Source organism: Streptomyces sp. NBC_00083 (assembly GCF_026343295.1).
GTDB lineage: Bacteria > Actinomycetota > Actinomycetes > Streptomycetales > Streptomycetaceae > Streptomyces.
Genome location: NZ_JAPELY010000002.1, coordinates 1,475,032 through 1,531,690, shown reverse-complemented (window position 1 = coordinate 1,531,690; position 56,659 = coordinate 1,475,032). Strand labels below are relative to the sequence as shown.

Here is a 56,659-nt window from a genome sequence, read left to right as displayed (position 1 = left end):
CGACGCGGAGGTCAGCCCGTCGCTCCTGGCCACGTACACGGCGAGGATCTCGCTGCCGGAGCCCTTGGCGGCCACCCGGGCGGCCCGGCGGATGAGGGTGCGCCCCTCGGGGCCGCCGGTGAGGCCCACCACGATGCGCTCGCGGGCCTGCCAGGTCGACTTGATGTCGTGCTCGCCGCGGTACTGCTGGAGGTATTCGTCGACCCGGTCGGCGACCCAGAGCAGCGCCAGCTCGCGCAGTGCGGTGAGGTTGCCGGGGCGGAAGTAGTTGGAGAGGGCCGCGTCGACCTTGTCGGACTGGTAGACGTTGCCGTGCGCCATGCGGCGGCGCAGCGCCTGGGGCGACATGTCGACGAGCTCGATCTGGTCGGCCCGGCGCACCACCTCGTCGGGGACCGTCTCGCGCTGGCGCACGCCGGTGATCGACTCGACGACGTCGCCGAGGGACTCCAGGTGCTGGATGTTGACGGTGGACACGACATCGATGCCTGCGGCGAGCAGCTCCTCGACGTCCTGCCAGCGCTTGGTGTTGCGGGCGCCGGGCACGTTGGTGTGCGCCAGCTCGTCCACGAGGGCGACGGCGGGGCGCCGCTCCAGGACGGCGTCGACGTCCATCTCGGTGAAGACGGCCCCGCGGTGGTCGATCGAGCGCCGCCGGATCTGCTCCAGGCCGTGCAGCATCACCTCGGTGCGGGGCCTGCCGTGATGCTCGACGAAGGCGACGACGCAGTCGGTGCCGCGCTCGACGCGGCGGTGCGCCTCGGCGAGCATGGCGTACGTCTTGCCGACGCCCGGCGCCGCGCCGAGGTAGATCCGAAGCTTGCCGCGTGCCATGGCCCCATTGTCTTTCAGAATGCGGATGCATACGCAGCGTCGACCTTACGGCCAACAATTGCGGCAAATGGGGTGCGGGTGGGACGGGCGGCGCGTATTGACGCGATTCTGACGCTCCGCGCGCCGCCCGGTGCCGCGAGCCGACGGCGCCGGGGGGCGCGTCAGCCGTGGTCGGTGATCTGCCCGTCGTTGAGTTCGAGGACGCGGTCGGCGAGGCCGAGGAGCTGGCTGTCGTGGGTCGCGACGAGGACCGTGACGCCCTCGCTGCGCACGACCGCGCGCAGCAGCTCCATCACCGCGAGCCCGGTGTCGGCGTCGAGCTGCCCGGTGGGCTCGTCCGCGATGAGCAGGGCCGGCCGGTTGGCGAGGGCGCGGGCGATGGCGACGCGCTGCTGCTGCCCGCCGGAGAGCTCTCCGGGGCGCTGCGCCGCGTGGTCGCCGAGGCCGACGAGGGAGAGCAGCAGGGCGGCGCGCTCCTCGCGCTCGCGCGGGGCGGTCTTCCTGAGCCGCATCGGGACGCCCACGTTCTCGGCGGCGCTGAGGATGGGGATGAGGCCGAAGGACTGGAAGATGAAGCCGATGCGGTCGCGGCGCAGTTCGAGGAGGCCCTGCTCCCCCAGGCTCCCGACGTCGGTGCCGTCGACGGTGACGGTGCCGCCGTCCGGCCGGTCGAGGCCGCCGAGCAGGTTGAGCAGGGTCGTCTTGCCGGAGCCCGAGCGGCCCTTGAGGGCGACCAGTTCGCCGCGCGGCACCACGAAGGAGACTCCGCGCAGCGCGTGGACGGCGGCCGCGCCGGTTCCGTACGAGCGGCGCAGGTTCTCGACCGTGATCATGGGGCCGCCGGGCCGGTCGTCCGTGACGGCCGTGCCGCCCTGTCCGCTGGTGCTCCGGGTCATGGCCGTGTCCCCCGTACGTTCGTGTGCGCGGCCGCCAGTATGTGCGGGCCGCACGCGGCCGGGCAACGGAATCGGGGACGGTCTGCCCGGATTGCCCGCGCGCGGGAGGTCCTTTCGGGCAACGCGGGGCCGGCGCGGGCAGCCGGAGGCCGCGGTGGCGCGCGTACGCCGATGGGCCGCGCCCCCGGTGCGGGGGTGCGGCCCATCGGGTCCATCAAGTACGGACGAGCGGGTCAGCGGATCTCGGAGATCTCCGGGCCGCGCTGGAGCTGGCCCATGCCGCCGGAGAAGCGCGAGCCCTCCTGGTCCTCCTGCTGGACGCCCTCGGGCACCATCTGCGCGTCGTTGGGGAGCTTCAGGACGATCGGGTCGCGGGGCGCCATCGGGCCCTCGCCGCGCACCACGACGGTGTCGCGGAAGATCGTCTCCAGGAGCCCGGCGGCCTGCGGCTGCACCGCGCCCTGGCCGGAGATGACCCCGCGCAGGAACCAGCGCGGTCCGTCCACGCCGACGAAGCGCACCAGTTGGACCCCGTTGGTGCCGTCGGGCAGCTGGACGGGGACCTGCGCGCGCAGCTCCCAGCCGAGCGGGCCCTCGACCTCGTCGATGATGCCGCCCTGCTGGGTGATGCCGGTGGCGATCTCCTCGCGGACCTCGCCCCAGATGCCTTCCTTCTTCGGTGCCGCGAAGGCCTGCAGCTGGACCGCGCTGTCGTTCAGGACGACCGTGGCCGCCACGATCGCGTCGCCCGCGACCTCGACCCGCAGCTCCATGCCTTCGACCCCGGGGACGAAGAGGCCGCCCAGGTCGACCCGGCCCTCGCCGGGCTCGGTCACCTCGGAGACGTCCCAGGGTCCGTCCGGACGGGGCGCCGGCGGCAGGTTCACCCTGCGCGCCCCGGCCTCGTCGCCGGCCGTGCTGTCGTCGGCCCCGGTGCCGTCGACGACCTGCTCGGCCTCGCCCGCCGCGTCCGCCGCGTCGTCCGCGGATCCACTCTTCTTGCGACGTCCGAACACGTCACTGTCCTTCCCGGTCGGATACGACCGAAGCGTATCGATTCCCACCCGTTGTGCCGCCATCGGCGGCCGAACCGCCCACGGCGGCGTGACCGCCGGTGGACCCGAAGCCCCCCTCGGCCCGCGCCGAGCCGGGAAGCTCCGCCACCTCGTGGAAGCGCACCTTCTCGACCTGCTGGACGACCAGTTGGGCAATGCGGTCGAAACGCTCGAACCGCACGCTCTCGCGCGGGTCGAGGTTGACCACGATCACCTTGATCTCTCCACGGTACCCGGCATCCACCGTCCCCGGGGCATTCACCAGGGCGACACCGCACCGGGCGGCGAGCCCCGAACGGGGGTGCACGAAGGCCGCGTACCCGTCGGGCAGCGCGATGGAAACACCGGTCGCCAGGACCGCCCGCTCACCGGGGGCGAGCTCGGCGGCCTCGGTGGTCACCAGATCGGCGCCCGCGTCGCCCGGGTGCCCGTACGCCGGGATCGGCACCTCCGGGTCCACACGGCGGATGAGGACGTCCACGGGTTCACGCGTCACGGGTTCACCTCGAAGGCGCGGGCGCGCCTGACCTGGTCGGGGTCGGACATCGCGGCCTGGATCTCGGCCGGGCGTCCGTTGTCGATGAAGTGGTCCACCTTCACCTCGATGAAGAGGGCCTGGGCGCGGACCGCGACGGGCCCCTCGGGGCCGCCGATGCGGCCGGTGGCCCGGGAGTAGATCTTGCGGCCGGCCACGGCGGTGACCTCGGCCTCCAGGTGCAGCACGGTGCCGACCGGCACCGGCCGGACGAAGTCCGTCTCCAGCCGGCCGGTCACGGCGATGACCCGCAGCAGCCAGTTCAGGGAGCCGAGCGTCTCGTCGAGCGCGGTCGCGAGGACCCCGCCGTGGGCGAGCCCGGGGGCGCCCTGGTGGGCCTCGCGCACGGTGAACTCGGCGGTGACGGTCACGCCCTTCCCGGCGCGCGCGGCCAGGTGCAGTCCGTGGGGCTGTCCGTCGCCGCAGCCGAAGCAGTGCCCGTAGTGCGCACCGAGCAGTTCGCCGGGTGCGGGCGCCTCGGCGTGCCGCACCGGCGCTATGGCGTCGGCCGGGGGCGTCAGGGACGCAGATGTAGCAGTCACAGGCGCAGACCTTACCCGCGGTCAGGGAGCAGGTCGCGCCGTGCCAAGCTAGCTCTCATGCAGCCCAATGCCCCGCAGTACGCAGAACGCCTCACCGCGCCCCGTTCCTGGTGGTTCATCTCCGTCCTGGTCGGCTTCGCGTGCGCGCTGATGCTGCTTCCGGTGGGCACGCTGCCGATGCTGGCCGGCTTCGTCGGCGGCACGGCGATCTCGTGGGTCGTGGTGAGTTCGTACGGCTCGATCCGGATCCGGGTGCTGCCGGACACCCTGGTCGCGGGCGAGGCCCGGATCCCGGTCAAGGCGCTGGGCGAACCGGAGATCCTGGACGCCGACGAGGCGCGGGCCTGGCGGCTGCACAAGGCCGACCCCCGCGCGTACATGCTGCTGCGGGCGTACATCCCGACCGCGCTGAAGGTGGAGATCACGGATCCGGCGGACCCGACGCCGTACGTCTACCTCTCGACGCGTGACCCCGAGGCGCTGAAGGCGGCCCTGAACGCGGTCCGCGCGGCCTGACGGTCCAGGCCGGTCAGCGGCCGAGTTCCCTCGGAATGCCGCCCGGCGGCAGGGGGTCGTCCGGCTGTTCCAGGGGCGGCAGGCCGGACAGGGCGTCCCACGGCACCTGGCGGGAGCGCAGGTCCTTCCTGATGTGCCCGGCGAGCTTCTTGGTGTCGCGGCGGTTCATCACGGCGCCGACGGCCGCGCCCACCATGAACGGCGTCAGGTTCGGCAGGTTGCGGACCATACGCTTCATGATCTGCTGGCGCAGCTCGCGCTTCATCTGGCCGCCTAGCGCGAAGTTGAGCGTCGTCGGCTTGGTGACGTCGATGCCGCGCTCCTCCGTCCACGACGTCAGGTACGCCATCGAGCGTTCCCTGAGCGTGCCGGGCGGGCGCATGCCGTAGACCTCGTGCAGCTCGGCGATGAGCTTCAGTTCGATGGCGGCGACGCCGGTGATCTCCGCGGCGAGTTCGGCGGGCATCGCGGGCGGTACGGGCAGCATCGCGGCCGCGCCGATCCCCGCGCCGACCGTGGAGGTGCCGTTGGCGGCGCCCGCGATCAGCTTGTCGGCGATCTCCTCCGGGCCGAGGCCGGGAAAGTGGGCGCGCAGGGTCGCCAGGTCCCGCACCGGGATGCGGGGGGCGACCTCGATGATCCGGTCGGCAAGGTGGCCGAGCGAGGCCTTCACGCCCTCGCCGCTCTTGCGTACGCCCTTCTTGAGCACCGGAACGCTCTTCCTCAGGGCGGGAACACCCTTGTCGAGAGCGCCCCTGCGCAGGGCGTTCAGGCGGCGGACCCCGGCCGCGGGTCCCGCCTCGTGCTCGCTCCCCGGCGCCGTGACGGCTGCTTCGAGCGAGGCCTGGTGGCCCCGCTCCGCGTCACGTGCACCGTCGGCGGCGCTCACCGCAGGGAGGCCGGCCGGCTCGGCGGGGGCTTCCACGCCTTCTGCCGGGCCTGTGCCGCCCTGTGGTACCTCGGTGGAGCCCGGGGCACCCTTCCTCCGGAACGGTCGCTTCCGGGGCGGTTCAGCGCCTGTCATGGCCGGCCTGCTCAGTCGCAGTCGCGGCAGATGGGCTGGCCGTTCTTCTCGCGGGCCAGCTGGCTGCGGTGGTGCACGAGGAAGCAGCTCATGCAGGTGAACTCGTCGGCCTGCTTGGGCAGGACGCGGACGGCGAGCTCTTCGTTGGACAGGTCCGCGCCGGGCAGTTCCATACCCTCGGCAGCCTCGTACTCGTCGACGTCGACGGTCGAGGTGGACTTGTCGTTGCGCCGTGCCTTCAGCTCTTCAAGGCTGTCGGAATCGACGTCGTCATCGGTCTTGCGTGGGGTGTCGTAGTCCGTTGCCATGTCGCTCTCCCCCTCTGGGTGGTTGCGGTGTCTCAGCGCACGTAACGCGTGAGAGGCCGGACTTGTGCCCGACCTGAGGCGGAGATTTTGCCTCACATCAAGGTCTGTTACTCAATCGACACCCAACCGCACTCCTTCAGAGTGCTCGTCTTGGATGGCGATCGGGACCGTACACGGTCCTCATGTCGCACCTCACCAGCGCCACCTCGTGTACTTCCCGTGATCCCACCCCCCGGAAACCCGGACTTTTACCGGGATTCCAGGGGAATTGACGATCACGGAGAGTAGGTGACCTGAAGTGCAACTTTGTGACTGATCACACACGAAACTCTCAGGAACGCGTCCAGAAAATTCCGCGCAAAGCGAACTGTCACCGCAGCTCCGAGCAGCGTCTCAGACCGGGAGGGTGACACGCATCACGAGGCCGCCGCCTTCGCGGGGCTCCGCGATGATACGGCCTCCGTGGGCCCTCGCGACCGACCGGGCGATGGACAGGCCGAGTCCGACGCCCTTGTCGCTGCCGGTGCGCTCGGTGCGCAGCCGGCGGAACGGCTCGAAGATGTTGTCGATCTCGTACGCCGGGACCACCGGCCCCGTGTTGGTCACGAGCAGCGTCGCGTGGCCGTCCTTGAGCTCGGTGACCACCTCGACCCAGCCGTCCTCGGGGATGTTGTACCGGACCGCGTTCTGGACCAGGTTCAGGGCGATGCGCTCCAGGAGGACGCCGTTGCCCTGGACGACCGCGGGGCTCCGCTCGCCGCGGATCTCCACGCCCTTGGCCTCGGCCTCGTTCCTGGCCTGGTCCAGGGCGCGGGAGGCCACCTCGGCGAGGTCGACGGGCTTGCGGTCGACGATCTCGTTGTCGCTGCGGGCGAGGAGCAGCAGCCCTTCGACGAGCTGTTCGCTGCGCTCGTTGGTGGCGAGCAGCGTCTTGCCGAGCTGCTGGAGCTCGACCGGGGCACCGGGGTCGGAGAGGTGCACTTCGAGCAGGGTGCGGTTGATGGCGAGCGGGGTGCGCAGCTCGTGAGAGGCGTTGGCGACGAAGCGCTGCTGGGCGGTGAAGGCGCGCTCCAAGCGGTCCAGCATCTCGTCGAAGGTGTCGGAGAGCTCCTTCAGTTCGTCGTCGGGGCCGTCGAGCTCGATGCGCCGGGTCAGGTCGGTGCCGGCCACGCGCCGTGCGGTACGGGTGATCCGGCCGAGCGGCGACAGGACGCGGCCGGCCATCGCGTACCCGAAGGCGAAGGCGATGACGCTGAGGCCGACCAGGGCGAGCAGGGAGCGGCTCAGGAGGTTGTCGAGGGCGTGCTGGCGCTGCTGGGCCATGCAGACGCCGATGGCGTCGTTGATCTCCTGGAAGGTGCCCGACGCGGGGAGCTGGCAGCTGCTGCTGGACAGCGCGATGCCCTGACCCCCCACGATCTTGAACGGGGCGCTGCCCGCGTGCAGGGCCTGCGCGGCGAGCAGGTAGATGATCGAGAGGAGCAGTATCCCCGCGATCATGAACATGCCGCCGTAGAGCAGGGTGAGGCGTATGCGGATGGTGGGCCTGAGCCAGGGGAAGGGCGGTTCGGCCGACTTCGGGGCCCACGTGGGCTTCGGTGGCGCCGTGGGGGGCGCGGGCGTGGCGGCCATCGCCGTCAGATCCGGTAACCCGAGCCCGGCACGGTGACGATCACCGGGGGCTCGCCGAGCTTGCGGCGCAGGGTCATGACGGTGACCCGGACGACGTTGGTGAACGGGTCGGTGTTCTCGTCCCAGGCCTTCTCCAGGAGCTGCTCGGCCGAGACCACGGCGCCCTCGCTGCGCATCAGCACTTCCAGGACGGCGAACTCCTTGGGCGCGAGCTGGATCTCCCGGCCCTCGCGGAAGACCTCGCGGCGGTTGGGGTCGAGCTTGATGCCGGCCCGCTCCAGGATGGGCGGCAGCGGCACGGTGGTGCGCCGGCCGAGGGCGCGCACGCGGGCGGTCAGCTCGGTGAAGGCAAAGGGCTTGGGCAGGTAGTCGTCCGCGCCGATCTCCAGGCCCTCGACCCGGTCGCTGACGTCACCCGCGGCCGTCAGCATCAGGACCCGGGTGGCCATGCCCAGCTCGACGATCTTGCGGCAGACGTCGTCGCCGTGGACGAGCGGGAGGTCCCGGTCGAGCACCACCACGTCGTAGTCGTTCACTCCGATCCGCTCCAGGGCCGCGGCGCCGTCGTACACGACGTCGACGGCCATGGCCTCCCGGCGCAGTCCGGTGGCCACCGCATCGGCGAGCAGCTGCTCGTCCTCGACGACGAGTACGCGCACGGCGCATTCCTTCCCTAGGACCCGCGTCGTGCGCGGGCACATCTGTGCACTGAAGCAGTGACTGTCCGCTTCCATCCTGCCCCTTACGCCCATAAACCGGCGGTAAGGCGATGCCGGACCGGGACGGCCCCCACCTGCGTTTTCCAGCCGGGGCCGGGGCGACCGCGGGGGAATGAACAGGATTGGCGCGGCAGTTGAGGTTTCTTTGAGAGTGGGCTTGGGGAAGACGTCTGCACACCCCGCGATCACGCCCTGGCTGTGGCACGCCACACCCTGACGTCGTGGTCGCTACCCACCGTCGGCACATCCCCGTGCCACCGACCCACGACGAGGGGGCGCACCATGGACGCTTTCACCGCAGGACTGCTGCAGCGCATAAGGACCACGGAAACCGACCTCACACGGGCGCGCGAGACCGGCGACGACTTCCTCGCCGACGTCGAGCAGGCAGAGCTGGACGACCTGCGTCGTCTGGCCGCCGAGCACGGCGTAGAGGTAGCCGTGGCGCTCTGATCCCATCCACCGGGAAACCCCGGCGCCACACCGCGGCGCCGGGGTTTCGTCATGCCGGGGCCGGCCCCGGCCCCCTCGCGCGGGCGCCGGGAGCGGGGCTCAGTCGTGCCAGGCGCCGTGCTCCTCCAGGAGCGACTGGAGGGGGCCGAACAGCTCCGGGGACGCGGCGACCGTCAGCTCGCGGGACGGGGTCCGTCCCGGGCGCCCGCCGGTGAGCGCGCCGGCCTCCCGGGCGATCAGGTCGCCCGCCGCCAGGTCCCAGGGGTTCAGGCCGCGCTCGTAGTAGCCGTCGAGCCGCCCGGCCGCCACGTCGCACAGGTCGATCGCCGCCGAGCCGCCGCGGCGGATGTCGCGGAAGCGCGGGATGAGCCGCTGGGCCACCTCCGCCTGGTGGGCGCGTACGGAGTGGACGTAGGCGAAGCCCGTGCCGACCAGGGACTCGGCGAGCGGGGCCGGCGGGCGGCAGCGCAGCGGGCGGCCGCCCTCGAAGGCGCCGCCGCCGAGGACGGCGTGGTAGGTCTCGCCGCGCATCGGGGCCGCCACCACGCCCGCGACCCGCTCGCCGTCCACCTCGGCGGCGATGGAGACGGCCCACGTGGGCAGCCCGTACAGGTAGTTGACGGTTCCGTCGAGCGGGTCGATCACCCAGCGCACCCCGCTGGTGCCCTCGCTGGAAGAGCCCTCCTCGCCGAGGAACCCGTCCTCGGGGCGGTACTCGCCGAGGTAGCCGGTGATCAGCTTCTCCGCGGCGATGTCCATCTCGGTCACCACGTCGACGGCGCTCGACTTGGTGGCGGCGACGGCGAGGTCGGCGGGGCGGCCGTCACGCAGCAGCGCGCCGGCCCGCCGGGCGGCCTCCAGGGCCAGCTCCAGCAGTTCGCGGTGGAGGGGGTCGGTCATCGGTGCTCCTTACGCGTACGGGCTGTCGGCGCCGGCGGCCGCGGGCCTGGCTCCGCCGCGGGCGGCGGGGCAGCAGCCGACGGGACAGAGGTCGTGCGAGGGGCCGAGCGCGCCGAGCGCGCACCGCCGGGCGGCCGCACCGCGCTCGGTGGCGGCCCGCTCGACGACCAGCTCGCGCACGGCTGCCGCGAACCGCGGGTCGGCGCCCACGGTCGCGGAGCGGGCCGCCGGCAGGCCCAGCTCGGCGGCCTTGGCGGTGGCCTCCGTGTCGAGGTCGTACAGGACCTCCATGTGGTCGGAGACGAAGCCGATGGGGACCATGACGACGGCCGGCGCGCCCTCGGCGTGCACGGCCTCCAGGTGGTCGCAGATGTCGGGTTCGAGCCAGGGGATGTGCGGGGCGCCGGAGCGGGACTGGTAGACCAGCTGCCACTCCCGCTCCACGCCGGTCTCGGCGTGCACCGCTTCGGCGATCGTCCGCGCCACGTCGAGGTGCTCGCGCACGTAGGCGCCGCCCTCGCCGTGCTCCTCGACGGGCCCCGAGGTGTCGGCGGCCGCCTCGGGGATCGAGTGTGTCGTGAAGGCGAGGCGGGCACCCGCGCGGACGTCGTCGGGCAGCTCGGCGAGCGAGGCGAGCACGCCGTCGACCATGGGCCGTACGAAGCCGGGGTGGTTGAAGTAGTGCCGCAGCTTGTCGACCCGCGGCACGTCGAGCCCCTCGGCCTCCAGCGTCGCGAGCGCCTCCGCGAGGTTCTCGCGGTACTGCCGGCAGCCCGAGTACGAGGCGTAGGCGCTGGTGGCGAGGACCGCGATGCGGCGGCGCCCGTCGGCGGCCATCTCGCGCAGGGTGTCGGTGAGGTAGGGCGCCCAGTTCCGGTTGCCCCAGTACACGGGCAGGTCCAGGCTGTTCTCCGCGAAGTCCTTGCGCAGCGCGTCGAGCAGCGCGCGGTTCTGCTCGTTGATGGGGCTCACGCCGCCGAACAGGAAGTAGTGCTGCCCCACCTCCTTGAGCCGCTCCTTGGGGATGCCGCGGCCGCGCGTCACGTTCTCCAGGAACGGGACCACGTCGTCGGGGCCTTCGGGGCCGCCGAAGGAGAGCAGCAGCAGGGCGTCGTACGGGGCGGCGGCCTGAGCCGCTCCGGGAGCTGGATCACGCAGTTCGGACATGACTCGATCCTGCCACCCGCCGCTGACAGACGGCCCACCGAGCCACACCGGGCCGGTCGGAAGGGGCGGAACGGGCCGGTGGCAGGAGCTGGAACGGGCCGGTGGAGGAAGCTGGAACGAGTCGGTGGAGGGAGCTGGAACGAGTCGGTGGAGGGAGCTGGAACGAGTCGGTGGAGGGAGCCGAAAAAGCGGTGCGCCGATCTACTTCAGCGTCGTAAGCTTTAGGAATTAATTACACGCGTCACGCAGGATCCGGAGCCCCCGTTGCCCAGTCCCTATCGCGCGATCTTCGCCGCCCCCGGCACCAAGGGGTTCTCCGCCGCCGGCCTGCTCGGCCGGATGCCGCTGTCGATGATGGGCATCGGCGTCGTGACGATGATCTCCCAGCTCACCGGCAGGTACGGCCTCGCGGGCGCGCTCTCGGCGACGCTCGCCATGTCGGCCGCCGTCATCGGCCCCCAGATATCCCGGCTCGTGGACCGGCACGGCCAGCGCAAGGTGCTGCGCCCGGCCACCCTGGTCTCGGTCGCCGCCGTCACCGGCCTGCTCGTCTGCGCCCAGCGGAGCGCCCCGGACTGGACGCTGTTTGTGTTCGCGGCCGGCGCCGGCTGTGTGCCGAGCGTCGGCTCGATGGTCCGGGCCCGCTGGGCGGAGATCTACCGCGGCGACGCCCAGAACCTGCACACGGCGTACTCGTGGGAGTCGATCGTCGACGAGCTGTGCTTCATCCTCGGGCCGATCCTGTCCATCGGGCTCTCCACCGCCTGGTTCGCCGAGGCGGGTCCGCTGATCGCCGCCTGCTTCCTGGTGGCCGGGGTGCTCTGGCTGACCGCCCAGCGCGGCACCGAGCCCGTGCCGCACCCGCACGAGCACCACGCCGGCCGCTCCGCGCTCGGCTCGCGCGGCCTCCAGGTCCTGGTCGCCACCTTCGTCGCCACCGGCGCGATCTTCGGCTCGGTCGACGTGGTCACGGTGGCCTTCGCCGACGAGCGCGGCCACAAGGCGCTGGCCAGCCTCGTGCTCGCCGTCTACGCCCTCGGCTCGTGCCTGGCGGGAGCGGTGTTCGGGCTGTTGCGCCTGCGCGGCTCGGCCTCGACCAGGTGGCTGGTGGGCGTGTGTGCGATGGCGGTGAGTATGATCCCGCTCCAACTGGCCGGGAACCTGCCGTTCCTTGCCGTGACGCTCTTTGTCGCGGGTCTGTTCATCGCGCCGACGATGGTGACGACGATGGCCCTCGTCGAACAGCACGTACCGCGCAGCAAGCTCACCGAGGGCATGACCTGGACCAGCACCGGGCTCGCGGTCGGTGTGGCGCTCGGCTCCTCCGCCGCCGGTTGGGTGGTGGACGCGGAGGGCGCGCAGGCGGGGTACCTGGTGTCCGGCGTGTCGGGAACGCTCGCGGCGGTGGTGGCGTTCCTGGGGTACCGCCGGCTTCGCAGGCCGGTGCCGCATCGGGAGGGGCTCGAAGCAGATGAGCGGAGCGAACGGCAGCAGCACCTGGCGTAACTGGGCGGGCAACGTCACCGCACGGGCGGCGAGGGAGGCCTCCCCGGCCTCCGTGGCCGAAGTCGCCGCCGAGGTACGCAGGGCCGCCGAGGACGGCCTCACGGTGAAGGCGGTCGGCACGGGACACTCCTTCACCTCGGCCGCCGCGACCGACGGCGTGCTCATACGCCCCGATCTGCTGACCGGCATCCGCGAGATCGACCGTGCCGCGATGACCGTCACCGTGGAGGCGGGCACCCCGCTGAAGCGGCTCAACGCGGCGCTGGCGCGGGAGGGCCTGTCGCTCACCAACATGGGCGACATCATGGAGCAGACGGTCGCGGGGGCCACGAGCACCGGCACCCACGGCACCGGCCGCGACTCGGCGTCGATCGCCGCCCAGATCACGGCAGTTGAGCTGGTCACCGCAGACGGCTCGCTGCTGACGTGTTCCGCCAAGGAGAACCCGGAGGTCTTCGCGGCGGCCAGGATCGGGCTCGGCGCGCTCGGCATCGTCACCGCGATCACCTTCGCCGTCGAGCCGGTCTTCCTGCTCACGGCCCGCGAGGAGCCGATGGCCTTCGACCGGGTCGCCGCCGACTTCGACGAACTCTTCGCGGAGAACGAGCACTTCGAGTTCTACTGGTTCCCGCACACGGGCAACTGCAACACCAAGCGCAACAACCGCAGCGCCGGGCCCGCCGCTCCGCCCGGCAGGGTGCGGGCGTGGATCGACGACGAGTTCATGTCCAACGGGCTCTTCCAGGCGGTGTGTTCGCTCGGCCGCGTCGCGCCCGCCACGATCCCGGCCGTCGCGAAGGTCTCCAGCCGGGCGCTCTCCGCCCGCACCTACACCGACATTCCGTACAAGGTGTTCACCAGCCCGCGCCGGGTGCGGTTCGTGGAGATGGAGTACGCCCTGCCGCGCGAGGCGGTCGTCGAGGCGCTGCGCGCGGTCAAGGCGATGGTGGACCGCTCTCCGCTGCGCGTGAGCTTCCCCGTGGAGGTCCGCACCGCACCCGCCGACGACATCGCGCTCTCCACGGCGTCGGGCCGGGAGAGCGCGTACATAGCCGTGCACATGTACAAGGGCACGCCGCACCAGGCGTACTTCACGGCCGTCGAACGGATCATGACCGAGCACGCGGGCCGGCCGCACTGGGGCAAGCTGCACACCCGCGACGCGGCGTACTTCGCGGAGGTCTACCCCCGCTTCGGCGAGTTCACCGCGCTGCGCGACCGGCTCGACCCCGAGCGCCGCTTCGCCAACGCCTATCTGCGGCGGGTGCTGGGCGACTGACCCGGGGCCGCGTCGGCCGCGCGGTCTAGGGGGCGGAGCTCGCCCCGGACTTCGGGTCCGGGGTGACCGGGTCGGCGGAGCCGCTGCCGGAGCCCTTCGAGCCGGACGGCGTGGGCGTCGGGGTCGGCGTCGTGCCGCCCGAGCCCGAGCCCGACCCCGAGCCGGAGTCCGAACCGGTGCCCGATCCGTGGGAGGTGGAGGGCGACGGCGTCGCGGTGGGGTCGTCCGTGCCGGAGCCGCCGGTCGTCCCCTTCCCGTCGTCACCGCTCGGCGTGGGCGAACCGCCGGTACCGGGCGACTGATGGTCGCGCCCGCCCGGGTCGGCGGGGGCCGGCGGGTCCTGCTTCTTTGCTCCGCCGGTGAACACGGACTGCAGGGTGGTCCCGCCGCCGTGGCCGCCGACCTCGCCGCCGGAGATCAGTTCGTACGCCGTGATGCCGCCCATCGACACCCCGAAGACGACGGCCGCCGCGAGCAGAGGCCGCTTCCAGCCGCGCAGCCGGGTGCCGTGGACGCTCGCCTCGTTGAACTCCTTGGCCGGTTCCGCGCCGGGCGGCAGCCGGGTCCCGTCGACCGGCTTGAGCAGCTGGGTGCGGTCGGCCCGCTTGAGCAGCTGGGTCCGGTCGACCTGTCCGAGCATCTGTGTCCGGTCGGCGTCCGCCCGGGGAGGCATCCGGGTGGGGTCCGCGTCGATCCGCCCGAGCAGCCGGGTGCGCTCGTCGTCCGCCCGCGGCAGCAGGGCCGTCGCGTCGTGGACCCCCTCGCCCCGGTCCCGGTCGTCCTTGCCGTGCGCCCCGTCGTCCCGGCGGATCTTGTACGGGGAGAGCACCGGCACTTGGCGCGAGCCGACCTTCGCCTGCACGGTCACCTCGCGCAGCTGCTCGCCGGTCCGTTTGAAGAAGTGCTGGAAGACGGTGCCTCCGCAGGTGGCGACCACGCTCACGACACCGGCGCCGATGAACGTCCCGTACACCCCCAGCGTGGAGGCGAGCACGGCCGCGGCGACCGCGGCCAGTGCACTCCCGGCCACTTGGGGCACGCTCAGGTCCATGCGCTTCTTGTCTTCGGTCCCGGTGTCCGGCTTGTCACCCATCCCCAGCCTCTGTTCGCCCTTCTCGTCCGCCTTGCACCTAGAAAGGACATTTGAGCGAAAGGAATAGTTCCGATTCCGGAGATTGTGTGAAGCAGGACACGTGGGAGCCGTGCGCGGGCGCGTCACAACGCCTCCAACTCCCGTACCCCGGGAGAACTTCGGCGGCGTGCCGGTCCACCCAGGTGGCCCGAATGGAGTACTGTGGCGAGCCCTGGGCCCCGGGTCCCACACGGGTACCCGGGACTACGGGAGGGGGCCGAAAGCGGCACTCGAACCGGCGGCGCCGCGGCACCGCACGGGCGCCTGCTGCACAGAGTGACCAGGCCGGTCACTCTGCGTTGCGAAGAGGTAACCGTGCCATAACGGCGTTCCAGGGCCCATGCCCGACACGCCGGGCAACTCGGCAATGTTGTGGCAGGCTGCACCCGGGCAGGCCACACTCGACTAGCGGAAGCAGCGACGCACGTGACGTCGGCAGGCACCACCCGGGAGGTCCCCATGCCCGAACTGCGTGTCGTGGCCGTCTCCAACGACGGCACACGACTGGTGCTCAAGGCTGCGGACAGCACGGAGTACACGCTTCCGATCGACGAGCGGCTCCGGGCCGCTGTGCGCAACGACCGAGCCCGCCTCGGACAGATCGAGATCGAGGTGGAGAGCCACCTCCGTCCTCGCGACATCCAGGCGCGTATACGAGCCGGTGCCTCCGCCGAGGAGGTCGCCCAGTTCGCCGGCATCCCGGTCGACCGCGTACGCCGTTTCGAAGGCCCCGTGCTCGCGGAGCGCGCCTTCATGGCCGAGCGGGCGCGGAAGACCCCCGTGCGGCGTCCCGGCGAGAACGCGGGACCCCAGCTCGGCGAGGCCGTGCAGGAGCGGCTGCTGCTGCGGGGCGCCGACAAGGAAAGCGTCCAGTGGGACTCCTGGCGCCGCGACGACGGCACCTGGGAAGTCCTGCTCGTGTACTTGGTCGCGGGCGAGCCGCACTCCGCGAGCTGGACCTACGACCCGCCGCGCCGGCTCGTGCAGGCCGTCGACGACGAGGCCCGCTCGCTGATCGGCGAGTCCGACGACACCATCACGGCGGTGCCCGAGCCGAGCTTCCCGTTCGTACCGCGGATCGCCCGGCTGCCCCGGGACCGGCCGCTGGACCGCGCGCTCGACCGTTCCCTCGAACGGCCGCTCGACCGCGCCCTGGACCGGCAGCTGGAGCGCCCCTCGGCGCCCGAGCCGGTGACGGCCGAGGAGAGCGACTCGCTGACGAGCCTGCTCGAAGCCGTGCCGAGCTTCCGCGGCGACCTGGTCGTTCCGGAACGCCCTTCGGCCGCGCCCGAGTCGGCCGAGACCGAGCCGGACGACGCCGAGCCGGAGGTCGAGGAGCCGCCCGCGCCCGCCGCGTCGGCCGGTGCCGGTTCCGCGTACGCGGACGTCCTGATGCCGCGCACCGTCGCCGGTCACCGCGACCGTCTCACCGGCACCACGGACCGCCAGGCCGAGGCCGACGGCGTCCGTCCGGGACGGCGTGCCGCGGTGCCGAGTTGGGACGAGATCGTCTTCGGCACGCGCCGGAAGAAGCAGGACTGAGCGGTGCGGACGGCCGGAGGCCACGCGCCCCCGGCCACCGCCCGCGCCCTCTCCCCCGGTCTTCCGGCTACTGCGGGTCGGGGCCCGTCGCCACCGGGCGGGACTCGTCCGAGGACCACTCGGACCACGAACCGGCGTACAGCGCCGCCGGAATGCCCGCCACGGCGAGCGCCAGCACCTCGTGCGCGCCGGAGACGCCGGAGCCGCAGTAGACACCGACCTCCGCGCCGGCGGCGCCAAGGCTCTTGAAGCGGGCGGCCAGTTCCTCGGCGGGCAGGAAGCGGCCGTCCGGGGCGACGTTCTCGGTGGTCGGTGCCGACAGGGCGCCCGGGATGTGCCCGCCCACCCGGTCGATGGGCTCGACGTCGCCGCGGTAGCGCTCCGCCGCCCGCGCGTCGAGCAGCACTCCGGAGCGGGCCAGGGCCGCCGCCGCGTCAGCGTCGAGCAGTCCGACGTCACCCGGCTCGGGCCGGAAGTCGCCCTCGGCGGGCGCGGGGAGTTCGGTGGAGAGCGGGCCGGTCCACGCGCCGAGCCCGCCGTCGAGCACGCGGACGTCGACGTGGCCGGCCCAGCGCAGCAGCCACCAGGCGCGGGCCGCGGCCCAGCCCTGACCGCCGTCGTAGACCACGACCGGCGTACCCGTCGACACGCCCGCGCCCCGCATCACCCGGCCGAATTCGGCCATGTCCGGGAGTGGGTGTCGGCCGCCGGATCCGGGCGGCCCCGCGAGCTCCGCGTCGAGGTCGACGAAGACGGCGCCGGGCAGATGCCCCGACGCGTACGCGGCCCGGCCGTCGAACGGCACGGCCCCCGCGGCCTTCGCCGAGGTCAGCTGCCAGCGGATGTCGAGCAGGACCGGCGGCCGGTCGTCCGCCAGTTCGGTCGCGAGGTCGGCTGCGGTGATGAGGTGATTCATGGGGTCATCCTCGCGCAGAGTCCACCCGGAACGTAACGCCCAGGAAACGGGTGAGCGACCCCAAAGCGGGCAGGCTCCTGCGGGAACGCGCCAAAAGCGGCGCGGCCGGGGCGCTCCGCGGCGCTGGTGGTGGAACCATCGGCCCGGGTGCGCGGGTTTGTGCAGCGCACCCTGCGAGCAGCAGTTTCGCGACGGCCGAGGAGAGAGTGACGATGACCCAGTCGGAGACCCGGCGCATCCCTGGCACACCCTGCTGGGTGAGTCTCATGGTGCACGGTCTGGCCGCGACCCAGGAGTTCTACGGCGCACTGTTCGGCTGGGAGTTCAGCCCCGGCCCCCAGCAGTTCGGCCCCTACGTCCGCGCCCTGCTCGACGGCCAGGAGGTCGCCGGGATCGGCCAGTTGCCGCCCGACCGTCATCTGCCGATCGCGTGGACCACCTACTTGGCGACGGACGACGCGGACGCGTCCGCCGAGACGATCCGGCACTGCGGCGGCACCGTGGGCGTCGGCCCGCTCGACGCGGGCGAGGCGGGCCGGATGGCGATCGCGTCGGACCCGTCCGGCGCCGTGTTCGGCGTCTGGCAGGGCGGTGCGCACATCGGCGCGGCCCTCGCGGGCGCGCCCGGCACCCCGGCCTGGAACGAACTCGTCACGCGCGAGACCTCGTCGGTCGCCAAGTTCTACCAGGCGCTGTTCGGCTACGACGTGGAGCCCGTCATCTCGGCCGACTTCGACCAGGTCACCCTGCACCTGGAGGGCCGCCCGGTCGCCTCGCTGCACGGCGCGGGCAACGCCCTGCCGCGCGACAAGGGCTCGCACTGGATGACGTACTTCGAGGTGGCCGACGTCGACGAGTCGGCCCTGCGCGTATCCGAACTCGGCGGCCTCGTCCTCAAGCAGCCCCGCGAGGACGCGAGCGGACAGGCCGCGACGGTCGCCGACCCCGAGGGCGCGGTGTTCACGCTCGTACGGTCGAACCACTGACCCCGGCTCAGACCAGGTGCCGTCCGCCGTCCACCATCAGCACCGCGCCGGTGGTGTACGCGGCGTGGGCGAGGCCGAAGACCGCCTCGGCGACGTCCTCGGGCGAACCGACCCTGCGCAGCGGGGTGTTCGCGGTGATCCACTCCCGGGAGCCCTCCCACACCTCGGGCGCCTCGTCGTACCAGGGCGTGTCCACGAGGCCGGGTGCGACCGCGTTCACCCGGATCTCGGGTCCGAACGTCGCGCCGCACAGCCGGGTGAGGTGGTCGAGCGCGGCCTTGCTGACGGCGTACGGGATCGAGCTGCCCATGGCCCGGCTGCCGGACACCGACGAGATGTTGACGACGGAGCCCGCTCCGGTGGCCTTCAGGTGCGGCGCCGCCGCCTGCATCATGTGCCAGGTCCCGATGACGTTGACGTCGAAGATCTCCCGCCAGACGGACGCGTCGACCGCATCGGTGTCGTCGAGCGGGATGAACCGGGTGAGTCCGGCGTTGTTCACGAGGACATCGAGCCGGCCGAACTCCGCGACCGTCATGTCCACCAGGCGCCGCGCGTCCGCCGGGTCGGAGACGTTGCCCTGCACATAGACGGCCCTGGGCAGTTGAGCGGCCAGCTCTTCGCCCGCCTGGACCGATGTCGCCGAATTGATGACCACGTGCATGCCGGCGTCGGCCATACGGCGGGCCACCGCGGCGCCGATTCCCGATGACGAACCGGTTATCAGCGCGACACGAGCGTCGTTCACGAGTACCTCCACAGGTCAGAGCGATCCGTAGGGTACCACCGAGTGGAATTCGCTTTCCGTATCGTGGAATACCCGGGGTCTCGCCGGACACGCCCGTCATCGTCTACGACGACGACACGTCCCCTGGGCGCGGGGCCCCGGAGGGTCAGGAGGCCGAGACCGGCAGTACGTCCGGTGACAGCGCCGCCGCGCGGGCCGACGCGCTCGTCATGCGTCTGCGGTGGTGGCGGCGGCACAGCACCTCGTAACCGATCTCGTCCGCCGCCTGGTTGACGTCACCGACCACGACCTGGGCGCCCTCGACGACCATCTGGCCGCCTATGGTGCGGGCGTTGTGGGTGGCGCGGGCGCCGCACCAGCACAACGCCTCGACCTGGAGCACCTCGACCCGGTCGGCGAGTTCGACGAGCCGCTGCGAGCCGGGGAACAGCTTGGAGCGGAAGTCGGTGGTGATGCCGAAGGCGAAGACGTCGAGGTCGAGGTCGTCGACGACGCGGGCCAGCTGGTCGATCTGCTCCGGCGCGAGGAACTGCGCCTCGTCCGCGATGACGTAGTCGCAGCGGCCGCCCTTGGAGAGGTGGGCGACGAGGTGGCCGTAGAAGTCGAAGCCGTCGGCCGCCTCCACCGCGTCGGTCACCAGGCCCAGCCGGGACGACAGCTTGCCCGCGCCCGCTCGGTCGTCCCGGGTGAAGATCATGCCCTGGAGCCCGCGCGCCGAGCGGTTGTGCTCGATCTGAAGAGCGAGGGTGCTCTTTCCGCAGTCCATCGTTCCGGAGAAGAACACCAGCTCGGGCATGGGAAGGTGACGGCCTTTCGGATCTGGGGAGTCGGGTGGTTACGAGCGTACTTCGAGGAGCGGCACGAGCTGCTCCACCGGGGTCATCGAACCGTGGTTGCCGACCATGAGGGACTCGTGGGGCTCGCGCCGCGAGGCGGTGATGACGACGTCGTCGCGGGCCGCGGCCACCACGTCCCCGATCCGGCCGTACACCCGCTCGTCGATCCGGGGGCCGAACCAGCCCGCGGCGATCGCCTCGTCGCGGCCCGCCACCCAGAACTGCTCGCCGAGCACCTCGCGCCAGCAGGTCAGCACGTCGGAGGCGGCGCCCGGCACGGCGTACACATGGCGGGCCCGGCCCTCGCCGCCCAGCAGGGCGACGCCGGCGCGCAGCTCCCAGTCCTCGTCGAAGTCGATCCGCGACTGCTCGTCGAAGGGGATGTCGATCATGCCGTGGTCGGCGGTGATGTAGAGCGCCGCGCGGGGCGGGAGCTGCTCGGCGAGGCGCTGGGCGAGCCGGTCGACGTACATCAGCTGGCCGCGCCAGGCGTCGGAGTCGACACCGAACCGGTGGCCCTTGCCGTCGACCTCGGAGTAGTACGTGTAGACCAACGACCGGTCGCCCTCGGCGAGTTGGGCCGCCGCGAGGTCCATGCGGTCCTCGCCGGAGAGCTTGCCGCGGAAGGTGCCGCCGCTCAGCGCGATCTTGGTGAGCGGGGTGTGCTGGAAGTCCGGCGCGGACACCTGCGCGGTGTGCACCCCGGCCTGGTCGGCGAGGTGGAAGACGGTGGGGTACGGCTGCCAGACGTGCGGGTCGGTCCACGGCTTCCAGCGGAGCTGGTTCATCAGCTCGCCGGCCTCGGGGTCGCGCACGGTGTAGCCGGGCAGGCCGTGCTCGCCGGGGGCGCGCCCGGTGCCGACCGAGGCGAGCGAGGTCGCCGTGGTGGCGGGGAACCCGGCCGTTATGGGCCGGCCGGTGCCGCCGCGCGAGGTGGCGAGCAGCGCGTGCAGATAGGGCGCCTCGTCCGGGTGGGCCTTGATCTGTTCCCAGCCGAGGCCGTCGATGAGGAAGACGCAGTTGCGGTCCGCGGGAGTGAGCTCCGCGATGCGCTGCTCGAATCCGGGTACGCCCTGGCCGGCCACGAGGGTGGGCAGCAGATCGGCGAGCGATCCGGTGCCGTACTCGGGGACGGGCGCGGTGTCGAGGGCGAGGGGTTCGGGATCCTGCCAGGCGGGCTGGGCCATCAGCGGCCGGTCGCCGCGGTCGCCTCGGACAGCGCCTGGGCGAAGGCCAGGGTCTGGCGGACGGTGTCGGGGCCGTCACCGGCCTCGCTGACCCGCAGGCTCAGGTCGTCGGCGGTGGAGTTGCCGGTGTAGCCGTGGTCGGCGTCGCAGTTGGGGTCGCCGCAGGCGGCGGGCTCCAGGTCGAGCCGGGAGACCGCGCCCCAGCCGATGGTGAGGACGACCTCGCGGGGCAGGGTGCCCGGGGTGTACGACTCGGGGTTGGCGACGACGCGGCTCACCACGACGGACGAGATCCGGGCGAGCTTCACGGACTCCGTGGAGGTGGTCGCGTACGGCGTCGGGGAGCTGGTGTCCGCGTTCTGCTCGTCGGTGTGGCTGACGATGAAACGGTTGTCCGTGAGTACGAGGACCGTCACATGGCGGCGCACCTCGTTGGCGTCGAAGGTGGTCTCCTGGTGCACCAGGTACGACGCGATGGGCTCGCCGCCGACTGCGGCCTCCACCGCCTCGGCCACCAGGGCCGGGTAGTAGCCGCTGCGCTCGATCGCCGCGCGGAGCCCTTGGGTCGTCGTACCGGTCTTCGCCATGGGGTCCATCTTAAGGGCCCGCCGGGGGCCGGCGGCCCTCAGTAGCTGGGCAGCCGCCTGGGACCGAGATCGCCCCGGGCCGGGGCGGGGGCCAGGCGCACGCTCGCGCCGAGCACCGCGAGGCCCCGCTGGGCGACGATGACGGGCTCCAGGCCGACGGCGACCACCTCGGGATGGTCGTCGACCAGCCGCGACACCCGCAGCAGCAGCTCTTCGAGGGCCGCGGTGTCGACGGGCGCCGAGCCGCGCCAGCCGAACAGGAGCGGCGCCGTCCTGATGGTCCGCAGCAGCTCGGCGGCGTCGCGGTCGGTGGCCGGGATGAGCCGGTGGGAGGTGTCGCCGAGGAGTTCGGAGGCGGCTCCGGCGAGACCGAAGGAGAGCACCGCGCCGACCGCGGAGTCGATCGAGGCGCGCACGACGGTGTCCACACCGCGCGGGACCATGGCCTGCACCACCGGACCCAGCTCTTCCGGTTTGCCGAGGGTGGCCGTCAATTCGGCATATGCACGGGCGAGTTGGTGCTCGTCGGCGAGGTCGAGCCGGACGCCGCCGAGGTCGGGGCGGTGGCGCAGGTGCGGGGCGGTGGTCTTGAGGGCGACCGGGTAGCCGAGGCGGCCGGCGGCCTCGACGGCGTGGGCCGCGTCGGGCGCGGGCAGCGTGGGGTGCACCGCGATGCCGTACCGGGCGAGCAGCTCCTCGCCGTCCGCGGCGGCCAGGGTGGTGCCGCGGGGGTCGGGGTCCGGGCCGAGCAGGCGCTCGATCAGCGCGGCGGCCCCGCCCTCGTCGATGTCGTCGTACTCCCCCACCTTGCCGGGGTCGGCCGCGTCCCGCCGCCAGCGGGCGTAGCGGACGGCTTCGGCCAGGGCCCGCACGGCGCGCTCGGCGGCGGGGTAGGCGGGGATCCGGTTCGCCTCGCGGGGCGGGGCGGGGGCGCCGGCCGGCTCCGCGCCGGAGGGTGCGCCGGGCGGGTCCAGCGGGGTGGCTCGCCCGGTCGCGTATGCCGTGGGCTGGGGCGACGGTTCGATCGGGCCGGCCGGGCGGGGGGCGGTCCGGGCCGCCGCCGCCAGCGCTTCCGCCAGGCCGCCGATCTCCACGTGGACCACCGCCACCGGCTTCGCGGGGCCCGCCGCGGCGGCCTCGCGCAGGGCGTCGGCGAGGACCTGGCCGTCGCCCGACTCCAGCGCCCCGTTCTCGCCGACCCAGGGAATGGCGGTGACCACCACCGCGTCGCACGTGTCGTCGGCGAGGGCCTCGGCGAGCGCGGCGCGGAAGTCGGCCGGGGTCGCCCCCGTCGTCAGGTCGAGGGGCCGGCGCGGGCGCAGCCCCTCGCTCAGACAGGCGTCGTACGTCAGGAGGCCGAGCGACTCGGAGTTGCCGAGGATCGCCACCCGCGGCCCGGCCGGCAGCGGCTGGCCCGCGAGGAGCAGGCCGGCGTCGACGAGTTCGGTGACCGTGCCCACCAGGATCACGCCGGCCTGGCGCAGCAGCGCCGAGACCGTGGCGTCCGGCACCCGCGTCACCGGCACGGCGTGGCCCGGCGGGGTGGTGCCGCTGTGCCGGGCGCCCTTGACCACCACGACGGGCTTGGCGGCGGCGGTGCGGCGGGCCAGGCGCGTGAACTTGCGCGGATTGCCGATGGATTCGAGGTAGAGCAGTACGACGTCGGTGTCGGGGTCCTCGTACCAGTACTGGAGGAAGTCGTTGCCCGAGACGTCGGCCCGGTTGCCGGACGAGATGAAGGTGGACAGGCCCGCGCCGCGCCGGTAGAGCCCGGACAGCAGGGCGATGCCGATCGCCCCGGACTGCGTGAACAGGCCGATGCGGCCGGCCGGCGGGGCCTCCGGGGCGAGGGAGGCGTTGAGCCGTACGCCGCTCGCGGTGTTGATGATCCCGAACGCGTTGGGGCCGATCAGACGCATTCCGTACGAGCGGGCCTGGCGCACCAGGGCGCGCTGGCGCTCCCTGCCCCGCGGGCCGCTCTCCGCGTAGTCGGCCGACAGGACGACCAGGCCCTGGACGCCGTGTTCGCCGCAGTCGGCGACGGCCTGCGGCACCCGTTCGGCGGGCACCGCGATGATCGCGAGGTCGACCGGCTCGCCGATCGCACCGACCGAGGTATGGGCCGGGACGCCGTCGAGTTCGCGCTGCTCCGGGGTGAGCGCCTGGTTCACGGCGTGGACGCGGCCCGTGAACCCGGCGTCCAGGAGGTTGCGCAGCACCGCGCGGCCGACGCCGCCGGGGGCGCGGCCCGCGCCGATGACCGCGACGGAGCCGGGCGCGAGCAGGCGCTGCACGGAGCGCGCCTCGGCGCGCAGCTCACGGGCGCGCTGCACGGCGAGCGACTCGGCGGTGGGTTCCAGATCGAGGGTGAGGTGGACCGAACCGTCCTCGAAGGAGCGCTTCTGCTGGTAGCCGGCGTCCGTGAACACCTTGATCATCTTGCTGTTGGCGGGCAGCACCTCGGCCGCGAAGCGCCGGATCCCGCGTTCGCGGGCGACCGCCGCGATGTGTTCGAGCAGGGTGGAGGCGACGCCCCGGCCCTGGTGGGCGTCCTGCACGAGGAAGGCGACCTCGGCCTCGTCGGCGGGGGCGGAGGCCGGCCGGCCCTGGGCGTTGATGCGGTCGTAGCGGACGGTCGCGATGAACTCGCCGCCGACGGTCGCCGCCAGTCCGACCCGGTCGACGTAGTCGTGATGGGTGAAGCGGTGGACGTCCTTGGCGGAGAGCCGGGGGTAGGGCGCGAAGAAGCGGTAGTACTTCGACTCGTCCGAGACCAGCTCGTAGAAGGAGACGAGCCGGTCGGCGTCCTCGGGGTTGATGGGCCGGATGCGCGCGGTACCGCCGTCGCGGAGCACCACGTCGGCCTCCCAGTGGGCCGGGTACGCGGGGTCGGACGCCGTCGTCATACGGAAAGCGTACGGGTCGCGGGGCCGTACGGGGCGGGGGAAAGTGGCAAGGGCCGGTCGGCGGCACACCCGGGCCTAAGGTCGGTAGGAGCACCGTGCACCACATGAGAGACTGGTCTAGACAACCGTCAGAGATTTCGAAGGGCAACACCATGGCTGAGCGCCGCGTCAACGTCGGCTGGGCCGAGGGCCTGCACGCCCGCCCCGCGTCCATCTTCGTCCGTGCCGCCACGGCCGCCGGAGTCCCCATGACGATCGCCAAGGCCGACGGCAACCCGGTCAACGCCGCGTCCATGCTCGCGGTGCTCGGCCTCGGTGCCCAGGGCGGCGAGGAGATCGTGCTGGCCTCCGACGCCGAGGGCGCGGACGCCGCGCTCGACCGTCTGGCCAAGCTGGTCGCCGAGGGTCTCGAGGAGCTCCCCGAGACCGTCTGAGCAGACCGGCGGCGCACCGAAGGACCGCGGGACCCGGATCCGGGGCCCGGCGGTCCTTTCGTTTTCCCTGACCGGCACACCCCGTCCTCCCCGGCTCGGGCCCGCCGAGGGCGTGGGCGTCACGCGCGGGCGCCCGCCGTGTTGACGGCACGTTGCGCGGTCCTCACCGCCGCGGGGCGGCGCAGCCGATGGGCCGGAAAGGAGCGCTCGGCGTGCTCCGCGGTGAGCGCGCGGGCGCGTCCGGCGTCGCCGCGGGCCACCGCGTCGGTGATCGCGCCGAGCGCGGCCCAGGCCTCGGCCGGGCGCTCCGGCGGGTCCACCACGTACATCCAGGCGACCTTGTGCCGCAGCTGCGCGAGCAGCGCGATCAGCCCGGGGCTCGCGGAGGCCTGGGCCAGCGTCTCGTGGAACCAGCCCCACAGCGAGCCCGGATCCTCGCCCCGGCCGCGGGCCGCCCGTTCCTGACCGAGTCTCACCAGGCCGCGCAGCACCCGCAGATGGGCCTCGTCGCGGCGGCGCGCGGCGCGCGCGGCGGCCAACGGCTCCAGGAGCAGGCGCAGTTCGAGGAGGTCGGCTGCCTCCTGGTCGCCGAGTTCGGCGACACAGGCGCCGACGTGCCGTCGGGTCGTGACGAATCCCTCGGACTCCAGGGTGCGCAGGGCCTCGCGGACGGGGACGCGGGAGACCCCGTAACGGCGCGCGAGGGCCTCCTCGGCGAGCCGGCCGCCGGGTTCGAAGACCCCCGAGACGATGTCGTCGCGCATCGCCGTGTCAACGGAACGCGCCGGAACACGCACCACCCGACCTCCCCTGGATTCGTGCCGAAACGCGGCCGGGCCACGCCTTTGCGGCGGCTGTCCGGGGACTGTATTGCAGGCCGTGTTACCACCGGATGACGCCCGGAGCGCGGGGACGCCTTCCGGCCAACGGCGAAGACCCCCGGCGCGGGCCGGGGGTCTTCGGTGTCCGTGGGGGCGGAGAGACGCCTCAGACGGTCACGCCGTGCGAGCGGAGATAGGCGATCGGGTCGATGTCCGAGCCGTACTCCGGGCCGGTGCGGGCCTCGAAGTGGAGGTGCGGGCCGGTGGTGTTGCCGGTGTTGCCCGAGAGGGCGATCTGGGTGCCGGGCTCGACGCTCTGGCCGACGGAGACCTGGATGACCGAGAGGTGTCCGTACTGCGTGTACGTGCCGTCGTGCATCTTGATCACGATGTTGTTGCCGTACGCGCCGCCCGGACCGGCCTCGACGACGGTGCCCATGCCGACGGCGTGCACCGGGGTGCCGATGCCGGCGTGGAAGTCGATGCCGGTGTGGCTGCCGGAGGACCACAGCGATCCGCCGGTCTTGTAGCCCGTGGACACATAGCTGTCGGCTATGGGGGCGACGAAGGTGTTGAGGCGCTTGCGCTCCGCCTCGCGCGCCGCATGCTCCTTGGCCTCGCGGGCCTCCTCGGCGCGCTGCTCGGCCTTGCGCTTGGCCTCCGCTTCGGCCTCCGCCTTCGCCTTGGCCTTGGCGGCCGCCTGCTTCTGCGCGTCGGCCTGGGCGCCCAGCTGGTCGGCGAGGGTGTCGCCGATCACGATGGCCTGGGTGAGACCGGTGTCGGTGGTGGTGCTCGGGGCGGCGACGGCCGGGGAGGCGAGGGTGCCTACGACTCCGGCGGTGGCGAGGGTGGCGATGCCCGCGATGTTCGCGCTGCGGCGCGTCATCCGGCTGGGCGCGCGGTGTTTCCCGGTGGCACGGGTGAACGCCATGGAGTGGCGGTGTCCTTTCCTTCCATCTCGCCTACCGGGTTAGCTGACGGGTTCGGAGCAGGAAGGTCTCCTACGGGCTCCTCCGCGGGCGGAGGCGTCCGATTCACCCCAGGGACTGAGTGGGTCCCCGGCTCCCCAGGCTCGCGCCATACGGGGACTCGGCGATCACTGTCCGGTGCCGCGGCTGCGACGGGTGGTGACGGACAGCGCGCATGACGCTAGACGGCTGATCTTTCAATCACCAAACAGACACAGCTTTTTGTTGCGCACGCCACATCACAGACAGGCAACCTCTCCAATAAACCGGACATATGGGGGGACCCCGGGGCGCATCCGCCACCGGGGTCCCTGGAGCCCCGGAGATCCGGGGCCGGAAGGTGCGTCAATCAGCCGGTGACCACGGTCACTTCGCCGATTCCGAGCGCCCGCACGGGCTCCTCGATCTGGGCCGCGTCGCCCACCAGGACCGTGACGAGCCGGTCGGCCGGGAAGGCGTTGACGACGGCCGCCGTCGCCTCCACGGTGCCGGTCGCCGCGAGCTGCGCGTACAACTGGGCCTGGTAGTCGTCCGGCAGGAACTGCTCGACCTGGTCGGCGAGGGTCGCCGCGACCGCCGCCGCCGTCTCGTACTTGAGCGGCGCGACACCCACCAGGTTCTGCACGGCGCTCTCGCGCTCGGCGTCCGTCAGACCCTCGGCGGCGAGCTTGCGCAGCACCTTCCACAGGTCGTCGAGGGCCGGCCCGGTGTTCGGGGTGTCGACGGAGCCGCTGATGGCGAGCATCGCCGCGCCGCCGTCCGGCCCCGAGCGCAGCACCTGGCCGAAGGAGCGCACCCCGTAGGTGTAGCCCTTCTCCTCGCGCAGCACCCGGTCCAGGCGCGAGGTGAGGGTGCCGCCCAGGCAGTACGTGCCGAGCACCTGGGCCGCCCAGACGCGGTCGTGGCGGTCGGCGCCGATGCGGCCGATGAGCAGCTGCGTCTGGACGGCGCCGGGGCGGTCCACGATGACGACCCGGCCGGTGTCGTCGGCGGTGATCGGCGGGACGGGGCGGGCCTTCGCGGTGTTGCCGGTCCAGGCGCCCAGGGTGTCCGCGAGGATCGCGTCGAGGTCGGTGCCCGACAGGTCGCCGACGATGACGGCGACGGCCGTCGCGGGGCGCACGTACGCCTCGTAGAAGGCGCGGACCGCGGCCGCGTCGATCGCCGCGACGGTCTCCTCGGTGCCCTGGCGGGGCCGGGACATCCGCGCGGAGGCCGGGAACAGCTCCTTGGAGAGCTGCTTGGCGGCGCGCCGGGCCGGGTTGGCGTGCTCGTGCGGGATCTCGTCGAGCCGGTTGCGCACCAGGCGCTCGATCTCGGAGTCGGCGAACGCGGGGGCCCGCAGCGCCTCCGCGAGCAGCGAGAGCGCCTTGGGCAGCCGCGAGACCGGCACTTCGAGGGAGACCCGGACGCCGGGGTGGTCGGCGTGCGCGTCGATGGTGGCGCCGCACCGCTCCAGCTCGGCGGCGAACTCCTCCGCGGAGTGCTTGTCGGTGCCCTCGGTCAGGGCGCGCGCCATGATCGTGGCGACGCCGTCGAGGCCCTCGGGCTCGGCGTCGAGCGGGGCCGCGAGGAAGATCTCGACGGCGACGACCTGCTGGCCGGGGCGGTCGCAGCGCAGCACCGTCAGGCCGTTGTCGAGCGTGCCGCGCCCGGGGGCCGGGAAGGCCCACGGCGTGGGCGTGCCGGCGGTCGGCTGCGGGTGGAACTCCATGGTCACGACAGCGTCCGTCACAGGGCCGCCTCTTCCTCTTCGTTGCCTGCCTCGGGTGCCGCGGTGGGCTCGTACACCAGGACCGCCCGGTTGTCGGGGCGCAGCGTCGCGGCGGCGATCGCCTTGACCTCGTCGGCGGTGATCTCCAGGACGCGGTCGACGGCGGTCAGGGCGAGCTGCGGGTCGCCGAAGAGCACGGCGTAGCGGCACAGTTCGTCGGCGCGGCCGGCCACGGTGCCGAGCCGGTCGAGCCACTCGCGCTCCAACTGGGCCTGGGCGCGCTCCATCTCCTCGTCGGTGGGGCCCTCGGCGGCGAACCGCGCGAGCTCCTCGTCGACCGCGGCCTCGATGTCGGGGACCTCGACGCCGGCCGAGGTCTTGACGTCGAGCCAGCCGAGCGAGGGGGCGCCGGCCAGGCGCAGCAGGCCGAAGCCCGCGGCGACCGCGCTCCGGTCGCGGCGGACCAGGCGGTTGTGGAGCCGGGAGGACTCTCCGCCGCCGAGGACGGTCAGCGCCAGGTCGGCGGCGTCGGCCTCGCGGGTGCCGTCGTGGGGCAGCCGGTAGGCGGCCATCAGGGCGCGCGCCGGCACGTCCTCCTCGACGACCTCGCGCAGCTGGCCGCCGATGGTGCCGGGCAGGGCGCCGTCGCGCGGCGGCTGCTTGCCGTCGTGGGAGGGGATGGAGCCGAAGTACTTCTCCACCCAGGCCAGCGTCTGCTCGGGGTCGATGTCGCCGACCACGGAGAGCACCGCGTTGTTGGGCGCGTAGTACGTACGGAAGAACTGGCGCGCGTCGTCGAGGGTGGCCGCGTCCAGGTCGGCCATCGAGCCGATCGGGGTGTGGTGGTAGGGGTGGCCCTGCGGGTAGGCGAGGGCGGTGAGCTTCTCGAAGGCGGTGCCGTAGGGCACGTTGTCGTAGCGCTGGCGGCGCTCGTTCTTGACGACGTCGCGCTGGTTGTCCATCGACTCCTCGTCGAGCGCGGCGAGGAGCGAGCCCATGCGGTCGGCCTCCAGCCAGAGCGCGAGCTCCACCTGGTGGGCGGGCATGGTCTCGAAGTAGTTGGTGCGCTCGAAGCTGGTGGTGCCGTTCAGCGAGCCGCCGGCCCCCTGCACCAGCTCGAAGTGGCCGTTGCCGTGCACCTGCTGGGAGCCCTGGAACATGAGGTGCTCGAAGAGGTGGGCGAGACCGGTGCGGCCCTTGACCTCGTGGCGCGAGCCCACGTCGTACCAGAGGCACACCGCGGCGACCGGGGTCAGGTGGTCCTCGGAGAGCACCACGCGCAGGCCGTTGGCCAGTCGGTGCTCAGTCGCTGTCAGGCCGCCGGAGCCGGCCTGCGCTGTGGCCGTGTGACCCATGGGCATGTACGTCCCTTCGTTCGCGATGTGCAGTACCGCAGTGTGGCGTACTGGCGGAGGAAGTCCTGGGTGGAGAAGTCCTGCCACTGTATGCAAGCGCGTGGGCACCTGGCGAAGTTCCCGGGTCGCGGTCGGCGTTGTCAGTGGGACGGTCCACAATGGTCGGCATCAGTGATCCGATCCGGTACGTGAAGGAGCAGCAGCCGCGATGGCCCGCCGCAGCACGAAGACCCCGCCGCCGCCCGACGACTTCGAGGAGCGGATCCTCGACATCGACGTCGTCGACGAGATGCAGGGCTCCTTCCTCGAGTACGCGTACTCCGTGATCTACTCGCGGGCCCTGCCGGACGCGCGGGACGGAATGAAGCCCGTCCAGCGCCGCATCGTCTACCAGATGAACGAGATGGGTCTGCGCCCGGACCGCGGCTATGTGAAGTGCGCCCGTGTCGTCGGCGAGGTGATGGGCAAGCTGCACCCGCACGGCGACGCCTCGATCTACGACGCCCTGGTGCGCATGGCGCAGCCCTTCTCGATGCGTCTGCCGCTGGTCAACGGCCACGGCAACTTCGGTTCGCTCGGCAATGACGACCCGCCGGCCGCCATGCGGTACACCGAGTGCAAGATGGCCGACGCCACGTCGCTGATGACGGAGTCGATCGACGAGGACACCGTCGACTTCGCCTCCAACTACGACGGCCAGGAGCAGGAGCCGGTGGCCCTGCCGGCCGCCTATCCGAACCTGCTGGTCAACGGCTCGTCCGGGATCGCGGTCGGCATGGCGACCAACATGCCGCCGCACAACCTGGGCGAGGTCATCGCCGCGGCCCGCCATCTGATCCGGCACCCGCAGGCGGACCTGGAGGCGCTGATGCGCTTCGTGCCCGGTCCCGACCTGCCGACCGGCGGGCGCATCGTGGGCCTGACGGGCATCAAGGACGCGTACGAGTCGGGCCGCGGCACCTTCAAGATCCGGGCCACGGCCTCGGTGGAGAACGTGACGGCGCGCCGCAAGGGCCTGGTCGTCACCGAGCTGCCGTTCACGGTCGGCCCGGAGAAGGTCATCTCCAAGATCAAGGACCTGGTCGGCTCGAAGAAGCTCCAGGGCATCGCCGACGTGAAGGACCTGACGGACCGTTCGCACGGTCTGCGTCTGGTCATCGAGGTCAAGAACGGCTTCGTCCCGGAGGCCGTCCTCGAGCAGCTCTACAAGCTGACGCCGATGGAGGAGTCCTTCGGCATCAACAACGTGGCCCTGGTGGACGGCCAGCCGCTGACCCTGGGTCTCAAGGAGCTCCTGGAGGTCTATCTCGACCACCGCTTCACCGTGGTGCGCCGGCGCAGCGAGTTCCGCCGCACCAAGCGCCGCGACCGGCTGCACCTGGTGGAGGGGCTGCTCGTCGCCCTGGTCGACATCGACGAGGTCATCAGGATCATCCGGTCGAGTGACAACTCGGCGCAGGCGAAGGAGCGGCTCATCGAGCACTTCTCGCTGAGCGAGATCCAGACGCAGTACATCCTGGACACCCCGCTGCGCCGGCTCACCAAGTTCGACCGGATCGAGCTGGAGAGCGAGCGCGACCGCCTCACCGGCGAGATCGACGAGCTGACCGGGATCCTCGACTCGGACGGCGAGCTGCGCAAGCTGGTCTCTGCGGAACTGGCGGCGGTGGCCAAGAAGTTCAGCACCGACCGGCGCACGGTCCTGCTGGAGTCGGCGGGCGCCCCCGTCGCGGCCGTCGCCCTGGAGGTCGCGGACGACCCGTGCCGGGTGCTGCTCTCCTCCACGGGCCTGCTGGCGCGGACCGCCCATGGCGACCCGTTCGTGGCGGGCGAGGACGACAAGCGCGTCAAGCACGATGTGATCGTCTCGGCGGTGCCCGCGACCCAGCGGGGCGACGTGGGGGTGGTGACGTCCGGCGGCCGGCTGCTGAGGCTGGCGGTGATCGACCTGCCGCAGCTCCCGGACACGGCGTCCGCGCCCAACCTGTCGGGCGGCGCTCCGGTCTCGGAGTTCCTCTCCTCGCTGGAGCCGGACGAGACGGTGGTGTGTCTCACGACGCTCGACGAGTCGTCGCCCGGTCTCGCGATCGGCACCGAGCAGGGCGTCGTCAAGCGCGTGGCGCCCGACTACCCGGCCAACAAGGACGAGTTGGAGGTCATCACCCTCAAGGACGGTGACCGGATCGTCGGCGCGGCCGAGCTGCGCACCGGCGAGGAGGACCTGGTCTTCATCACCGACGACGCCCAGCTGCTGCGCTACCAGGCCAGTCAGGTGCGCCCGCAGGGCCGGCCGGCCGGCGGCATGGCCGGCATCAAGCTGACGGACGGCGCCAAGGTCATCTCGTTCACCGCGGTCGACCCGGCCGGTGACGCGGCGGTGTTCTCGGTGGCGGGTTCGGGCGCGACGCTGCTGGGCGACGCGGCGGTGTCCGCGAAGCTGACCCCGTTCGACCAGTATCCGCGCAAGGGCCGCGCCACCGGCGGGGTGCGCTGTCAGCGGTTCCTGAAGGGCGAGGACAAGCTGGTGCTCGCCTGGGCCGGTCCGGCCCCGGCGCGCGCCGCCCAGGCCAACGGCGTCCCGGCGCAGCTCCCGGAGATCGACCCGCGCCGTGACGGTTCGGGCACACCGCTGGTCTCCCCCGTCGCGGTCCTGGCGGGCCCGCCCGCGTAACGCGTGAGCGGGGGCGTCAACTAGCCGGTGGGGCCGGGGAGTTCATCGAACTCCCCGGCCTCGTCCGTTTCCCCCGGCGCCTCCCGGGGCTCCCGCTCCGGATCGGGTACGTAGCGCAGGACGCCCCACATCGCGTGCTCGGGCGGGGGTGCGTCCGCGGCCGCGGCCACGCATCCGGCGAGCTGCCCGTCGAGGGCGGGGGCGTCGATGCCCGCGCCGATGAGGACGAGTTCGCTGCGGCGCTCCTGGCCGGGCGGCCACGGCTCGGGGTAGAAGCGCAGGAAGCGGCCGACCGCGTGCAGGCTGTAGCGGTTGCGGGGGTCGGCCGGGCCGAAGTCGACGAACCCCTTGATGCGGTAGAGCCCCTCCGGCCGGGTGTCGAGGAAGGCCATCAGCCGGCGCGGATCCAGGGGCGCGTCCGAGGAGAAGGCGACGGATTCGTAGGCGGCGTGCAGATGCGTGCCGTGCGCACCGTGGCCGTCGCACCCCGCGTGGTGCTCGTGCTCCTCGCCGCAGGCCGGCGCCCCGTCGTCCAGGAGGTCGTCGAAGGCGAGCTGGCCGACCCGTTCGGTGAGGGGCCGCGCGTCGAAGAAGAGCTCCGGGTCCACCCTGCCGTACGTGGACTCGACGACCGCGGCCGTTCCGGCGAGGGCGGCACGCAGCCGGGTCAGGCCCGCCGCGTCGACCCGGTCCGTCTTGTTGAGCACCACCAGGTCGGCGACGGCCAGATGGCGTTCGATCTCGGGATGGCGCTCGCGCGTCGCGTCGTACTCGGCCGCGTCGACGACCTCCACCAGACCCCCGTACACCGTCCGCGGGTTCTCGCCCGCGAGCACCATCCTCACCAGCTCCTGCGGCTCGGCGAGGCCGCTCGCCTCGATGACGATGACGTCGAGACGGGCCGCGGGCCGGGCCAGCCGGTCCAGATAGAGGTCGAGTTCGCTGGCGTCGACCGCGCAGCACAGACAGCCGTTGCCGAGCGAGACGGTGGAGTCGCCGAGCTGTCCGGCCACCGTCATGGCGTCGATCTCGATGGAGCCGAAGTCGTTGACGACGGCGCCGATGCGGGTGCCGCGGCAGGCCCGGAGCAGATGGTTGAGCAGGGTGGTCTTGCCCGAGCCGAGGAAGCCCGCGAGGACGATGACGGGGATCTGCTTGCTCGGGCTGTCCACCTGGGGCCTTTCCGCGAGCCCGCGCCCTCGGCGCCGCCTCGGCGGGCGGCGCGCGGACACGGCCTCTCAGTCGCTTCAGTCGCTGGTTGTGTGGGGGCACATGGCCGGGCGGGCATCCGCTCGCGCCGCCCTCCCATGCGCCGGGATCGAATTATCCCGCACCGCCCCGGGCCCGGTGGCGCGCCACCGGCCGCGGCGCACGCGGGCGTCCGGGCCCCTGCGCCCCGTCATTGCCCGGAACGCAACGATTCCTTGCCGTTTTGTGCATTGCGACCCGTCCGCGCGCTGTCAAGACTCGGCCTGTCACGACTCGACGTATCCCCGGGGAGCGGCTGAAGCGGTCTCCAGGATGCACACGATCAGCACGGAGAGAACGCCATGCACAACAGGAACGTCTTGATCTCCGGAGCCAGTGTGGCCGGACTGACCCTGGCCTACTGGCTCCAGCGCGCCGGGTTCCGGCCGACCGTGGTGGAACGGGCGCCGGGCCTGCGCAGGGGCGGCCAGGCCATCGACATCCGGGGCTCCGCGTTACACGTCGTGGACCGGATGAACCTGCTCGACAAGGTCCGGGCCTCGGCGACCGGCATGCGCGGCATGTCGTTCGTGGACGGGGACGGCACGGAACTGTCCCGCTCCACCGAGGAGACCCTGACCGGCGGGGTCATAGACAACGACGACGTCGAACTGATGCGGGACGACCTGACCACGCTGCTCTTCGACGCGAGCCGCTACGGGACGGAGTTCCTGTTCGACGACGTCATCACCGCCCTCACGCAGGACGACTACGGCGTCGAGGTCCGCTTCCGGCACGAACGCCCGCGCCGCTTCGGCCTGGTGGTCGGCGCGGACGGGCTGCACTCGGGGGTGCGCCGCCTGGCCTTCGGCCCGGAGTCCGCCTTCCTCCACTTCCTCGGCAGCTATCTCGCGATCTTCAGCGTGGACAACTTCCTCGCGCTCGACCACTGGCAGACCTTCCACACCACCGAGGACGCGCTGATCGGTGTCTACAGCGCACGGAACAACACCGAGGCGCGGGCGATGCTGCTCTTCTCCTCCCCGCAGCTGGACATCGGCCACCGGGACACCGACCGGCACAAGGCCCTGCTCGCCGAGCGGTTCGCCGGAGCCGGCTGGGTGACGCCGCGGCTCCTGGAGCACATGGAGAGCGCGCCGGACTTCTACTTCGACTCGATGAGCCAGGTCCGTCTCGACCACTGGTCGACAGGGCGGATCGCCCTGGTCGGGGACGCGGGGTACTGCCCCTCGCCGAGATCGGGCCAGGGCACCAGCATCGCCCTGGCCGGCGCCTACGTCCTCGCGGGCGAGCTGGGCAACAGCCCCGACGACCACCGCGCCGCCCTCGCCCGCTACGAGCGGGTGACGCGGGACTACGTCCACCGCAATCAGCGGCTCGCGCAGGAGAGGCCCGACGGCAACAGGCGCGACCCCGCCGAGCTCGACCGCGCGGCCAACTCCCTCACGCTCCCGGTCTATCCCTGCCGGGGCTGACGCCTCAGGCAGCGGGCACGGGCTGCGGCGGGGGCGGGCCCACATAGCGGGCCGCCGGGCGGATGATCTTCGAGTCCGCCGCCTGCTCCAGGATGTTGGCGCTCCAGCCGACGACCCGGGCGGCGCAGAAGGTGGGCGTGAACATCTCGCGCGGCAGCCCGCACAGCTCCATGACGACTCCCGCGTAGAACTCCACGTTGGTGTGCAGTTCGCGGCCCGGCTTGAGCTCGGCGAGGATCGCCTCGACCTGGCGCTCCACCTCGACGGCGAACGAGACGAGCGGGCCGCCGAAGCCCTCGGCGATCCCGCGCAGCATGCGCGAGCGGGGGTCCTCGGTGCGGTAGACGGGATGCCCGAACCCCATGATCCGCTCGCCGGCCAGGACCCGTTCGCGGATCCAGCCGTCGATGCGGTCGGGGGTGCCGATCGCGTCCAGGGTGTCGAGGGCGCGGCTGGGGGCGCCGCCGTGCAGCGGGCCGGAGAGCGCGCCGACGGCGGCGACCAGGCTCGCGGCGACATCGGCGCCGGTGGAGGCGACGACGCGGGCGGTGAAGGTCGAGGCGTTGAAGCCGTGGTCGACGGTGGAGATGAGGTAGCGCTCGACGGCTCGGGCGCGCTCGGGCTCGGGCTCCGAACCGGTCAGCATGTAGAGGTAGTTGGCGGCGTACGGCAGGTCGTCGCGGGGCTCGACGGGTTCGAGCCCCCGGCCCAGCCGGTGCAGGGCGGTCAGCAGGGTGGGGACCGCGGCGCAGGCGGCGAGCGCGTCCTCGGCGCGCCGCTCGGCGTCGAGGTCGTACACGGGCCGGAACCCCTTGGCCGCGCCCAGCAGGGAGAGCGCGGTGCGCAGCCCGGCGAGCGGTCCGGACGAGGCGCCGGTGCGGGCGATGCCCGGAAGTGCCTCGCGTACGCCGTCGGGCAGGCGGCGCAGCCGGGCGGTGCGGGCGGTGAACGCGGCTCGGGCGGCGGCGTCGGGCAGCTCGCCGTGGAACATCAGGTGCCAGACGTCCTCGAAGGTGCGGCTCCCGGCGAGCTCGACGGCCGAGTACTGGCGGTAGTGGTAGAAGCCCTCGCGGCCCCGGACGTCGCCGAGTTCGGTGTCCGTGACGACGACGCCCGCGAGCCCGCGGGGTACCGCGGCGGGGGCGGTGGTGGTGCCGGCCATGTGGCTGCCTCCTTCAGTTCCTCATGTTGACTTGACTGTCTATGATTGAGTTCGAGGCTGTCAATATTGATTGAATCAATGTGAACGGGATGGATCGAGATGGATACGGTGGCCCCATGACCGATCAGGAGCGGCTCACCACCCGCGAGGCGGCACAGCGGCTCGGCGTGAAACCCGAGACGGTGTACGCGTACGTCAGCCGGGGCCAGCTCAGCAGCGAGCGCGCCCCGGGCGGCCGGGGCTCCACCTTCGATGCCCGGGAGATCGACGCGCTCGCCCGGCGCGGGGCCCGCCGGGAGCCGGCCGCCTCCGCCTCGGGCGGCGAGCCGACCTTCCGCACCGCCCTCACCCTGATCGACAAGGACCGCTACTACTACCGCGGTGTCGACGCGGTCGACCTCGCCACCACCCACGGCTTCGAGGAGGTCGCGGAGTGGGTGTGGACCGGAGAGCCGGCGCACGCCCCGCACTTCACGGCGCCCCCGCCGTTCCTGGACGCGGCACGGCTCGCCGTCGCGGCGCTCCCCGCGCACAGCGGCACCATGGACCGGCTGCGGGCCGCCGCGGTCGCGGTCTCGGCCGCCGACCCGCTGCGTTTCGACCTCTCCCCCGCGGCGGTGCTCGGCTGCGCCCGCACCCTGATCCCCACCCTGGTCGGCGCCCTGCCGACCGCCGACGCGCTCCGCCCCGGCGAGGGCCGCATGGCGCGGCAGCTGTGGCAGCGCCTGACGGCACAGGAACCTGACGAGCAGTCACTTCGCTTGCTGGACACGGCACTCGCGCTGCTCATCGACCACGATCTGGCCGCCTCCACGCTCGCCGCCCGGGTCGCCGCCTCCGCCCGCGCCCATCCGTACGCCGTCGTCTCCGCGGGCCTCGGCGCCCTGGAGGGACCGCTGCACGGCGCCGCGAGCGGGCTGGCCCACCGCACCCTCGCCGAGGTCCTCGACCGGGGCGGCGCCGCCCCGGTCGTCGCCGACCACCTGCGCTCGGGACGGCGCGTGCCGGGCCTCGGCCACCGGCTGTACACGGGCGAAGACCCGCGCGCCCAGGCCCTGTTCGCGCTGCTCGGCTCGGTGCCGCAGGCCGCCGAAGCACTGGCGGCGGCGCGCGACGTCGTCGAGACGACGGCGCGGCACACCGCGCTGCACGCCAACGTCGATCTGGCGCTCGCCGTCCTGAGCGTCGCGTTCGGCATGCCCGCCGAGGCCGGCGAGACCGTGTTCGCGGTGGCCCGCACGGCCGGCTGGATCGCCCACGCCCTGGAGGAGTACGCGCAGCCCCCGCTGCGGCTGCGCCCCAGCGGCCACTACACAGGTCCCCGCCCGCCCCGGCCGCTGCCCTTCTGAAGGGGGCCGGCGCGGCCTGAACCCGCTTGTCCGTCAAGCAACTTGGCCCCGGCCGGGCGACCCGACAGACTTGCCCCATGGAACTGAACGTGCCGGTCAAGGGCGGCGAGGTGTGGGCCGAGGACACCGGCGGCGAGGGCATTCCCCTGGTGCTGCTCCACCCGGGGGTAGCCGCCTCCGGAGTGTGGGACGCGATCGTGCCGCCGCTCGCCGAGCGCCACCGCGTGATCCGCTACGACGTGCGGGGATACGGGCGCTCCCCCGCGCCCGGCGCCGAGTACACACCCGCCGGTGACCTGCTCGCCGTACTGGACCACTTCGGGGTGGAGCGCGCGGTGCTCGTCGGGTCCAGCATGGGCGGCGCGACCGCGCTCAGCCTCGCACTCGACGCCCCCGGACGCGTGGCGGGACTGGCCCTGTTCTGCCCCGGCGTCACCGGCGACCCCGCGCTCCAGTCCGGTGAACTCCTCGCGGACATCGGCGAGTTGACACAGAAGGGCGACCTGGAGGGCATCGTCGCGCTCGGTCTGCGCACCTGGGGCGCGGCCGGAACGGGCGACGACCCCGAGGCCGCCGCGCAGCTGCGCGCGGCGATCCCGGGGTGGTTCAACAACCTGGGCCACCAGCTCCCCGACCCGGACGCCTTCGACCGGCTCGGCGAGATCACCGTGCCCTGCCTCGTGGCCGTCGGCGAGCACGACCACGAGCGGGTGATCCGGTCGAACGAGGCCGTGGCCGCCCGCATCCCGGGGTGCCGTCTGGTCCGGCTGCCCGGCAGCGACCACTTCCCCTCACTGCGCGAACCCGGCCGGGTCGCCCGGCTGACCCAGGAGCTGTACGACAGCGTCCGCTGAGCACCCGGCCGGGCCCGGCACCGTCAGGGCACGTACGCCTCGAACTCGCTGATCTGCGCGGCCGGCCAGCCCGTGTTGGCGGTGACCGTCAGCCGCAGATAGCGGGTGCTGGTGTTGGCCGGCAGGGCGATCGCCACCTTGTTGCCGGAGGCCGGGTCGAAGGTGTAGCCGCGGCTCGCGACGAGCTGTCCGTAGGAGCCGTTGTCGGCGCTGCCGAGCACCGAGAGCGTCTGGGTGCGGGCGCCCCACGCGGTGGCGGGCGGCAGCTTCAGGACCAGCCTGCCGACGGCGCGCACCGAGCCGAGGTCGACGGTGACCGACTGCGGGAAGGCGTTGTTGGCGCTCTCCCAGTAGCTGGTGGCGTCGCCGTCGACGGCCTTGGCCGCGTCGTAGACCTGGGTGTGCGAGGTCTCGGCGACCGGGCGGCCCTTGGCGAGGTCGGGGTCGGCGGGCGGCGGGCTGCTCGGCGGCGGCGAGCTGGGCCCGGTGGGCGGCGGGCTGCTCGGCGGGGTGGTGGTGCCGCCGTGGTCGTAGTTGGGCTTGGGCCACTCGCCGCAGTAGGTGGCGGGCAGCTTCCCGTTCCAGCCGGAGTTACCGGCGCCCTGGGTGAGGGCGAGGTTGCCGCCGAGGCAGCTGTAGACCGGCTCGGAGAAGCCGAGGTTCTTCGCGGTGACGCCGGTCATGGACAGCTGGGCCGGGTCGTTGAACTGGAGGGCGAAGGTGCCGGTGCCGTCAATGTTCACGTTGTTGAAGTTGACGCCCTTGGTGGTGCCCGACACAAAGTGGATGGCCGCGTAGGAGCTGTCCAGGATGTCGGTGTCGGTGACGTTGACGGTCGCCTTGTCCATGGTGCTGTTGCGGGAGTCGAACCACACCGCGCCGATCGGGAACGGCCAGCCGAGGTCCGCGTTGCCCGCCCGGATCGTGGTGTTGCGGGCCAGTGTGATCGTGCCCTGGACGTCGGTGCCGCTGCCGGGGTTGACGCCGTCGAACCGGTTGCCGACGTGCAGACCGCCGCCGTTGGTCACGGTGTCCGCGACCACGTTGTCGGTCGCCGCGTTGTCCCTGCCGCCATAGAGGGCGATGTTGTTGGCGAGGACCGGAGCCACCACGGTGTTGTTCTTGAACGTGTTGTTGGCGTCGGTCACGGTGTCCGACCACATGGCCAGTCCGTCGTCCCCGGTGTTGCGCAGGAAGGTGTTCTCCACCGACGAACGGGTCACTCCCCAGTGGAAGTTGACGCCGTCCGCGGTCTGGTCCAGGATCCGGCTGTTCTTGATGTGGAAGTCGTCCATCGGGCCGTCCATCCACGCCCCGACCTTGGTGTGCTGAAGCCATATGTTGTCGACGGTGGAGTTGCTGAGCGCCCCGCCGATCCCGTTGACCTGGTCCTCGTCGACGCGCTCGGTGATCTCGCCGATCAGCGCGAAGTCCTTGAGGGTGACGTTGCGGCTGGGCCCGCCCGCTTCATAGGGCCGGATCCCGCCCTTGTAGCCGCCGCCGCTCACGTACTTGCCGTAGATGCCGGCGGCCCGGGTGCGGTCGGCGGAGCTGCGGCCGGTGAGCACCGAGTACCAGGGGCCGGCCCCGCGCAGCGTCACCTGGTCGACCACCACGTGGTCGGTGAGCTTGAAGGTGCCGGTCGGGATGTAGACCTCCTTGCCCTGGGCCTTGCCGGCGTCGACGGCCTGCTGGAAGGCGGAGGTCGAGTCGGCCGCGCCGCTCGCGTCGGCCCCGTAGTCGGTCACGGAGAGCGAGCCGGCGGGGCGGGCCACCGGGTCCGGGACGAGTTCGAAGTCGGCGAGGTCGACGACGGCCCAGGGGGTCGCCGTGGTCGAGGGCAGGGTGACCCGGACCTTGGACCCGGCGGGCAGGGTCGTGCCGAGGAGCGTGCGGGTCTCGTCGTAGAAGTGGTGCGGCTTGTCGCCCGGCTGGTTCTGGAAGGGGTAACTGCCGTAGAACCAGCCGTACTTGGAGGTGAAGGTGAGGTCCTTCAGCTTGGCTCCGCCGGAGCTCAGCTCGACCGGGGCGCTGATGCCGGTGCCGGCGGCGTCGTCCGGGACGCTGTAGCGGATGTCGACGGCGTTGGCGGGCTTGGTGAGGGTGAACTCGACGTACTGGCCGGCCGCGCTCAGCTTCACCGCGCTGCGGCCCGAGGCCTCCGAGGGCAGCGTGGTGTAGGTACGGTCCGGGCCGATCACCGTGCCGTTGGTGGCGGCGGCCTCCGCCTCCAGCTCGGTGAACGGCACGGTGGCGCCGCGCCCCGCCACGGCGAGCGGGGAGAGCGGGGCGGATTCGGCGGCCGACGCCGAGGCGTTCGGGCCGAGCCCCACCGCGCCGAGCGCGACGACACAGGCGAGCGCGGCGACCGCGGCGACGGCCCGCCCGGCGGACGCGGTCCGGCCGGAGGGCCCGGCGGGTGGTGGTGGCTCCTGGGGTACGGCAACACGTGCGGCTCTGATCATGCGCATGACAGACCCTCTTTCGTGGGGGGAGCGGGGATGGGGCGGAGCGGGTGGTGCGGACGGGGTCAGGCGCGCAGCCAGACCGCCGTGTCCTTGGGAAGCAGCCCGTCGGCGAGGGGGCCGCTCGCGAGCAGGAGCGAGCGGTGTGCGGGGAGCGGGACCGGTGCGTCGCCGAGGTTCACCACACAGCACAGCCCCGCCTCGCGGGCGAAGGCGAGGACGCCCTCCGGGGCTTCGAGCCACGTCAACGTGCCGTCGCCGAAGCCCGGTTGGGTGCGGCGCAGCAGCAGGGCCCGGCGGTACAGGGCGAGCATGGAGGAGGGGACGCCGCCCTGGCGGTCGGCGGCGTACCGGGCCCAGTCGGCGGGCTGCGGCAGCCAGGGGGTGGCCCACGGCTTGCCCGTCCAGGGCAGCGGGACGCGGCAGCCGTCGCGGCCGGGGTCGACCCCGCCGGAGCGGAAGTGCATGGGGTCCTCGATGCGGTCGAGGGGGATGTCGGCCTCGGGCAGGCCCAGTTCCTCGCCCTGGTAGAGGTAGACCGAGCCGGGCAGGGCGAGGGAGAGCAGGGCGGCGGCGCGGGCCCTGCGGGTGCCGAGCGCCAGGTCGGTGGGGGTGCCGAAGCGTTTGGCCGCGAAGTCGAAGCCGGTGTCGGCGCGGCCGTAGCGGGTGACCGTGCGGGTCACGTCGTGGTTGCAGAGCACCCAGGTGGCGGGCGCCCCGACCGGGGCGTGCTCGGCGAGGGTGTCGTCGATGGAGGCGCGCAGGCGGGCCGCGTCCCAGGGGCAGGCGAGGAAGGTGAAGTTGAAGGCGGTGTGCAGTTCGTCGGGGCGCAGATAGCGGGCGAAGCGCTCGCTGTCGGGCAGCCACACCTCCCCGACGAACACCGCCCCGTACGCGTCGGCGACCGCGCGCCAGGAGCGGTAGATGTCGTGGAGTTCGTCGCGGTCGATGTAGGGGTGGGGGTCGGTGCCCTCGACGAAGTCGGCGAGGGCGGGGTCCTTGGCGAGCAGCGCCGCCGAGTCGATGCGTACGCCGGCCACGCCGCGCTCGAACCAGAAGCGCAGCACGTCCTCGTGTTCGCGGCGCACCGCGGGGTGGGCCCAGTTGAGGTCGGGCTGCTGCGGGGTGAACAGATGGAGGTACCACTCGCCGTCCTCGACGCGGGTCCAGGTATCCCCCGCGAACTGGGACGGCCAGGTGTTGGGCGGGAGTTCGCCGTGCGCGCCGCGGCCGGGCCGGAAGTGGAAGAGCTCCCGCTCGGGGCTGCCGGGTCCGGCCGCCAGGGCGGCCCGGAACCACGGGTGCTGGTCCGACAGGTGGTTCGGCACGATGTCGACGATGGTGCGGATGCCGAGGGCGCGGGCCTCCACGATGAGCTTCTCGGCCTCGGCGAGGGTGCCGAACGCGGGGTCGATGGTGCGGTAGTCGGCCACGTCGTAGCCGCCGTCGGCGAGCGGCGACAGGTACCAGGGCGTGAACCACAGGGCGTCGACGCCCAGTTCGGCGAGGTAGGGCAGCTTGGCCCGGACCCCCGCGAGGTCGCCGGTGCCGTCGCCGTCACCGTCGGCGAAGCTGCGTACGTACACCTGGTAGATGGCGGCCGAGCGCCACCAGTCGTCGCTTTCGTGGGCTGCCACGGGAGGTCCTTTCGGGCAGGTGGGTTCCCGCCGCCGGCCCCGTTGGTCCAGCGGGGCATGGTGGAGGGGCCGGCGGCGGAGTGCGGGGAGAGCGGGGTGCGGGGTGTCAGCCCTTGAGGCCGCCCGCGGTGAGACCGCTCATGATGTTGCGCTGGAACACGATGAAGATGAGGAGGGTGGGGATCGACGCCATGGCGAGGGCGGCCGTGAGCCAGTTCTCGGGGACGCCCTGGGCGAGCGAGTAGATGCCCACGTTGAGCGTCTGTTTGGTGGGGTCGGGCAGGGTGAGCATCGGCCAGAGGAAGTCCTTCCAGACGCCGATGACCGCGAAGATGGAGACGACGCCGAGGATCGGCCGGGAGATGGGCAGGACCACCGAGCGCAGGGTGCGCAGCGGTGAGGCCCCGTCGATGGACGCGGCGTCGAGGAGTTCGCGCGGGATGGAGTCGAAGAACCGCTTGAGCAGGAAGATGTTGAAGGCGTTGGTGACGGACGGCAGCCAGATCGCCCACGGCGTGTTCAGCAGGTTCCGCTTGAAGATCGGCACGTCGAGCACGGTCAGGTACTGCGGCACCACGAGTACGGCGGCCGGGATCATGAGGGTGGCCAGCATCATTGCGAGGATCGCCTTGCCGAACACGGGCCGCAGCTTGGACAGCGAGTAGGCGGCGGCCACGTCCAGGACCAGCTGGAAGGCGAGCGCGCCGAACGCGTACCAGAGGGTGTTGAGCAGGAGCTTGGCGAAGTCCATCACGCGCCAGGCGTTGGTGACGTTCTCCGTGTGCACGCCGTGCGGGACGAGCGTGGGCGGGATCCGGGTGAACTCCTCAGTGGATTTGAGCCCGTTGACGGCCATCCAGTACAGCGGCCCGATGAAGACGAGCGTGAACACGACCATGACCAGGCCGAAGACGGTCCAGTAGACGACCTTGCCCCGGGTGCGGCCGAGGGTGGCCGGTGAGATGAGTGTGCGTGTCGACATGGGTCCCCCACCGTCCGTTCTAGTCGTCGCTGTCGCGGCTGAGCCGTACGTACGCCGCCGAGAAACCGGCGAGCAGGACGAGCAGGCACAGGCCGAGCGCGGCGGCGCCGCCGTAGTTGTTGAAGTTGAAGGCGTACTGGTAGATGAGGTAGACCACGGTCGTCGTGGAGCCTTCGGGGCCGGCGCCGTTGGTGAGCAGGAACGGCTCGGTGAAGACCTGCATCGTGGCGATGATCTGCATGAGGAACATCAGCGAGAGCACGAGCCGGGTCTGCGGCACGGTGACGTGCCAGATCTTGCGGAGCAGCCCCGCGCCGTCGAGTTCGGCCGCCTCGTACAGCTCGCCGGGGATGCCCTGGAGGGCGGCGAGGTAGACGAGGGTGGCGCTGCCCATGTTCATCCAGGTCGCGGCGATGACCACCGAGATCATGGCCGTGTCGGTGGACTGGAGCCATTGCTGTGCGGGCAGCCCGAGCAGCTCGAAGATCCGGTTGAAGAGGCCGTATCCGGGGTCGTAGAAGTATTTGAAGAGCAGCACCGACGCGACCGGCGGGAGCATCACGGGCAGGTAGACGAGGAGCCTCAAGTAGCCCTGGCCGTGCCGGAATTCGTTGAGCAGGACGGCGACGAGGAACGGCAGGACGAAGCCGAGGACCAGGGCGAGGCCGGTGAAGAGCAGGGTGTTGCGCCAGGCCTGCCAGAACGCCGGGTCGTGGAAGACATAACTGAGGTTGGACCAGCCGGCCCAGGTGGTGCGGCCGTCCTTCGTCTTCTGGAAGGCGAGGACGAACTCCCTGACCATGGGGTACCAGGAGAAGAAGGCGAAGCAGAGCACGGCGCCGATGAGGAAGCCGTGCGCGGTGAGGTTGCGTCTCAGCGCCCGCGCGCGTCCGCGCTGCCTGAGCGGCTCGGCGCCCTGGTGCGGCCGGGTCGCTTCCCGGGTGGGCAGTGTGGAGGCCGACATCGTCACTCCTGAATCCGGGGCGGGCGGGGCCGGAGGGTGTGCTCCGGCCCCTGCCGCCGTGCGCGCTACTGGTTCGCGAGGACCTGGTCGACCTGCGTCCGGGCGGTCGAGAGAAGCTTGGCGATGTCGGCGTCCTTGTTGGTGAGCACCGCGGACATCGCGTTGTCGAGGACCTTGTAGACCTCCTGCGCCTTCGGCGGCTCGGCCTTGCCCGGGACCGGGTGGGCGAGGTACGGCGCGAAGTTGGCGACCGGCATGGTGGCGTTGGTGGTGCGCGAGGTGAGGTCGTCGGCCTTGACGGAGCCGGTGAAGAAGTTGGGCTGCGGCACCCCGACCGGGAGTTGGTCGGCCTTGGTGCGGGCCCAGTCGAACTGGCCCTTGCCGGGCGAGAGGTTCTTGAAGTTGAGCCAGGCGATCGCGGCCTTGATCTTGTCGGGCGAGCTGCCCTGCTTGATCATGTAGCCGTTGCCGCCGGTGAGGGTGGCTTTGCCGCCGGGGATCGGGCCCATGCCGAAGTTCTCGTACTTGGCGCCGAGTTGCTGGACCATGTACGCGATGTCGTCGGGCGCGGCGAGGAACATGCCGAGCTTGTCGGCGGTGATCTGCTTCTGCAGGTCGCCCCATTTCAGGAGCTGGGTCTTGCTCATGCTCTGATCGGTCCAGCGCATGTCGTGCAACTGCTGGAGGACCTGCTTGCCGGTGGCGTCGTCGAAGGCGGCCTTGCCGTCGGCGCCCACCACGTCCCCGCCCAGGCTGTACATCGCGGCGGTGAAGTGCCAGCCGCCGGTGTTCTCGGCGCTGTACTCACCGTATCCGTAGACGCCGCCCCCGAGCTTGGCTATCGCCCGGGAGTCGCTGCGGACCTCCTCCCAGGTGGCCGGCGGCTTGTCGGGGTCGAGCCCGGCCTGCTGGAACAGCTTCCGGTTGATCATGATGCCCATCTGGTAATTGCTGGTGGGCAGGCCGTACATCTTGCCGTCCTTCTTGTACACCCCCATCACGGCCGGGTCGATGCTGGCGAGGGCGGGGACGGACTTGTCGGTGACGTAGGCCGAGATGTCGGCGGCGCCGTCGTTGTCCAGGACCTGCTGGAGGTCGGTGAAGTAGGAGTAGAAGACGTCGGGCTGGGACTTCGCCTTCAGGGCGGCGGTGAAGCGGGGCGGCTCCTCGCACTGTCCGGGCGTGGACCTGCCGATGATGCGGACGTTCGGATAGGTCTTGTTGAACGTCGCGACGTCCTGCTTCCACTCCCTGAGTTCGGCGGCCTTCGCGGCCGGCGGCATGCAGTCGATGGTGAGGTCGACCCTGGTCTTCGGGTCGAGCGGGGCGGCGGGGTCACTCGATCCGGTGCCGGGCTTGCTGTCGCCGCCCCCCGTGTCGCTGCTGCTGGTTCCGCAGGCGGTGAGGGCGGTGAGGGCGAGGGCGCCGGCCAGGGCGGTGACGGCGGTGCGGCGTGCGTGTCGTGCGGGGCGGAACCAGGTGCGTCTCATCGGGAGGACCCCTTCGGGAGGAGCGTGGAAGGCCCTTCGCTGACGGCAGCGGGGCGCGGCACACTCAACCACCGGCGCCGCCGGTGCGCAATATCCCGCGCTGATTTCGTAAAACTTCGACAGCCTCTTGTCCACAATGAGCGTGACGGGCGCACACAACAGCGCGCCGGGCGGAATCACCCGGCGCGCTGTATGACGCGTCTACGCAAGATCCGTGCGGGAGGGCTACCTGGGCACCTGCGCGGTCGAGCCGCGGACCACCAGTTCGGGCTCGAAGAGCAGCTCGCCGGGGGGCACCACACCGCCCTGGATCTGCGCGGAGAGGAGCTCGACCGCGGCCCGGCCCATCGCCTCGATGGGCTGGCGCACCGTGGTCAGCGGGGGCTCGGTGCAGTTCATGAACGCGGAGTCGTCGTAGCCCACCACGGAGACGTCGCGGGGCACGTCGAGACCCCGCCTGCGCGCGGCCCGCACGGCGCCGAGCGCGAGCGGGTCGCTGGCGCAGATGATGCCGGTGACGCCGCGCTCCAGCAGGCGCGAGGTCGCGGCCTGGCCGCCTTCGAGAGAGAACATGGCGCGCTCGACACGGTCCTCGGCGAACTCGGTGCCGGCCGCGGCGGCCAGCGCGCGGGCCGCGTCCAGCTTGCGCCGCGAGGGGACGTGGTCGGGCGGCCCGAGCACCAGGCCGATGCGCTGGTGGCCCAGGGAGGCCAGGTGGCGCCAGGCCTGTTCCATCGCCACGGCGTCGTCGCAGGCGACGACGGGGAAGTCGAGGTGTTCGATGGCGGCGTTGATGAGCACGACCGGCACCTTGCGGTCGGCGAGCTGCCGGTAGTGGCCGTGCGGGGCCTCCATCTGCGCGAAGAGTCCGCCCGCGAAGACCACGCCGGAAACCTGCTGCTGCAACAGCAGGTCGACGTAGTCGGCCTCCGAGACACCGCCCTTGGTCTGGGTGCACAGGACCGGGGTGAGCCCCTGCTGGGCGAGGGCCCCGCCGATGACTTCGGCGAACGCGGGGAAGATGGGGTTCTGCAGCTCGGGCAGGACCAGGCCGACCAGGCGGGCGCGCTCGCCGCGCAGCTGGGTGGGGCGCTCGTAGCCGAGCACGTCGAGCGCCGTGAGCACGGATTGCCGGGTGGATTCGGAGACTCCCGGTTTGCCGTTGAGCACCCGGCTGACCGTGGCCTCGCTGACTCCAACCTTCTTCGCCACCTGAGCAAGTCGTCGCGTCATGAGCGCAAGACTAGCGCAAAACTTGCAAGCGGTTTGCGTAGAGGATGCGGATGCCGCCCCGGTCGCCCGGGGCGGCATCGCGCGTCGGCCTCCGTTACGGGTTGGTGTCGATCGTGAAGGTGGACGTGGTGTTCCTGATGTCCTGAGCGTTGCCGCTCAGCTTGAGGTCGTTGAAGGTGACCTCGCCCACCGCGGGGCCCTGCCCCGGCTCGGGCAGCTCATTGGCCCAGATCCCGATGCCGGACTTGGCGTCGAAGGCATCGCCGCTCTTCTTCGCCCCGGTGATGCTCACATGGGTGAGCACGCTGTCCTTGATCGGATTCAGCGGCGTACTGCCGTTGTACTTCGTCTGGAACATGATCCCGGAGTACGTAGGATCGGTGATGTCGAGGTCGCTGATGCGGATCCCCTGGAACGCGTACTCGGCGGAGTACATCCACAGCGCGCCGAACGCCTGCGCGCCCCAGAAGTGGCCGCCGGAACGCACCAGGGAGATGCCCTGGAAGTTCGTCGGATCGGTCCCGAAGCCGAGGGCCGGGATGGAGCCGAACTTCAGGGTGCCGATGGTCAGTCCGGGGTACGTCAGCATGTCGGCCGCGTACAGGTTCCGGAAGGTGTTGGCGGTGCCTCCGTAGACGGCGAATCCGGCGGCCCGCCAGGTCAGCAGGGCGCTGAGGTTCTCGAAGACGTTGCCGGTCTCGTCGGCGTTGTTGATGTCGGTCGCCGGGAACAGCGCGAAGCTGTCGTCACCGGTGGAGCGGGCCTCCACGTTGCTGATGGTGTTGTCGCTGCTGCCGTTGGTGAGGTTGATCCCGTCCGCGTACAGGTCACGGACGCGGGAGTTCTTGATGGTGATGTGGTCGGTGTTGGTGCCCCAGTACAGGCACATCATGTGCTCGGCCCACACGTTGTCGATCGTCATGTTGGCGACGTTCGAGAAGTTGAAGACCTTGCCGGGGCCGTCGTTGCGCGAGGTGTAGTTGCCGAAGAAGCCGAAGCCGGTGAAGGAGGAGCCGTTGGCGGAGGACTGGACGTCGAAACCGGCATCGGTGTTCTCCTGGTCGGGCGGGGTGGCGAAGCGGCTGAACCAGGGGCCCGCGCCGACCAGTTTCACGGCCTTGCCGTAGATCTGGAACTTGTTGCTGGTGGTGTAGGTGCCGGGCGGCAGATAGACGCCGACGAGCTTGCCGGTGGTGTCCATCCGCACCTTGTCCAGGGCGTTCTGCACGTCCTGCTGCGCGGTGCCGGCGGGCACGACGTAGGCCGCCGGGTCGGGGTTGGGGAGCTGGCTGACCTGCTCCAGGTTGATGAAGTCGATGGCGTACGTGGAGGTGTTCGCGGCGTCCTTCTGGAGGCGGATGGTGCTGCCCGCCTTCACGGTGTCGCCGAGCAGGATGTTGGCCTCGTCGTAGATGTGGCGGGGGCCGCCGGAGCCCGGCGAGTTGTTGGGGCTCGCCTCCGCGCCGTACTGCCACATGTACTTCGAGCTCAGGTCGATGGCCTTGCGGAAGACGCCGTCGACGTAGATGTCCAGGCTCGCGCCGGTGCCGCCGCCGCCCGCCGAGTCCGGGATGGAGAAGCGGGTGACCAGGCTGTTGGTGTCGGCCCGGGTCGTGAACTGCACATAGTTTCCGGTCGAGTTGAGCGTAACGGCCTTGCGTCCCGACGCCTCGCCCGCGAGGTCGCCGATGGTGCGGTTGGGCCCGACGACCTGGGCGCCGCCGCCCGTCACGCCGTCCTCCGCCTCATAGGTGTCGTACGGCATGTTGGCGCCGCGCCCGACGAAGAACGCCTGCTGGCTGGTGTTGTTGGCGCGCTTGACCGGGAGTTCGTTGGTGTCGTCCGCTATCACCACCTTCGCCGTGTACTTGCCGTTGGCCGCCGTCCAGCTGCCGAGGTTCACCGGGGGCGCGGTGGCGCCCGCGTCGAGCGTGCCGCTGTAGGCGCCGGTGAGGGTCTTCACCAGGGCGCCCTTGTCGTCGAGCAGGGTCAGGGTGATGCCGTGGCTGCCGCCGGCCGAGGCCAGGGTGCCCTGGTTCTTCAGCGTCACGGTGAACGCGACCGCCTGGCCGGCCGAGGGGGCGCTCGGCGACCACGCGACCCCGGAGGCGATCAGGTCGGAGGAGGAGACCGGCTTGATGACGAGGGGGCTGCCCGTGAAGGTGTTGTTGGTGTCGTTCTGTTCGATGACGGTGTTGTCCGGATCAACGACCGCGCTCAGCGGATAAGTTCCCGCATCGTGCGTGCCGATCGAGGCGTTCACCGTCGCCGACGCGCCGGCCGTGAGCGCGGGCACGGCGGCGGTGGCCGCCTTGGAGCCGCCGAGCTGGAAGGCGACGGTGGTGGCGGGTGCGGCGCTGTTCCCCTTGTTGTGCACGGTCGCCGCGAGGGTCACGGCGTCGGACTCGACCGGCGCGGAGGGGGCCGCCGTCAGCGCGGTGACCTCCAGGTCCGGGTTGGGTGCGGGCACGCCCACGACCTGGAACTCGGCGATCTGGCCACCCGTGGCACCGGTGTTGGAGGTGAACTTCAGCTGGACGTCGGCGACGCGCGCCGCGACCGGTATGGACACCGTGTTCCCGCTCGACGGGTCGAAGGTGTAGTCCTTCGCCGCGACCAGCGAGGTGTACGAGGAGGCGCTCTGCTCACGGCCGAGGACGGCGATGTTCTGGGTGCGCGTGCCCCAGCCGCTGTCCGGGTTGAGCTTGAGGACGACGGCGCTGGTGTCGGCGTTGGCGCCGAGCTTGACGGTGAGCGTGCTCGGGTAGCCGCCCGCCGCGCTCTCCCAGTAGGTCGCCGTGTCGTTGTCGTCGGCGTTGGCCGCGACGAAGGTGAAGGTGGACGACGACGCCGTGATCGGCTTGCCCACCGCGAGGTTGGAGCCGTCGCCGGTCGGGGAGCCGTTGCGCGTCACGGTGTTGCTCGCGCCGGACTGGTTGCCCGCCGCGTCCTTGGCCCGTACGTAGTACGAGACGGTGACCGTGGCCGGCCGGCTGTCGGTGTACGTGGTGGCATCGCCCGCCACGCTCTTGAGCAGCTGGTTGTCAGCGTAGATGTCGTACCCGGTGACGCCCACGTTGTCGGAGGACGCGGCCCAGGTGAGCTTGATCTGCCCGGTGGCCGGCTCGGTGTAGGCGAGGTTCCCGGGCGCGGTCGGCGCCTGGGTGTCGCCCGAACTGCCCTTGCGGGTGACGGTGTTGCTGTTGGGCGACTGGTTGCCCGCGGCGTCCTTGGCGCGCACGTAGTAGGCGACGGTGGCGCCGGCCGGCTGGCTGTCCGTGTACGTGGTGACGTTTCCGGCCACGCTGGTGCGCAGCTCGCCGTTGGCGTACACGTCGTAGCCGGTGACGGCGGTGTTGTCGGTGGACGCGGCCCAGGTGAGCTTGATCTGGCCGGAGCCCGGCTCGGTGTAGGCGAGGTTCCCGGGCGCGGTCGGCGGCTGCGTGTCACCGCCCGTCGGGCCGTAGATCTCCAGCTCGGAGAGTTGCCCGCCGGGCTGCGCGGTGTTGTTGGAGATGAGCACCCGTACGTAGCGGGTCGTGGCCGAGTCGAAGGCGATCGGCACGGTGAGGCCGTTGGCGGCGGTGAACGCGTACCCCTGGGCGGCGGTCAGGTCGGTGAAGTCGGTGCCGTTGGCGCTGCCCTGGATCTTGAGGGTCTGGGTGCGGTCGCCCCACCCGTCCGGCAGCTTGAGCACCACCTTGTTGACGGGAACGGTGGCGCCGAGGTCGGCCTGGATCCACTGCGGGAAGGCGTTGTTGGCGCTCTCCCAGTAGCTCGCCTTGCTGCCGTCGTTGGCGTGGGAGGCGACGTAGGTCTGCGTGGTGCTGCTCGCGGTGAGGGTCTTGCCGAGGGCGAGGTTGTCGCTCGACCCGTCGGCCGCGTGCACTTCGAGCGAGGAGAGCTGGGCGGCCTGCCAGCCGGTGTTCGCGGTGATCTCGATCCGTACGAAACGGGCCCGCGCGGCGGCGAACCCGATCGTCACGGTGTTGCCCGAGCTCTGCGTGAACCCGTACGCGGCGGAGCCCACCAGGGTGCTGAAGCTCGTGCCGTCCGCGCTGCCCTGCACGGAGAGGGTCTCCTTGCGGTCGCCCCACGAGGCCGGGAGCTTCAGGACGACGTCGCCGACGCCGGCGGTGGCGCCGAGGTCGGCCTGGACCCACTGCGGGAAGGCGCTGCCCGCGCTCTCCCAGTAGGTGGACTGGTCGCCGTCCGTGACGTTCTTGGCGGTGTACGAGCCGTTCGCCCCGGACGCCGCGGCCGGCTTTCCGGCGGCGAGGTCGGGACCGGCCGCCGCCGCTGCCGAGGCGGCGAGGGCCGGCCAACCGATCATGAACAGGCTGGTGGCGACCAGCGCGGCGAGCATCCTCGTCCGCCTGCGCCATCTCCAACGGTGCGTTCTCATGTGTCCCCGATCTGCGCGACTGGGTTTCTGCCGACTTAGGGTTTCTGCAGGGAAGAGCCATGGAATTTGCGTTGAGCGGTGAGAGAGTTGCAGAGATGTGCCGAGGCGTCCATCCCTGCGACCACCCCGCCGAACCGGCGCCCGGGGCCGCGCAGCCAACCGGAACGATCGCTTTCCTCCCTGTCACCGCGCGTCCTGCGGCTTTGCCGACAGCACGACAGGCGCCCGCAAGATATCCGCAAACAACGCAAGCGACTTTCATCGTGCTGACGCGGGGCTGAGGGGCGTGCCGGGGTGTGTGCCGAGGGCAGGGCCGCGGAGACCGCACTGTGATCCGGAGGGGATTTCGGTAAGCGACGCGGGCCGTCTAACGTGCCTGTCCATGACCGCCCCACCGACGAGCGCCGCCCCCCGGCGACGGCGCCTGGGCTGGCCGCGGCGCGTCTTCTCCCAGGTGCTCCTCATGCAGCTGGCCATCGCCGCCGGGGTCGCCGTGCTCGCGACCGGGCTCTTCCTCGCCCCGCTCGGCGCCCAGCTCGACGACCAGGCCATGCGGCGCGCGCTCGCCATCGCCGCGGCCACCGCCGCCCAGCCCAGGATCGCCGACGATCTGCTGTCCTCGCGGCCGGTGGCCGACGGCCCGGTGCAGGCCGACGCCGAGCGCGTGCGGCTCGCGACACACGCCGAGTACGTGGTGATCATGGACACCCGGGGGGTGCGCTGGTCCCACCCCGAGCCGGGGGAGATCGGCCGGCACGTCTCCACCGACCCCGAGGACGCCCTCGCCGGCCACGACGTCATGGAGATCGACAGCGGCACCCTGGGCCGCTCGGCCCGCGGCAAGGTCCCGCTCCGCGACGCGCGGGGCACCATCGTGGGCGCCGTCTCGGTGGGCATCGAGTACGACAGCGTGCGGGCCCGGCTCCTGCACGCCATCCCGGGGCTGCTCGCCTACGCGGGCGGCGCGCTCGCGGTGGGCGCGCTCGCCGCGTACCTGATCGCGCGGCGCATCCACAAGCAGACCCGTGACCTGGCGTTCTCCGATATCTCGGGGCTGCTCGCGGAGCGCGAGGCGATGCTGCACTCCATCCGCGAGGGAGTCGTCGCGCTCGACCGCGGCGGCCGGATCAGACTGCTCAACGACGAGGCCCAGCGGCTGCTCGGCGTCGGGCCCGAAGCGGCGGGCCGAGACCTGGAGGAGGCTCTGGGCGCGGGCCGCACGACGGAGGTGCTCGCGGGCCGGGTCGAGGGCACCGACCTGTTGACCGTACGCGGCCACCGCGTCCTGGTGGCCAACCGGATGCCGACCGACGACGGCGGCGCGGTGGCCACGTTGCGTGACCGGACCGAGCTGGAGCGGCTGGGCCGGGAGCTGGATTCCACGCGCGGCCTGATCGACGCCCTGCGCGCCCAGGACCACGAGCACGCCAACCGGCTGCACACCCTGCTCGGCCTGCTCGAACTGGAGCTGTACGAGGAGGCCGTCGACTTCGTGACGGAGGTGGTCGGGGTGCACCGGGCCACCGCCGAGCAGGTCACCGAGAAGGTCAGGGACCCGCTGCTCGCCGCGGTCCTGGTCGGGAAGGCGACGGTCGCCGCCGAGCGGGCGGTCGCCCTGAGCCTGTCCCCCGCCACGCTGCTGCCCGACCGGCTGGTCGATCCGCGCGGCCTGGTCACGGTCACCGGCAACCTCGTCGACAACGCACTCGACGCGACGGCCGGATCGCCCGGCGCCGCGGTCGAGGTGGAGCTGCGCGCCGAGGGACGCACCGTGGTGGTGCGGGTCCGCGACAACGGTCCCGGTGTCCCCGTCGAGCGGCGCGAACTGGTCTTCACCGAGGGCTGGACCACCAAGGAGGCGCCCGCGCACGGCAAGCGGGGGCTCGGGCTCGCGCTGGTCGGCAGGTTCGCGGAACGGATGGGCGGCAGTGCGCGGGTCGGGACCGGCCCCGAGGGCGGCGCGGAGTTCACCGTCGTCCTGCCGGACGCGCTGAGCGAGGCGTTGAGCGGGGGGCCGGTGTCCGATCAGGAGCGGACCCCAGAGCCTGAACCGGACCCCGAGCCCGCTCGTGAGCCGGCCCCGGACCGGGTGCCGGGCCAGGTGCCGGACCAGGTGCCGGGCCAGGATCGGCGGCCCGGCGACGCCGAGCCGGTACGGGAGGCGCGGTCATGATCGACGTCCTGGTCGTGGACGACGATCCCCGGGTCGCCTCCATCAATGCCGCGTACACCGCGAAGGTTCCCGGCTTCCGGGTGGTCGCCCAGGCGCATTCGGCCGCCGAGGCGCTCGCCCGGATCGTCGCGCAACCGGTGGACCTGGTGCTGCTCGACCACTATCTGCCGGACGAGAACGGGCTCGCTTTCGTGCGGGAGCTGCGCCGGCTCGGCCACCACACCGACGTGATCATGGTGACGGCCGCCCGCGATGTCGCCACCGTCCAGGCGGCGATGCGTCAGGGCGCGTTGCAGTACTTGGTCAAGCCCTTCACCTTCGCCGGTCTGCGCTCCAGGCTGGAGGCGTACGCCGTGCTGCGCCGCACCCTGGACGGCGGCGGCGAGGCCGAGCAGGCGGAGGTGGACAAGATCTTCGGCGCGCTGTCCGTCCCCAACGAGCCCGACCTCCCCAAGGGCCACTCCCCCACCACCGCCGACCTGCTGCGCGGAGTCCTGAAGGCGGCCGAAGGCCCGCTCTCGGCACAGGAGATCGCGGAGCGGGCCGGTGTGAGCCGCCAGACCGCGCAGCGCTATCTCAAGCTCCTCGAACGGGCCGGGCGGGTGCGGCTCGGCCTGCGCTACGGCGAGACCGGCCGCCCCGAGCACCGCTATGCGTGGGTGGCCTCGGCGTAGAGGGCTCTTCCATGGGGCGGCCGGCTCGGCGGGGCGCCGGGTCAGCCCTGCGGGACCTTCTTCACGAACTCCGTGGTGAAGGTCTCCGAGAGATCGACCTTGGCCGACTTGAGGTTGGGGTTGAACGACTTGAGCACCCGCTCGACCGTCTCCGGACCGTTCTCGGGCATGACGCCGTCCTTGGTGAACATCGGCAGGGTGCTCTTGATCGCCTGCGCGTAGAGCGCCTTGCCGCCCTGCGCGTAGTCCGCCGGCATCTTCGCCGCGATCTCGTCCGCGCTGTGCTCCGACATCCAACGCAACGTCTTCACCAGGGCGTTGACCAGTTTCTGCACCGTCTGCCGATGGCCGTTCACCCACTGCGTGTTCATGTACAGACTGGAGGAGGGGTACGGACCGCCGAGCGCCTGCTGGGAGCCCTCGGGCGTGCGCATGTCGATGAGGACCTTGCCGAGCTTCTGGTCGACGACGGCCGCGACCGTCGGGTCGGTGGTCATGCCGCCCTGGATGGACCCCTGCTTCAGGGCGGCGATGAAGGTCTGCCCCGCGCCGACCGCGACGGGCGTGAACTCGCTGGTCTTCACCCCGTCCCGCACGGCCAGGTACTTCGTGAGGAAGTCCGTCGACGAGCCGAGCCCCGTGACGCCCAGCTTCTTGCCCTTGAAGTCCTTGGGCGACTTCACCGCCGAGGCGGCCCCATCGGCGACGATCTCCACCTCGCCCGGCGCGTGCGAGAACTGCACCACCGACTCGACCTTCTTGCCCTTCACCTGAAGATCGAGGGTGTGGTCGTAGAAGCCGACGGCGCCCTGGACGTCACCGGAGATCAGCGCGGTCTCGGCCTGGACCCCGGCGGGCTCCGTGAGCAGCTGCACGTCCAGGCCCTCGGCCTTGAAGTAGCCCAGGCGCTGGGTCAGCATCGCGGGCAGATAGATGACCTTGTCGAGGCCGCCGACCATCACCTTGACGGTGGCCTGCCCGGACGCGCTCTTGGCGTCCGAGGCGGAGTCGTCGCCGCACGCGGAGAGCGTCATCAGCAGGCCGACACAGAGCCCGCCGGCCAGGAGGGCCGACGGCGCGTTGCGCACGCTGTGAATGGCGGGTGAGCGCGAACCCTGTTGACGGAAAGGGGAAGGGTGCCGGTTGGGCATGATCATCACGTCCTTGTGATCGCTGCGCGGATGGGAGGGCGGCGACGCGGGCCGGTGGTGCTCGGTGCGCGCGTCAGCGTTCGGTGCCGGGCTCGGCCGGGCGCCAGCGGAACAGCCGCCGCTCGGCGAAGGTGAGCAGCCCCTCGGTGAGCAGGGCGACGACGGCGAGGATGGCCATGGCCGCGTACACCCCGGCGGCGTTGAAGGTCCCCTGGGAGGCGGCCACCAGGAGCCCGAGCCCCTTGGTCGCGCCGATGTACTCGCCGACGATCGCCCCGATCAGCGCGAACCCGAAGCTGACATGGAGGCTGGTGAAGATCCAGGAGGTGGCGGAGGGGACGACCACCTGGAGGGTGACCCGGCGGTTGCTCGCCCCCAGGATGCGGGCGTTGTCCACCAGGTTCCGGTCCACCTCGCGCGCCCCCTGGAACGCGTTGAAGAAGACCGGGAAGAAGACGAGGACGACGGCGGACGCGACCTTCGACGCCGGGCCGAGTCCGAACCAGATCAGGAAGACGGGCGCGAGCACGATGCGCGGGATGGCGTTGAGCACCTTGATGTACGGGCCGAGAACATCCGCGAGGAAGCGGATCCGGCCGAGCGCGATGCCGAGCACGACACCCGCGACCACGCCGACGATCCAGCCGAGCAGCGCCTCGTAGAGGGTGTACCAGATCTGCTCCCAGAGCGATCCCTGCGCGGTGCCGTGCAGCGCCCACTCCCGGATCTGGTCCCAAATGGCCGACGGCATCGAGAAGTTGAAGGCGTCGATGACGTCGGCGCGGGCCAGCAGTTCCCAGGCGCCGAAGACGAGGGCGAGGAGCAGGACACGACTCGCCTGGACCAGGTAGCGGCGGTTGCGGGCGGCACGGGCGCGGGTCGAGGTACGGGACACGGCCTTGGTGCCGGCCGGGGCCGGGGGACGGGGCGCCGTGGGCGATGCGGGCGCCGTGGGCGTGGCGCCGTGGCTGTCAGGCGACATCGGCGGCACCCCGCTCCCTGGTGATGCGGACCTCTTCGCCCAGGGACTCCCAGATCTCGCGGTAGATCTCGATGAAGCGGGGCTCCAGACGCACCGATTCGACCCTCCGCGGGCGCGGCAGGTCGATGTCGAAGATCCGCTTCACGGTCGCCGGGCCCGCCGTCATCACGACGACCCGGTCGGCCAGCGCGATGGACTCCTCCAGGTCGTGGGTGACGAACACGATGGAGGCGCCGGTGCCGGACCACAGGTCGAGGAGCTCGTCCGACATCAGGGCCCTGGTCT

At 71.9% G+C, this 56,659-nt stretch carries 47 protein-coding genes and 1 riboswitch (2 of these 48 running past the window's edge); of the genes, 13 read left to right on the top strand and 34 right to left on the bottom strand.

The window, feature by feature from the left end; all coding sequences use genetic code 11:
• The 5 genes from OOJ98_RS23185 to OOJ98_RS23165 all read right to left on the bottom strand — a co-directional run.
• Window positions 1-834, bottom strand: the 5' portion of a protein-coding gene (locus tag OOJ98_RS23185) for a sensor histidine kinase KdpD (RefSeq protein ID WP_267056854.1). It extends 1,710 nt beyond the left edge of the window; only the first 834 of its 2,544 coding nucleotides appear in the window; it begins with the start codon at window positions 832-834; its stop codon lies beyond the left edge, outside the window.
• Between the two features lie 161 nt (window positions 835-995).
• The gene (locus OOJ98_RS23180) at window positions 996-1,730 is read right to left on the bottom strand and encodes an ABC transporter ATP-binding protein (protein ID WP_267056853.1); all 735 of its coding nucleotides are present in this window, start codon (window positions 1,728-1,730) and stop codon (window positions 996-998) included.
• Window positions 1,731-1,963: 233 nt separating this feature from the next.
• Window positions 1,964-2,746, bottom strand: coding sequence for a DUF3710 domain-containing protein (locus OOJ98_RS23175; RefSeq protein ID WP_267056852.1), 783 nt, complete (start codon window positions 2,744-2,746; stop codon window positions 1,964-1,966).
• Window position 2,747: 1 nt separating this feature from the next.
• Entirely contained in the window at window positions 2,748-3,281 is a 534-nt protein-coding gene (gene dut / locus OOJ98_RS23170; protein ID WP_267056851.1) for a dUTP diphosphatase, read from the bottom strand.
• The gene (locus tag OOJ98_RS23165) at window positions 3,278-3,862 is read right to left on the bottom strand and encodes a PaaI family thioesterase (protein WP_267056850.1); all 585 of its coding nucleotides are present in this window, start codon (window positions 3,860-3,862) and stop codon (window positions 3,278-3,280) included. Before OOJ98_RS23165 ends, dut begins: the two co-directional genes overlap by 4 nt.
• 57 nt (window positions 3,863-3,919) lie before the next feature.
• On the opposite strand from OOJ98_RS23165, the gene OOJ98_RS23160 reads away from it, so the two are divergent.
• Window positions 3,920-4,378, top strand: coding sequence for a DUF3093 domain-containing protein (locus OOJ98_RS23160; protein ID WP_267056849.1), 459 nt, complete (start codon window positions 3,920-3,922; stop codon window positions 4,376-4,378).
• Window positions 4,379-4,391: 13 nt separating this feature from the next.
• Here OOJ98_RS23160 and OOJ98_RS23155 read toward each other — a convergent pair whose 3' ends face one another.
• From OOJ98_RS23155 to OOJ98_RS23140, 4 genes are all read right to left on the bottom strand, one after another.
• A complete protein-coding gene (locus tag OOJ98_RS23155) occupies window positions 4,392-5,402 on the bottom strand; it encodes a hypothetical protein (protein WP_267056848.1) in 1,011 nt (336 codons plus the stop codon).
• A gap of 11 nt (window positions 5,403-5,413) precedes the next feature.
• Window positions 5,414-5,710, bottom strand: a complete 297-nt coding sequence (locus OOJ98_RS23150) for a DUF4193 domain-containing protein (protein WP_053725482.1) — start codon at window positions 5,708-5,710, stop codon at window positions 5,414-5,416.
• 393 nt (window positions 5,711-6,103) lie between these two features.
• The gene (locus OOJ98_RS23145) at window positions 6,104-7,342 is read right to left on the bottom strand and encodes a cell wall metabolism sensor histidine kinase WalK (RefSeq protein ID WP_267056847.1); all 1,239 of its coding nucleotides are present in this window, start codon (window positions 7,340-7,342) and stop codon (window positions 6,104-6,106) included.
• A gap of 5 nt (window positions 7,343-7,347) precedes the next feature.
• Window positions 7,348-8,001, bottom strand: a complete 654-nt coding sequence (locus tag OOJ98_RS23140) for a response regulator transcription factor (RefSeq protein WP_267056846.1) — start codon at window positions 7,999-8,001, stop codon at window positions 7,348-7,350.
• A 342-nt stretch (window positions 8,002-8,343) separates the two neighbouring features.
• Here OOJ98_RS23140 and OOJ98_RS23135 point away from each other — a divergent pair, with 342 nt between their 5' ends.
• A complete protein-coding gene (locus OOJ98_RS23135) occupies window positions 8,344-8,514 on the top strand; it encodes a hypothetical protein (protein WP_189390026.1) in 171 nt (56 codons plus the stop codon).
• 99 nt (window positions 8,515-8,613) lie between these two features.
• Here the strand turns inward: OOJ98_RS23135 and OOJ98_RS23130 are convergent, their stop codons facing one another.
• Window positions 8,614-9,414: an inositol monophosphatase family protein gene (locus tag OOJ98_RS23130; RefSeq protein ID WP_267056845.1), complete on the bottom strand. Its 801-nt coding sequence runs from the start codon at window positions 9,412-9,414 to the stop codon at window positions 8,614-8,616.
• A gap of 9 nt (window positions 9,415-9,423) precedes the next feature.
• A complete protein-coding gene (locus tag OOJ98_RS23125) occupies window positions 9,424-10,581 on the bottom strand; it encodes a ferrochelatase (protein WP_267056844.1) in 1,158 nt (385 codons plus the stop codon).
• Between the two features lie 264 nt (window positions 10,582-10,845).
• Between OOJ98_RS23125 and OOJ98_RS23120 the strand changes: the two genes are divergently transcribed.
• Both OOJ98_RS23120 and OOJ98_RS23115 read left to right on the top strand, forming a co-directional pair.
• A complete protein-coding gene (locus OOJ98_RS23120; RefSeq protein ID WP_267056843.1) occupies window positions 10,846-12,087 on the top strand; it encodes an MFS transporter in 1,242 nt (413 codons plus the stop codon).
• On the top strand, window positions 12,053-13,366 hold the full coding sequence (locus OOJ98_RS23115) for a D-arabinono-1,4-lactone oxidase (protein ID WP_267056842.1): 1,314 nt from the start codon (window positions 12,053-12,055) through the stop codon (window positions 13,364-13,366). The genes OOJ98_RS23120 and OOJ98_RS23115 overlap by 35 nt, the downstream gene beginning before the upstream one ends.
• A 25-nt stretch (window positions 13,367-13,391) precedes the next feature.
• Here OOJ98_RS23115 and OOJ98_RS23110 read toward each other — a convergent pair whose 3' ends face one another.
• Complete coding sequence (locus tag OOJ98_RS23110; protein ID WP_267056841.1) at window positions 13,392-14,459, bottom strand: hypothetical protein; 1,068 nt, start codon at window positions 14,457-14,459, stop codon at window positions 13,392-13,394.
• 498 nt (window positions 14,460-14,957) lie between these two features.
• Here OOJ98_RS23110 and sepH point away from each other — a divergent pair, with 498 nt between their 5' ends.
• Window positions 14,958-16,040, top strand: a complete 1,083-nt coding sequence (gene sepH, locus OOJ98_RS23105) for a septation protein SepH (RefSeq protein ID WP_267056840.1) — start codon at window positions 14,958-14,960, stop codon at window positions 16,038-16,040.
• A gap of 67 nt (window positions 16,041-16,107) precedes the next feature.
• Here sepH and OOJ98_RS23100 read toward each other — a convergent pair whose 3' ends face one another.
• Window positions 16,108-16,956: a sulfurtransferase gene (locus tag OOJ98_RS23100; RefSeq protein ID WP_267056839.1), complete on the bottom strand. Its 849-nt coding sequence runs from the start codon at window positions 16,954-16,956 to the stop codon at window positions 16,108-16,110.
• Between the two features lie 212 nt (window positions 16,957-17,168).
• On the opposite strand from OOJ98_RS23100, the gene OOJ98_RS23095 reads away from it, so the two are divergent.
• Entirely contained in the window at window positions 17,169-17,942 is a 774-nt protein-coding gene (locus OOJ98_RS23095; RefSeq protein WP_267056838.1) for a VOC family protein, read from the top strand.
• 7 nt (window positions 17,943-17,949) lie between these two features.
• Here the strand turns inward: OOJ98_RS23095 and OOJ98_RS23090 are convergent, their stop codons facing one another.
• The 5 genes from OOJ98_RS23090 to OOJ98_RS23070 all read right to left on the bottom strand — a co-directional run bounded on the left by OOJ98_RS23090 (window position 17,950) and on the right by OOJ98_RS23070 (window position 24,206).
• Complete coding sequence (locus OOJ98_RS23090; RefSeq protein WP_267056837.1) at window positions 17,950-18,690, bottom strand: SDR family NAD(P)-dependent oxidoreductase; 741 nt, start codon at window positions 18,688-18,690, stop codon at window positions 17,950-17,952.
• 145 nt (window positions 18,691-18,835) lie between these two features.
• Window positions 18,836-19,486, bottom strand: coding sequence for a thymidine kinase (locus tag OOJ98_RS23085; RefSeq protein WP_267056836.1), 651 nt, complete (start codon window positions 19,484-19,486; stop codon window positions 18,836-18,838).
• A gap of 39 nt (window positions 19,487-19,525) precedes the next feature.
• A complete protein-coding gene (locus OOJ98_RS23080) occupies window positions 19,526-20,713 on the bottom strand; it encodes an alkaline phosphatase family protein (RefSeq protein ID WP_267056835.1) in 1,188 nt (395 codons plus the stop codon).
• Window positions 20,713-21,300, bottom strand: a complete 588-nt coding sequence (locus OOJ98_RS23075) for a DUF5998 family protein (RefSeq protein WP_267056834.1) — start codon at window positions 21,298-21,300, stop codon at window positions 20,713-20,715. The genes OOJ98_RS23080 and OOJ98_RS23075 overlap by 1 nt, the downstream gene beginning before the upstream one ends.
• 38 nt (window positions 21,301-21,338) lie before the next feature.
• Complete coding sequence (locus tag OOJ98_RS23070; protein WP_267056833.1) at window positions 21,339-24,206, bottom strand: bifunctional GNAT family N-acetyltransferase/acetate--CoA ligase family protein; 2,868 nt, start codon at window positions 24,204-24,206, stop codon at window positions 21,339-21,341.
• 152 nt (window positions 24,207-24,358) lie between these two features.
• Between OOJ98_RS23070 and OOJ98_RS23065 the strand changes: the two genes are divergently transcribed.
• The gene (locus OOJ98_RS23065) at window positions 24,359-24,640 is read left to right on the top strand and encodes an HPr family phosphocarrier protein (protein ID WP_100575907.1); all 282 of its coding nucleotides are present in this window, start codon (window positions 24,359-24,361) and stop codon (window positions 24,638-24,640) included.
• A 119-nt stretch (window positions 24,641-24,759) separates the two neighbouring features.
• On the opposite strand, the gene OOJ98_RS23060 is transcribed toward OOJ98_RS23065, so the two are convergent.
• From OOJ98_RS23060 to OOJ98_RS23045, 4 genes are all read right to left on the bottom strand, one after another.
• Window positions 24,760-25,437, bottom strand: a complete 678-nt coding sequence (locus tag OOJ98_RS23060; protein WP_267057068.1) for a GntR family transcriptional regulator — start codon at window positions 25,435-25,437, stop codon at window positions 24,760-24,762.
• 190 nt (window positions 25,438-25,627) lie between these two features.
• Window positions 25,628-26,392 carry a M23 family metallopeptidase gene (locus OOJ98_RS23055; RefSeq protein WP_267056832.1) on the bottom strand — a complete coding sequence of 255 codons (765 nt, stop codon included), beginning with the start codon at window positions 26,390-26,392 and terminating at the stop codon, window positions 25,628-25,630.
• A gap of 13 nt (window positions 26,393-26,405) precedes the next feature.
• Window positions 26,406-26,566, bottom strand: a riboswitch (cyclic di-AMP (ydaO/yuaA leader).
• Between the two features lie 212 nt (window positions 26,567-26,778).
• Window positions 26,779-28,143: a pitrilysin family protein gene (locus OOJ98_RS23050; RefSeq protein ID WP_267057067.1), complete on the bottom strand. Its 1,365-nt coding sequence runs from the start codon at window positions 28,141-28,143 to the stop codon at window positions 26,779-26,781.
• Between the two features lie 17 nt (window positions 28,144-28,160).
• Window positions 28,161-29,498 carry a pitrilysin family protein gene (locus tag OOJ98_RS23045; protein ID WP_267057066.1) on the bottom strand — a complete coding sequence of 446 codons (1,338 nt, stop codon included), beginning with the start codon at window positions 29,496-29,498 and terminating at the stop codon, window positions 28,161-28,163.
• 208 nt (window positions 29,499-29,706) lie between these two features.
• Between OOJ98_RS23045 and OOJ98_RS23040 the strand changes: the two genes are divergently transcribed.
• Window positions 29,707-32,169 carry a DNA topoisomerase (ATP-hydrolyzing) subunit A gene (locus OOJ98_RS23040; protein WP_267056831.1) on the top strand — a complete coding sequence of 821 codons (2,463 nt, stop codon included), beginning with the start codon at window positions 29,707-29,709 and terminating at the stop codon, window positions 32,167-32,169.
• Window positions 32,170-32,189: 20 nt separating this feature from the next.
• On the opposite strand, the gene OOJ98_RS23035 is transcribed toward OOJ98_RS23040, so the two are convergent.
• Window positions 32,190-33,341 carry a GTP-binding protein gene (locus OOJ98_RS23035; RefSeq protein WP_267056830.1) on the bottom strand — a complete coding sequence of 384 codons (1,152 nt, stop codon included), beginning with the start codon at window positions 33,339-33,341 and terminating at the stop codon, window positions 32,190-32,192.
• A gap of 378 nt (window positions 33,342-33,719) precedes the next feature.
• On the opposite strand from OOJ98_RS23035, the gene OOJ98_RS23030 reads away from it, so the two are divergent.
• Window positions 33,720-34,853: an FAD-dependent monooxygenase gene (locus OOJ98_RS23030; protein WP_267056829.1), complete on the top strand. Its 1,134-nt coding sequence runs from the start codon at window positions 33,720-33,722 to the stop codon at window positions 34,851-34,853.
• Between the two features lie 4 nt (window positions 34,854-34,857).
• On the opposite strand, the gene OOJ98_RS23025 is transcribed toward OOJ98_RS23030, so the two are convergent.
• Entirely contained in the window at window positions 34,858-36,015 is a 1,158-nt protein-coding gene (locus OOJ98_RS23025; RefSeq protein ID WP_267056828.1) for a citrate synthase/methylcitrate synthase, read from the bottom strand.
• Between the two features lie 116 nt (window positions 36,016-36,131).
• Between OOJ98_RS23025 and OOJ98_RS23020 the strand changes: the two genes are divergently transcribed.
• Together OOJ98_RS23020 and OOJ98_RS23015 are read left to right on the top strand one after the other, a co-directional pair.
• Window positions 36,132-37,364 (top strand): citrate synthase family protein, encoded by a 1,233-nt coding sequence (locus tag OOJ98_RS23020; protein WP_267056827.1) that lies wholly within the window; start codon window positions 36,132-36,134, stop codon window positions 37,362-37,364.
• Window positions 37,365-37,441: 77 nt separating this feature from the next.
• On the top strand, window positions 37,442-38,218 hold the full coding sequence (locus OOJ98_RS23015) for an alpha/beta fold hydrolase (RefSeq protein ID WP_267056826.1): 777 nt from the start codon (window positions 37,442-37,444) through the stop codon (window positions 38,216-38,218).
• Between the two features lie 23 nt (window positions 38,219-38,241).
• Here the strand turns inward: OOJ98_RS23015 and OOJ98_RS23010 are convergent, their stop codons facing one another.
• The 7 genes from OOJ98_RS23010 to OOJ98_RS22980 all read right to left on the bottom strand — a co-directional run bounded on the left by OOJ98_RS23010 (window position 38,242) and on the right by OOJ98_RS22980 (window position 51,355).
• Window positions 38,242-40,689 (bottom strand): discoidin domain-containing protein, encoded by a 2,448-nt coding sequence (locus OOJ98_RS23010; RefSeq protein WP_267056825.1) that lies wholly within the window; start codon window positions 40,687-40,689, stop codon window positions 38,242-38,244.
• Between the two features lie 59 nt (window positions 40,690-40,748).
• A complete protein-coding gene (locus OOJ98_RS23005; RefSeq protein WP_267056824.1) occupies window positions 40,749-42,320 on the bottom strand; it encodes an alpha-amylase family glycosyl hydrolase in 1,572 nt (523 codons plus the stop codon).
• 106 nt (window positions 42,321-42,426) lie between these two features.
• A complete protein-coding gene (locus OOJ98_RS23000) occupies window positions 42,427-43,302 on the bottom strand; it encodes a carbohydrate ABC transporter permease (RefSeq protein ID WP_267056823.1) in 876 nt (291 codons plus the stop codon).
• 19 nt (window positions 43,303-43,321) lie between these two features.
• A complete protein-coding gene (locus tag OOJ98_RS22995; protein ID WP_267056822.1) occupies window positions 43,322-44,266 on the bottom strand; it encodes a carbohydrate ABC transporter permease in 945 nt (314 codons plus the stop codon).
• Between the two features lie 65 nt (window positions 44,267-44,331).
• A complete protein-coding gene (locus OOJ98_RS22990; RefSeq protein WP_267056821.1) occupies window positions 44,332-45,756 on the bottom strand; it encodes an extracellular solute-binding protein in 1,425 nt (474 codons plus the stop codon).
• A 225-nt stretch (window positions 45,757-45,981) separates the two neighbouring features.
• Entirely contained in the window at window positions 45,982-46,989 is a 1,008-nt protein-coding gene (locus OOJ98_RS22985) for a LacI family DNA-binding transcriptional regulator (protein ID WP_267056820.1), read from the bottom strand.
• Window positions 46,990-47,083: 94 nt separating this feature from the next.
• Entirely contained in the window at window positions 47,084-51,355 is a 4,272-nt protein-coding gene (locus OOJ98_RS22980; protein WP_267056819.1) for a discoidin domain-containing protein, read from the bottom strand.
• Window positions 51,356-51,776: 421 nt separating this feature from the next.
• Here OOJ98_RS22980 and OOJ98_RS22975 point away from each other — a divergent pair, with 421 nt between their 5' ends.
• Together OOJ98_RS22975 and OOJ98_RS22970 are read left to right on the top strand one after the other, a co-directional pair.
• Window positions 51,777-53,567 carry an ATP-binding protein gene (locus tag OOJ98_RS22975; protein WP_267056818.1) on the top strand — a complete coding sequence of 597 codons (1,791 nt, stop codon included), beginning with the start codon at window positions 51,777-51,779 and terminating at the stop codon, window positions 53,565-53,567.
• Window positions 53,564-54,241, top strand: a complete 678-nt coding sequence (locus OOJ98_RS22970) for a response regulator (protein WP_267056817.1) — start codon at window positions 53,564-53,566, stop codon at window positions 54,239-54,241. The genes OOJ98_RS22975 and OOJ98_RS22970 overlap by 4 nt, the downstream gene beginning before the upstream one ends.
• A 41-nt stretch (window positions 54,242-54,282) precedes the next feature.
• Here OOJ98_RS22970 and OOJ98_RS22965 read toward each other — a convergent pair whose 3' ends face one another.
• The 3 genes from OOJ98_RS22965 to OOJ98_RS22955 all read right to left on the bottom strand — a co-directional run.
• A complete protein-coding gene (locus tag OOJ98_RS22965; protein ID WP_267057065.1) occupies window positions 54,283-55,275 on the bottom strand; it encodes an ABC transporter substrate-binding protein in 993 nt (330 codons plus the stop codon).
• Window positions 55,276-55,465: 190 nt separating this feature from the next.
• The gene (locus OOJ98_RS22960) at window positions 55,466-56,374 is read right to left on the bottom strand and encodes an ABC transporter permease (protein WP_267056816.1); all 909 of its coding nucleotides are present in this window, start codon (window positions 56,372-56,374) and stop codon (window positions 55,466-55,468) included.
• A protein-coding gene (locus OOJ98_RS22955) for an ABC transporter ATP-binding protein (RefSeq protein WP_267056815.1) crosses the window boundary here: on the bottom strand, window positions 56,364-56,659 show its end. 520 nt of this gene lie beyond the right edge of the window; the window shows 296 of its 816 coding nt (coding positions 521-816); its start codon lies beyond the right edge, outside the window — the gene reads right to left on this strand; the stop codon is at window positions 56,364-56,366. The genes OOJ98_RS22960 and OOJ98_RS22955 overlap by 11 nt, the downstream gene beginning before the upstream one ends.

Bases quoted from the DNA above. Each gene is read 5' to 3' on its own strand.
- OOJ98_RS23180 (WP_267056853.1), bottom strand. From the start codon at position 1,730: ATGACCCGGAGCACCAGCGGACAGGGCGGCACGGCCGTCACGGACGAC.
- OOJ98_RS23160 (WP_267056849.1), top strand. From the start codon at position 3,920: ATGCAGCCCAATGCCCCGCAGTACGCAGAACGCCTCACCGCGCCCCGT.
- OOJ98_RS23155 (WP_267056848.1), bottom strand. From the start codon at position 5,402: ATGACAGGCGCTGAACCGCCCCGGAAGCGACCGTTCCGGAGGAAGGGT.
- OOJ98_RS23150 (WP_053725482.1), bottom strand. From the start codon at position 5,710: ATGGCAACGGACTACGACACCCCACGCAAGACCGATGACGACGTCGAT.
- OOJ98_RS23145 (WP_267056847.1), bottom strand. From the start codon at position 7,342: ATGGCCGCCACGCCCGCGCCCCCCACGGCGCCACCGAAGCCCACGTGG.
- OOJ98_RS23135 (WP_189390026.1), top strand. From the start codon at position 8,344: ATGGACGCTTTCACCGCAGGACTGCTGCAGCGCATAAGGACCACGGAA.
- OOJ98_RS23130 (WP_267056845.1), bottom strand. From the start codon at position 9,414: ATGACCGACCCCCTCCACCGCGAACTGCTGGAGCTGGCCCTGGAGGCC.
- OOJ98_RS23125 (WP_267056844.1), bottom strand. From the start codon at position 10,581: ATGTCCGAACTGCGTGATCCAGCTCCCGGAGCGGCTCAGGCCGCCGCC.
- OOJ98_RS23115 (WP_267056842.1), top strand. From the start codon at position 12,053: ATGAGCGGAGCGAACGGCAGCAGCACCTGGCGTAACTGGGCGGGCAAC.
- OOJ98_RS23110 (WP_267056841.1), bottom strand. From the start codon at position 14,459: ATGGGTGACAAGCCGGACACCGGGACCGAAGACAAGAAGCGCATGGAC.
- sepH (WP_267056840.1), top strand. From the start codon at position 14,958: ATGCCCGAACTGCGTGTCGTGGCCGTCTCCAACGACGGCACACGACTG.
- OOJ98_RS23100 (WP_267056839.1), bottom strand. From the start codon at position 16,956: ATGAATCACCTCATCACCGCAGCCGACCTCGCGACCGAACTGGCGGAC.
- OOJ98_RS23095 (WP_267056838.1), top strand. From the start codon at position 17,169: ATGACCCAGTCGGAGACCCGGCGCATCCCTGGCACACCCTGCTGGGTG.
- OOJ98_RS23085 (WP_267056836.1), bottom strand. From the start codon at position 19,486: ATGCCCGAGCTGGTGTTCTTCTCCGGAACGATGGACTGCGGAAAGAGC.
- OOJ98_RS23080 (WP_267056835.1), bottom strand. From the start codon at position 20,713: ATGGCCCAGCCCGCCTGGCAGGATCCCGAACCCCTCGCCCTCGACACC.
- OOJ98_RS23075 (WP_267056834.1), bottom strand. From the start codon at position 21,300: ATGGCGAAGACCGGTACGACGACCCAAGGGCTCCGCGCGGCGATCGAG.
- OOJ98_RS23070 (WP_267056833.1), bottom strand. From the start codon at position 24,206: ATGACGACGGCGTCCGACCCCGCGTACCCGGCCCACTGGGAGGCCGAC.
- OOJ98_RS23065 (WP_100575907.1), top strand. From the start codon at position 24,359: ATGGCTGAGCGCCGCGTCAACGTCGGCTGGGCCGAGGGCCTGCACGCC.
- OOJ98_RS23055 (WP_267056832.1), bottom strand. From the start codon at position 26,392: ATGGCGTTCACCCGTGCCACCGGGAAACACCGCGCGCCCAGCCGGATG.
- OOJ98_RS23050 (WP_267057067.1), bottom strand. From the start codon at position 28,143: ATGGAGTTCCACCCGCAGCCGACCGCCGGCACGCCCACGCCGTGGGCC.
- OOJ98_RS23045 (WP_267057066.1), bottom strand. From the start codon at position 29,498: ATGGGTCACACGGCCACAGCGCAGGCCGGCTCCGGCGGCCTGACAGCG.
- OOJ98_RS23040 (WP_267056831.1), top strand. From the start codon at position 29,707: ATGGCCCGCCGCAGCACGAAGACCCCGCCGCCGCCCGACGACTTCGAG.
- OOJ98_RS23030 (WP_267056829.1), top strand. From the start codon at position 33,720: ATGCACAACAGGAACGTCTTGATCTCCGGAGCCAGTGTGGCCGGACTG.
- OOJ98_RS23025 (WP_267056828.1), bottom strand. From the start codon at position 36,015: ATGGCCGGCACCACCACCGCCCCCGCCGCGGTACCCCGCGGGCTCGCG.
- OOJ98_RS23020 (WP_267056827.1), top strand. From the start codon at position 36,132: ATGACCGATCAGGAGCGGCTCACCACCCGCGAGGCGGCACAGCGGCTC.
- OOJ98_RS23015 (WP_267056826.1), top strand. From the start codon at position 37,442: ATGGAACTGAACGTGCCGGTCAAGGGCGGCGAGGTGTGGGCCGAGGAC.
- OOJ98_RS23010 (WP_267056825.1), bottom strand. From the start codon at position 40,689: ATGCGCATGATCAGAGCCGCACGTGTTGCCGTACCCCAGGAGCCACCA.
- OOJ98_RS23000 (WP_267056823.1), bottom strand. From the start codon at position 43,302: ATGTCGACACGCACACTCATCTCACCGGCCACCCTCGGCCGCACCCGG.
- OOJ98_RS22995 (WP_267056822.1), bottom strand. From the start codon at position 44,266: ATGTCGGCCTCCACACTGCCCACCCGGGAAGCGACCCGGCCGCACCAG.
- OOJ98_RS22990 (WP_267056821.1), bottom strand. From the start codon at position 45,756: ATGAGACGCACCTGGTTCCGCCCCGCACGACACGCACGCCGCACCGCC.
- OOJ98_RS22985 (WP_267056820.1), bottom strand. From the start codon at position 46,989: ATGACGCGACGACTTGCTCAGGTGGCGAAGAAGGTTGGAGTCAGCGAG.
- OOJ98_RS22980 (WP_267056819.1), bottom strand. From the start codon at position 51,355: ATGCTCGCCGCGCTGGTCGCCACCAGCCTGTTCATGATCGGTTGGCCG.
- OOJ98_RS22975 (WP_267056818.1), top strand. From the start codon at position 51,777: ATGACCGCCCCACCGACGAGCGCCGCCCCCCGGCGACGGCGCCTGGGC.
- OOJ98_RS22970 (WP_267056817.1), top strand. From the start codon at position 53,564: ATGATCGACGTCCTGGTCGTGGACGACGATCCCCGGGTCGCCTCCATC.
- OOJ98_RS22965 (WP_267057065.1), bottom strand. From the start codon at position 55,275: ATGACGCTCTCCGCGTGCGGCGACGACTCCGCCTCGGACGCCAAGAGC.
- OOJ98_RS22960 (WP_267056816.1), bottom strand. From the start codon at position 56,374: ATGTCGCCTGACAGCCACGGCGCCACGCCCACGGCGCCCGCATCGCCC.